Origin of the sequence: Nonomuraea sp. MTCD27, assembly GCF_041950495.1 — a bacterium.
Lineage (GTDB): Bacteria > Actinomycetota > Actinomycetes > Streptosporangiales > Streptosporangiaceae > Nonomuraea.
In genome coordinates, this window is the sequence record NZ_JBGNUW010000045.1 from 1 (window position 1) to 49,822 (window position 49,822).

At 66.5% G+C, this 49,822-nt stretch carries 36 protein-coding genes; 19 read left to right on the forward strand and 17 right to left on the reverse strand.

The window, feature by feature from the left end; translation table 11 throughout:
- Nucleotides 1-66: 66 nt before the first annotated feature.
- The 3 genes from ACBJ59_RS60545 to qatC form a co-directional block, all read right to left on the reverse strand.
- Nucleotides 67-2,847, reverse strand: coding sequence for a TrlF family AAA-like ATPase (locus ACBJ59_RS60545; protein ID WP_375118988.1), 2,781 nt, complete (start codon nucleotides 2,845-2,847; stop codon nucleotides 67-69).
- 536 nt (nucleotides 2,848-3,383) lie between these two features.
- Nucleotides 3,384-4,142: a TatD family hydrolase gene (locus ACBJ59_RS60550; RefSeq protein WP_228011238.1), complete on the reverse strand. Its 759-nt coding sequence runs from the start codon at nucleotides 4,140-4,142 to the stop codon at nucleotides 3,384-3,386.
- Nucleotides 4,139-5,131, reverse strand: a complete 993-nt coding sequence (gene qatC / locus ACBJ59_RS60555; protein ID WP_375118989.1) for a Qat anti-phage system QueC-like protein QatC — start codon at nucleotides 5,129-5,131, stop codon at nucleotides 4,139-4,141. The genes ACBJ59_RS60550 and qatC overlap by 4 nt, the downstream gene beginning before the upstream one ends.
- Before the next feature lie 127 nt (nucleotides 5,132-5,258).
- On the opposite strand from qatC, the gene ACBJ59_RS60560 reads away from it, so the two are divergent.
- The 3 genes from ACBJ59_RS60560 (at nucleotide 5,259) to ACBJ59_RS60570 (ending at nucleotide 7,987) form a co-directional block, all read left to right on the forward strand.
- Nucleotides 5,259-5,861, forward strand: a complete 603-nt coding sequence (locus tag ACBJ59_RS60560; RefSeq protein WP_375118990.1) for a hypothetical protein — start codon at nucleotides 5,259-5,261, stop codon at nucleotides 5,859-5,861.
- A 70-nt stretch (nucleotides 5,862-5,931) separates the two neighbouring features.
- Nucleotides 5,932-7,482: an ISKra4 family transposase gene (locus ACBJ59_RS60565; protein WP_375118991.1), complete on the forward strand. Its 1,551-nt coding sequence runs from the start codon at nucleotides 5,932-5,934 to the stop codon at nucleotides 7,480-7,482.
- Between the two features lie 235 nt (nucleotides 7,483-7,717).
- Nucleotides 7,718-7,987 carry a hypothetical protein gene (locus ACBJ59_RS60570; protein ID WP_375118992.1) on the forward strand — a complete coding sequence of 90 codons (270 nt, stop codon included), beginning with the start codon at nucleotides 7,718-7,720 and terminating at the stop codon, nucleotides 7,985-7,987.
- A 445-nt stretch (nucleotides 7,988-8,432) separates the two neighbouring features.
- On the opposite strand, the gene ACBJ59_RS60575 is transcribed toward ACBJ59_RS60570, so the two are convergent.
- Nucleotides 8,433-8,864, reverse strand: coding sequence for a hypothetical protein (locus tag ACBJ59_RS60575; RefSeq protein WP_228011239.1), 432 nt, complete (start codon nucleotides 8,862-8,864; stop codon nucleotides 8,433-8,435).
- A 305-nt stretch (nucleotides 8,865-9,169) separates the two neighbouring features.
- Nucleotides 9,170-11,182, reverse strand: coding sequence for a P-loop NTPase fold protein (locus tag ACBJ59_RS60580; protein WP_194244258.1), 2,013 nt, complete (start codon nucleotides 11,180-11,182; stop codon nucleotides 9,170-9,172).
- Between the two features lie 744 nt (nucleotides 11,183-11,926).
- Between ACBJ59_RS60580 and ACBJ59_RS60585 the strand changes: the two genes are divergently transcribed.
- The 4 genes from ACBJ59_RS60585 (at nucleotide 11,927) to ACBJ59_RS60600 (ending at nucleotide 23,302) form a co-directional block, all read left to right on the forward strand.
- Nucleotides 11,927-13,948: a TerB N-terminal domain-containing protein gene (locus tag ACBJ59_RS60585; RefSeq protein ID WP_375118993.1), complete on the forward strand. Its 2,022-nt coding sequence runs from the start codon at nucleotides 11,927-11,929 to the stop codon at nucleotides 13,946-13,948.
- A complete protein-coding gene (locus ACBJ59_RS60590; protein WP_375118994.1) occupies nucleotides 13,945-15,252 on the forward strand; it encodes an ATP-binding protein in 1,308 nt (435 codons plus the stop codon). Before ACBJ59_RS60585 ends, ACBJ59_RS60590 begins: the two co-directional genes overlap by 4 nt.
- Nucleotides 15,224-18,166: a DEAD/DEAH box helicase gene (locus ACBJ59_RS60595; protein ID WP_375118995.1), complete on the forward strand. Its 2,943-nt coding sequence runs from the start codon at nucleotides 15,224-15,226 to the stop codon at nucleotides 18,164-18,166. The genes ACBJ59_RS60590 and ACBJ59_RS60595 overlap by 29 nt, the downstream gene beginning before the upstream one ends.
- 270 nt (nucleotides 18,167-18,436) lie before the next feature.
- A complete protein-coding gene (locus ACBJ59_RS60600) occupies nucleotides 18,437-23,302 on the forward strand; it encodes a hypothetical protein (protein WP_375118996.1) in 4,866 nt (1,621 codons plus the stop codon).
- Nucleotides 23,303-23,455: 153 nt separating this feature from the next.
- Here ACBJ59_RS60600 and ACBJ59_RS60605 read toward each other — a convergent pair whose 3' ends face one another.
- Nucleotides 23,456-24,583: a hypothetical protein gene (locus ACBJ59_RS60605; protein WP_375118997.1), complete on the reverse strand. Its 1,128-nt coding sequence runs from the start codon at nucleotides 24,581-24,583 to the stop codon at nucleotides 23,456-23,458.
- Nucleotides 24,584-24,872: 289 nt separating this feature from the next.
- Between ACBJ59_RS60605 and ACBJ59_RS60610 the strand changes: the two genes are divergently transcribed.
- The 3 genes from ACBJ59_RS60610 to ACBJ59_RS60620 all read left to right on the forward strand — a co-directional run bounded on the left by ACBJ59_RS60610 (nucleotide 24,873) and on the right by ACBJ59_RS60620 (nucleotide 26,984).
- On the forward strand, nucleotides 24,873-25,427 hold the full coding sequence (locus ACBJ59_RS60610) for a transglutaminase domain-containing protein (RefSeq protein WP_375118998.1): 555 nt from the start codon (nucleotides 24,873-24,875) through the stop codon (nucleotides 25,425-25,427).
- Entirely contained in the window at nucleotides 25,420-26,091 is a 672-nt protein-coding gene (locus ACBJ59_RS60615) for a PolC-type DNA polymerase III (protein ID WP_375118999.1), read from the forward strand. Before ACBJ59_RS60610 ends, ACBJ59_RS60615 begins: the two co-directional genes overlap by 8 nt.
- 371 nt (nucleotides 26,092-26,462) lie before the next feature.
- Entirely contained in the window at nucleotides 26,463-26,984 is a 522-nt protein-coding gene (locus ACBJ59_RS60620) for an NUDIX domain-containing protein (RefSeq protein WP_375119000.1), read from the forward strand.
- 68 nt (nucleotides 26,985-27,052) lie between these two features.
- Here the strand turns inward: ACBJ59_RS60620 and ACBJ59_RS60625 are convergent, their stop codons facing one another.
- Genes ACBJ59_RS60625 through folE form a run of 8 tightly spaced genes read right to left on the reverse strand, consistent with a single transcriptional unit; the run spans nucleotide 27,053 to nucleotide 33,313 of the window.
- Nucleotides 27,053-27,892 carry a class I SAM-dependent methyltransferase gene (locus tag ACBJ59_RS60625; RefSeq protein ID WP_375119001.1) on the reverse strand — a complete coding sequence of 280 codons (840 nt, stop codon included), beginning with the start codon at nucleotides 27,890-27,892 and terminating at the stop codon, nucleotides 27,053-27,055.
- A gap of 29 nt (nucleotides 27,893-27,921) precedes the next feature.
- On the reverse strand, nucleotides 27,922-28,845 hold the full coding sequence (locus ACBJ59_RS60630) for a hypothetical protein (RefSeq protein WP_375119002.1): 924 nt from the start codon (nucleotides 28,843-28,845) through the stop codon (nucleotides 27,922-27,924).
- A 15-nt stretch (nucleotides 28,846-28,860) separates the two neighbouring features.
- Nucleotides 28,861-29,550 (reverse strand): dTMP kinase, encoded by a 690-nt coding sequence (locus ACBJ59_RS60635; protein ID WP_375119003.1) that lies wholly within the window; start codon nucleotides 29,548-29,550, stop codon nucleotides 28,861-28,863.
- Nucleotides 29,538-30,638 (reverse strand): hypothetical protein, encoded by a 1,101-nt coding sequence (locus tag ACBJ59_RS60640; protein WP_375119004.1) that lies wholly within the window; start codon nucleotides 30,636-30,638, stop codon nucleotides 29,538-29,540. Before ACBJ59_RS60640 ends, ACBJ59_RS60635 begins: the two co-directional genes overlap by 13 nt.
- Nucleotides 30,635-31,468: a hypothetical protein gene (locus ACBJ59_RS60645; protein ID WP_375119005.1), complete on the reverse strand. Its 834-nt coding sequence runs from the start codon at nucleotides 31,466-31,468 to the stop codon at nucleotides 30,635-30,637. Before ACBJ59_RS60645 ends, ACBJ59_RS60640 begins: the two co-directional genes overlap by 4 nt.
- Entirely contained in the window at nucleotides 31,458-32,261 is an 804-nt protein-coding gene (locus tag ACBJ59_RS60650) for a 7-carboxy-7-deazaguanine synthase QueE (RefSeq protein WP_375119006.1), read from the reverse strand. The genes ACBJ59_RS60645 and ACBJ59_RS60650 overlap by 11 nt, the downstream gene beginning before the upstream one ends.
- A gap of 57 nt (nucleotides 32,262-32,318) precedes the next feature.
- Entirely contained in the window at nucleotides 32,319-32,690 is a 372-nt protein-coding gene (locus ACBJ59_RS60655) for a 6-pyruvoyl tetrahydropterin synthase family protein (RefSeq protein ID WP_375119007.1), read from the reverse strand.
- Nucleotides 32,687-33,313: a GTP cyclohydrolase I gene (gene folE / locus ACBJ59_RS60660; RefSeq protein WP_375119008.1), complete on the reverse strand. Its 627-nt coding sequence runs from the start codon at nucleotides 33,311-33,313 to the stop codon at nucleotides 32,687-32,689. The genes ACBJ59_RS60655 and folE overlap by 4 nt, the downstream gene beginning before the upstream one ends.
- Before the next feature lie 172 nt (nucleotides 33,314-33,485).
- Between folE and ACBJ59_RS60665 the strand changes: the two genes are divergently transcribed.
- From ACBJ59_RS60665 to ACBJ59_RS60695, 7 genes are all read left to right on the forward strand, one after another.
- A complete protein-coding gene (locus ACBJ59_RS60665; RefSeq protein WP_375119009.1) occupies nucleotides 33,486-34,793 on the forward strand; it encodes a helix-turn-helix transcriptional regulator in 1,308 nt (435 codons plus the stop codon).
- A gap of 10 nt (nucleotides 34,794-34,803) precedes the next feature.
- Nucleotides 34,804-35,172 (forward strand): hypothetical protein, encoded by a 369-nt coding sequence (locus ACBJ59_RS60670; protein WP_375119010.1) that lies wholly within the window; start codon nucleotides 34,804-34,806, stop codon nucleotides 35,170-35,172.
- Between the two features lie 136 nt (nucleotides 35,173-35,308).
- Entirely contained in the window at nucleotides 35,309-36,076 is a 768-nt protein-coding gene (locus ACBJ59_RS60675) for a hypothetical protein (RefSeq protein ID WP_375119019.1), read from the forward strand.
- A 1,059-nt stretch (nucleotides 36,077-37,135) separates the two neighbouring features.
- A complete protein-coding gene (locus ACBJ59_RS60680; RefSeq protein ID WP_375119011.1) occupies nucleotides 37,136-37,624 on the forward strand; it encodes a hypothetical protein in 489 nt (162 codons plus the stop codon).
- A gap of 425 nt (nucleotides 37,625-38,049) precedes the next feature.
- Entirely contained in the window at nucleotides 38,050-38,424 is a 375-nt protein-coding gene (locus ACBJ59_RS60685) for a hypothetical protein (RefSeq protein ID WP_375119012.1), read from the forward strand.
- Complete coding sequence (locus ACBJ59_RS60690; protein WP_375119013.1) at nucleotides 38,417-41,413, forward strand: DUF3180 family protein; 2,997 nt, start codon at nucleotides 38,417-38,419, stop codon at nucleotides 41,411-41,413. The genes ACBJ59_RS60685 and ACBJ59_RS60690 overlap by 8 nt, the downstream gene beginning before the upstream one ends.
- A gap of 356 nt (nucleotides 41,414-41,769) precedes the next feature.
- On the forward strand, nucleotides 41,770-42,102 hold the full coding sequence (locus tag ACBJ59_RS60695; RefSeq protein ID WP_375119020.1) for a transposase family protein: 333 nt from the start codon (nucleotides 41,770-41,772) through the stop codon (nucleotides 42,100-42,102).
- Here ACBJ59_RS60695 and ACBJ59_RS60700 read toward each other — a convergent pair.
- Both ACBJ59_RS60700 and ACBJ59_RS60705 read right to left on the reverse strand, forming a co-directional pair.
- A complete protein-coding gene (locus ACBJ59_RS60700; RefSeq protein ID WP_375119014.1) occupies nucleotides 42,032-43,864 on the reverse strand; it encodes a S9 family peptidase in 1,833 nt (610 codons plus the stop codon). The genes ACBJ59_RS60695 and ACBJ59_RS60700 overlap by 71 nt on opposite strands.
- Before the next feature lie 17 nt (nucleotides 43,865-43,881).
- A complete protein-coding gene (locus tag ACBJ59_RS60705; protein WP_375119015.1) occupies nucleotides 43,882-44,889 on the reverse strand; it encodes a LuxR C-terminal-related transcriptional regulator in 1,008 nt (335 codons plus the stop codon).
- Between the two features lie 1,128 nt (nucleotides 44,890-46,017).
- On the opposite strand from ACBJ59_RS60705, the gene ACBJ59_RS60710 reads away from it, so the two are divergent.
- A complete protein-coding gene (locus ACBJ59_RS60710; RefSeq protein ID WP_375119016.1) occupies nucleotides 46,018-46,923 on the forward strand; it encodes a BTAD domain-containing putative transcriptional regulator in 906 nt (301 codons plus the stop codon).
- A 56-nt stretch (nucleotides 46,924-46,979) separates the two neighbouring features.
- On the opposite strand, the gene ACBJ59_RS60715 is transcribed toward ACBJ59_RS60710, so the two are convergent.
- Nucleotides 46,980-47,372: a hypothetical protein gene (locus ACBJ59_RS60715; RefSeq protein WP_375119017.1), complete on the reverse strand. Its 393-nt coding sequence runs from the start codon at nucleotides 47,370-47,372 to the stop codon at nucleotides 46,980-46,982.
- A 275-nt stretch (nucleotides 47,373-47,647) separates the two neighbouring features.
- Here ACBJ59_RS60715 and ACBJ59_RS60720 point away from each other — a divergent pair, with 275 nt between their 5' ends.
- Nucleotides 47,648-49,033 carry an ATP-binding protein gene (locus ACBJ59_RS60720; protein WP_375119018.1) on the forward strand — a complete coding sequence of 462 codons (1,386 nt, stop codon included), beginning with the start codon at nucleotides 47,648-47,650 and terminating at the stop codon, nucleotides 49,031-49,033.
- Nucleotides 49,034-49,822: the final 789 nt, after the last annotated feature.

The following is a 49,822-nucleotide window of genomic DNA, read 5'->3' on the forward strand; positions in this document are numbered from 1 at the left end:
TGATCGACTGGCTAGACACCGACGATCATCAGGGGTCGCGTTTGTCATCTCCGCACCGGGGCGCTCCTACTCGGCCACTCGACCCAGGGGTGCAGCAGTCTCATCAGCCGAGAACGCAACGGCCTTGACGTCCACCCGGACCTCAGGAAGATCAATCGGACCGACGTGCGGGCGACCTGTCGCCTTGACGCGGATGCAGTCCTCCGCGCTCTCCAAGACGATGATCCGGTCGGCATTGCCCAGTACGGGGATGTTGGGGTTGTGGGTGATGACGATGAGCTGACGCTTCCACCGGCTTTCCCGCAACTGGGTGACAATGAGTTCGGAGATCAGGGTGGTGTCCAGATCGTCTTCTGGCTGATCCAAGATCAATGGCTCGGTGCCTTGGTGGAGGACGAAGCTCAGCATGGCCGCGCTGCGCTGGCCCGGTGAGCCGTGCAGGACGTCATGCCAGTCGCCGTCTCGTTCTGGATCTCCATTGTTCTTCAGGAAGCGCATGGTGAGGACGTCGTCAGCCACGGTAGTGGCCACGCGGATGCGTACGATCCGGTCGAGCTTGCCCAGCTTGCTCCACCAGGCCGGCCGGATCCGCTCCGCCGTGTCCTCGTTGATGCGACCGAGAAGGGCGGTGTAGTGATTCGAGATCAACGCGGTTCGCCAGAGCTCCAGCCTCTCTTCGCGGGATGCGGCGGGACCGGTCCACAGCCAGCGGGCGAGTGCCCGGACCTCCTCGATGTAGCCGTCGCTTCGCAGGTTGAGGATCTCGCGTATCGTTCGCGCCCATCCGAGCCAGTCGGACAGCGGGATGAGGTGAAAGCGCAGCGTTTTGCTGCGCGTGCCGACGTCATCGATGAACCGTAGGCGCCGCTGTGTACGGCGGCCATGGACGAGTGCCAAGGCTTGCCAACTGTTCGCGATCAAGGTCGTGTGCCCACGCGATTGTTCAGCCAGCGCCTCCAATGCGTCCAGCCGCTGGCGAACGGTAGTGAGTTCCTCCCGCAGGGCAAAGTACTGCTCCGGATCCACACCGAGTTCGCTCAGCTCGGCCTGGTATTCCGTGTCGTCATCGCGTGCCTGCTGGACGCGGGCCGCCCAGTCCCCTTCCCGCCTGGACAGGCGGGCGTCCGCGGTGCGGCTCGCCGACTCGGAAAGGGCGGTGAGAAGGGCGTTCCGCAGGTTGGACCGGATCGTGACGAGGAGTTCCCGGTGGGGGTTGTCCTGCCCGGCGGACTCCGCAGCAGGCAAAGCCCGCTCAACAGCGTTGCGTATCTCGTCGATGGAGCGCTCCAACTCGCCAGCAGTCGCTTCCAATCGCTCATGTTCATTGAGAACGGCCTCGTTGGCGCGGCGCCGTTCCTGGGTGGCCGGATTGTCGAGGTGGGCCACCTGCCTGGCGAGTTCGTTGACGCGGGCATGAAGTTCAGTGCGCTGCTGTAGTTCCTGCTCCGTTTGCAGGTGCTGAGTGACGAGAAGGTGGCAGGCGTTCTCGGCCTTGGTGAGCTCCGTCATGAAGTCGGTTCGCCTGCCGTCGCCGGAGGCGTCCAGGGCCTCGTCTATTAGGGAGAGCAGGTGGCGCGAAGCGGTGTAGGGATCGTCCGAGTCGGGGGTTACGCGTTCGTACAATTCCTTCTGGCTGAAGACCCGAACTGGGAAACTGGTCAGCGTGGTCGTCGAGCCCCTATGTGTTGTCCGCCCTAGTGACGCACTCCATTGCGCGGTCTGCGTCTCGCCGGAAACGGGAAGATGGTGGATAGCGGCGAGCTCGGCTTCGGCGAAGATTCTTCGGTTGAATTCGTCGAGATCGGCCTTCACCTTGTCGGGCAGGCTGGTGGTGTCGCCGTAGATACGCCGAATCGCCGAGACCACGGTGGATTTACCGGCGCCGCGCCCGCCGATCAGCACGTTGAGCCCGGGGGAGAACTCGAGGTTCAGCCCTCGCCGGGAATTGCCGAGCGTACCGCCCAGTGCGACGGATTCGAGCCAGGGATGGGTCACCAGGTTAGGGTTACGTTCAGGATATCTGCCGAGGCGTTCGTCCCAGTCACAGATGATACGCGCGTCGTAGTCGAGGAACGCCTGGCGCAGGCCCTCCATGGAGGGCTCGGCCATGCGGATCCAGGTGAACCGCATGCCCAGCCTATCGACCGAGTAGGCGTCTGAGGTGCTGACGAACGCGAGACGTTCGAGACAGGGGAAATCGTCGAGGTCACGCGTACGGAAACGCTGATTCCACGCCCGGTCGGCCCGGTTCGAGGAAATGTCCCCGACGTCGATCGCGGAAAGGTTGTCATGATGAAGTGCCTGCCACCGGGCGGTGCCCTGGACAGTCTTCTTCGAGGCGATGCCGTTGTCGTTGAAGGCGTGCGGGGCCACGGCCAGCCAACCAGGGGGAAGGTCGTCGAGGATCTCCTTGATAGTGCGCGGGGACGGGGCAGGTCGGCCGGTGGACGGATTCAGCGGAGGGGAGTCCTCGTCGAAGCCGCAGGTGCGCGCCAGCAGGATCTCGATGTCGCGCTCGGTCTTGTTGAGGTCTCCGATGAGCAGCAGGTGGACACCATCAGAGCCAGTGCCCGTGGTCACCTCGACGCCAGGGAAGACGAAGACTCCGGCACGCCGGCCAGCGGCGGCCATCACCTCGATCCACGCGCCGGTGTGGTGGTCGGCCAGTGCGATGACCTCTATGCCGCGTTGCTTGAGCGCCGCCATGTATAGATCGGCAAAAGCCTCCCGGTTCTGCGCTCTCATCGCCGAATCGGGATGATCGAGGTCCCCCGCCCAGTCGGTGGGTCGTTTGAAGTCCCACGCAGGCGTCGCCACCTGGAGATCACACTTGAACCATCGCGACATCCAACCCCCTGGGGTATTTGCAGAGAGGTCACGTAAGTGCCACTTGAGAAATGGCGCGGCAGGCATTACGCGAAGCTGAGCAACAACAGAGGTTACAGCGTCTACAGGGGCGTCTGCGGTGACATCAGGGCAATACCCAGTCTCTTAGCGCGATGACACAACTCCTCGTATAAGCGCATATCCATACAAAAGGGATGCTGTGGCCAACCGGATCTTGATGCGGGGTTTAGCCCGGCTGCTGGCGCCTTTCGACCGAAGCTTGCTGTGGTGGTATGCCTTGCGCCGGGTGCGACAGTCCTTACAACAACCACCGCGCCTACCAATTCCTCGATCAAGCGACGCGCTGAGCACCGCCTCGGACCGATGCGGCTCCAGAGCGCATCATCGACCTGCGCATGCGCCCCGAAATCGCGGAAGCGTTCCAGATCCAGTCCCCGGCGCGGCCCCTGCTCACGATTCCTCGGCCGGGGACGCTGGTGATGCGGCTGGCGATGGTGTGCGTTCTGGACGTCGGTGTCGGCAGTGCAAGCTGCCCGTCAGGTCGGTGGTGGTCCGCTGTCTGCACCGCGAAGTCGCTGTTGGTTCTGCGTGACCGCCGTGTGCGCTTCATAGGCCGATGTCCCCCAGAACTGGGCGAGATGATCGAGTGTTCCGAGGAGATCAGATGGAACGGCTGAGCGGGTTCCACAGCGCGCGAAGGGGCCGTCGGTTTCCAGCAGTACACGGTCTGGCGGAAGCCGTTGCAGCAGCGGCAGAGCTTTCTTCGACCGAGTCATGGCCGGATTGATCGAGAACCACAGCCCTGCGGCAAGTGCGTCGTCCACAGCGGCCAGAGGCCCGGTGTACCAATGCAGAATCGCCGGCACCTGCGCTTGCACCAGTCGAGTGATGGTCTCACGCTCGGCACCGCGGCTGTGGACGGTGACGGGCTGGGTCCGTGTCTGGAGGTCAGCCAGGATCGCCTCGAACACGCGAAGCTGCTGCTTGCGGGTTGCCGCCCCGGCACGAGAGAAGTCGAGTCCGATCTCGCCGATCCACGTAGCCTGCGGCAAGAGCCGGAGAAATCGGGCGAGATCGTGAGGGGATGCGCCTCCTGCGCGAAGTGGGTGGAAGCCCAACGCGACGTCGACACCGTCGCGTCGACCAAGGCGGGTCCGCAGGAGGCGGTACTTGCCAGGGTCTTCAGTTACGGCGATGACGTGCACCCCGGCGGCGTGCGCGTTATCCAGGACCGCGACCGGGTTGTCGTAGGCATCGAGATGGCAGTGGGTATCGGTCAACACCGGAGTCGTCACGATCGAGATTCCAACAGCTCGGCCAAAGCCCCGCAGGCTCCGCTGGCTAGCCAGGCGCGAAGCTCCGCAAGCCCTCGTCGCCAGACTCCGGTGAAGGCTGCGCGTTCGCCTTGTGGGAGCGGGCCGTTGCGGAGAACGTCTCGATCCGGTCGATCCGCGAAGGCACCGGCCATCACAGCCCGCAGGTCCGCTCCGCGGCGACTGCGGCGGTTAAGAAGGATCGTGCAGTCCTCCTCGGCGAACACGTCGTAGGCGTACTCGTCATTGTCCCATCTGACGTGCGCCAGCGACGCGCGGCGAATCAGGCAGGGGAAGCAGTATCCGCAGTTGCCTTGCTTGCGGCCTACGTACCGGGCGGTCTCAGGATGCGAGCAGGAGATGCTCAGCGGTGCCAGGCGGCGCAGCAGCTCGATGTTACGAGATTCGGCAAGCATTTCGCCCTTGGTTCGCAACCGGTACGGGTTGTACACCGGGTTCGACACGCCGACCGCGGTGGCGGCGGTACCGAGTTGGTGCATGAAGTGTGGGTGGGTGGTGCGGGTGCTCGCGCTGCCAACGCGGGAACGAGTGAGGGGCACGTTGATGCCGATGAAGCCGTTCTCCGGTACGTACACCGGCGTCTTTGATCCCTCAGCGGCGGCGAGGGCCAGCGCGGCGGAGAGGAAGAGCAGTGACCGAGATCGAGTGGTGTTCTCGCGTGGTCTAGGCAGCGAGCGTGCTTGGTGGCTGTTCGCGGGGGCGGGTCGCAGATAGAGGCGGCGGGAGGCGATGCGCTCGCCGCCGTAGTGTGCGTTGAGCTCGTCGAGGAGGAGCTGTTGTGCGGAGGACGCCTGTCCGCCTTCGTGGTGGGACAGCAGGCACAGTCGCCGCTCGGAATCTTCTTCTAGAAGGTCAATGACGCCACACAGCGAGTCGAGGCCGCCGGAGAACAGGCATATACCGTCCACGTCGAGCCCAATCGGCCTGCCGGCAGTGGGAACGCCGGCCACACCAGCGAGTGGGTGGCGATCGGAATTGGGTGTAGCTCTTTCTCAGTGAGTGCCTGAGCTGGGCTTTTGTCGTCGTGACTGTTTAGTCCGGGAACCGCCTTCTACTGTGAGTGCAGACGGTGAGGCGGTGGTGACGGTGGGCTCGTTGCTGGAGGAGCTAGCACGGCGTGAGGCTGTGGCCCGGCAGCGGATCGCGGAGATCCGCGAGCAGATCGCCGCCTTGGAGTCACGGCTGGAGGATGAGCACGACCGGTTGTCGCGGCTGGTGATCACGCGGGAGACGGTGGAGGAGATCCTGGGCGAGGCGGCCGAACTGGTCAGTGAGTCCATGGAAACGGCCGAAAGTGCAGGCGGGGGCATCGACGCGGCCGGAGCGGTTCCGGTACGGCCGCCGGTGCTCGGTGTGGTGACGGTGCCGCCGTGGCAGCCGGGAATGAAGGCGGCGATGCTGCCGCGCGCGTACCGGGACGCGGTGGAGATCATGACCGATGCGGGGCGTGCGATGCGGGCCGGGCAGATCGCGGTGGCGATGGGCTTGCCGGATGAGGCCGCCAAGCGGGAAGGGCTGCGCTCGAAGCTGAAGCGGCTGGTGGAACGCGGCTGGGCGCAGGAGGAAGGGCCGGGGTTGTTCATGGTGACCGAGCCGGTGGCGCGTGAGGTGTCCGGGCAGGGCGACGGAGGGTCACGGGACGGCATCGCGGCGTCATCTGCTTCGTCACCGGACGGGTGATTGCGGCAGGGCTCTTCCACCGTCAGGTTCAAAGGTGCCAACCAATCGTCCCCGGCGAGAGAAGAGCCCTATGCAGGCACCGTACGACACCGGCCTGGCCGCTGACGTCTTTGCGGAGGCGAGGAACACCTTCAACTGGCTCATCGGACAGCTCACCGACACGGCGTCCGGCATGCTGACCCATGACCGGCTGGAAGAGACGATCGTCGAGCAGGGCCGTGAGCTGCAACGCCAACTGCTGCAAGCACACCTTGATCTGCGGGCGCTGCGCGAGCGGCAGCAGGCGCAGCACGCCCGCCAGGACGCGGCCGCAGAAGCATCCGCACAGGTGATGGGGTCCGACGGCGTGCTGCGGCCACGGCTGGAGACAGGGCATCACCGCCTGCTCGCCACTCTCGTCGGGACGGTGACGGTCACCCGGTGCGCCTGGCGCGCCCCAGGGGTGCGCAATCTCTATCCGGCCGACGCCGCCTTGTCGCTGCCGGCGGTGCGGCACTCGGCCGGGCTGGCCAAGCTCGCGGTCATCGAGACGGTGCGCGGCTCGTTCGACGCCGCGCACGCGGCGCTGGCCGCGCGCTGCGGCAACGTGATCGGCAAACGGCAGATCGAGCAGGCGATCGTGGCGGCGGCGGTCGATGTCGACGCCTTCTACGCCGCGCGGACCGTGCTGCCGTGCACGGCCTGCACGGTGCTGGCGATCAGCGTGGACGGCAAGGGCATCGCGATGCGCCCCGAGGCGCTGCGGCCCGCGACCGCCAAGGCCGCCGCCCGCGCCCGCGCCACCTTCCGGACCCGGCTGGCAGCGGGCGAGAAACCGGCCCGCAAACGGATGGCCACCCTCGGGGTGGTCTACGACGCCGAGCCCGCGCCCCGCCGGCCGCACGATGTGATCGCCGTCCCCGGCGGCCGGGCCGGGCAACGCCTGCCGCGCGCCAGACCGTCCGCGATGCGCAAGTGGCTGTGCGGCTCGATCATCACCGGCCCCGCCGCAGTGATCGCCAAGGTCTTCGACCACGCCCAAGCCCGTGATCCCGGCCATGCCCGTCCCTGGGTCGTGCTCGTCGACGGAGCCCGCCACCAGCTCGATCTGATCACGGCGGAGGCTGCCCGCCGCGGTATCGGAGTCGGCATCGTCATCGACTTCGTCCACGTGCTGGAGAAATTATGGGCTGCCGCCTGGAGCGTGCATCCTCCCGCGGCGCCGGCCGCCGAGGACTGGGTCGCCGGTCACGCTCTGGCCCTGCTGGCCGGGCACACCGGCCACGTCGTCACCGCACTGTCCGGCCAGGCCGCCATCACGGCCACCCACCGCCGCGACGGCATCGACGCGTGCATCCGCTACCTCACCAACAACCTCGAGTATCTACGCTACGACCAGGCGCTGGAGGCGGGATGGCCGATCGCGACAGGCGTGATCGAAGGCGCCTGCCGCCATCTGATCGCCGACAGATTCGACCTCGCCGGAGCACGCTGGGGCCTGGCCGGAGCCGAAGCCATCCTGAAACTCCGCTCCCTGATCGCCAACGGTGACCTCGACGAATACTGGCGTTTTCACCGCGCCCGGCAGCACGAACGGGTCCACCAGAATGACTACCAGGACGGATACTGCCTCACGGCTTGATCACTCCGGTCGCTGAGGAAGAGCTACACCCAAATCCTTTGAGGTTGTAGTCGAGCACCGACTACGTTGATCCGACATGGGTCGAAGCCGTCCTCCCCGCCGTCTTGTCGTCGGATCGCTCACCTACCGCTGGGGAGCAGGTCATCGTCACGAGCGCTACCAGGACGAGGCAGGTCTCCCACGGTATGACTGCCGGGAGGTTCTGCGTCTCCGGCAGGTGGGAGCCCCGGGCCAGTTGGTCATCGTCTTCCATGGAGGGCCCGGCCGTCTGGTCAAGGACGGTATGTTCCACGACGGCGGAGTGCTACGAACCAGCGACAGCGCTTACCTCAACCTGCACCGCCCAGGGGTGGTCCGTGCCTTACTGGACGAAGCCCTGGAGCGTGGCCACGACTTCGCGACTGCCAAACCAATCGAAATCGACGGGTGGGAACTCGTCGATGGTGTGCTGGGACGCCTGCGCCCACCCGATCAGCCTGCACCGCAGGGTGATCAAAACTTGTGACCATCCAGACCCGCGACAGAGGTAGTCGCCACTCCTCTGATAGACCTCAACAACCCAGATCAGACAGTCCCTGAGAGGGAGCTACACCCATCGGAATTGTAGGGACTGATTTCCCAGTGGTCGCCGGTCAGAAACCGCAAGGCCGCCTCGAAGCCAGCGCTTTGCCAAGCGGCAATGTCTTCGACGGGAAGCCGGAGGGTAACTTCCCTCGTCCAGGAGTCCGGTGTGCCGCGCCGTCGGGTGGTCTTGTCTGCGCAGTACGCAGCCGCGCCCAGCAAGAGGAGGTCAGCAGCCGGCCGGGGTGGTCGCCAGCCAGCGAAAAACTCGGCTCCGGCGCTGCTGGTTTGGATCGTGGCTGAGGTCCGCCCCGGGGCCCAGTCGAGTAGGCGGAGGCCGTCGGGTTCGGTCACCGAGGTGGTGAGATCGGTTCGCACCAGGTAGGTGGTCACTGTATGTCTCCGTCCAGTCCCTGCAGGGCCTCGTAAGTCATGCGGACGGTATCCTCAGCAATCCGGTGTCCCTCGGGGCCAGCCCAGTCAACCGTGAAGGGGTCGTTGGGGATGCGCAGCGAGACGAGGACCTGAATGATCTGGCGCATTTCCTCGTCGGCTTGGCGCACGGCGTGCGGATCGGTGATGCGGCTGAGGCGTTCGGCTATGACAGGAACCCGGTTGTAGACGTACTGGGCGAGGAACGTTTCCAGCAGGGTAAGCAGGTTCTCCCGCGAGACGGTCATCTCGGCGGTGTCGGTCAGCTCGGTCCACGTATCGGCGTCACCGAAGACCTCGTCCAGCACGTCGCACGCGGCGTCGCGGGCGGCTTGGGAGTCCAGGTCGTCGCCGTCTCCCGCGATGAAGGTGATCAGTTCATCAAGCACGTCGAATCTGGTTCGGCCAACGAGAGCGGCCAGTCCCAGTGAGGTCAGCGTGTTTTCAAGCCCAGTTCCGCCGACTCCAGCGAGCAAGGCGCCGAGGCGCTGGACGCCACTGCGTCCGGCATGGGCACCGGCTGCAGCACCAGCAGCTCCACCCAACACGGGAATGTGGCGAGAGAGCACCCGCTGGGCATACATGCGGGTGCTCGGAGATCCGGAAGTGAGCCCACGTACGTAGGACGCGGCCGCGTGTTTGAGTGGGGTCCACGCTCCGCCGCTGCCTGCGGCCCGATCGGTAGAGGTGCCCATCAGCGCCGGCCGCTGCGTCGTTGTGCTTCACGCGCGGCGCTGATCACGCCCTTCAGTCCGGAGGTGTCGCTGCTCTCCCAGCGGTCCAGCAGGGCGGACACCGTCGGGTTATCGGCAGGCAAGCGAAGGACGGCGTTCCCAGCTTGTCCGCGCGGGACGGCCTGGGGTGGGATCCGCATCAAGGCGTCGCAGATGGCCGACAGGGTGTCGGGCGCCCGCTCGGCGAGTTCGAGCGCGGCGATGAACGCCGGACCGCCGGGTCGCCGCGTCAATATCTCCACTAACGCCTCCACGAGCTGGACACGTTCGTCGTCAGGGAGCTTTGCGATCTCGTCACACGCGTGGCGCCGCAGACCGGCGACCTCGGTCTGCACCCTGGTAAGCAGCTCCTGCAGGTGCGGAGGCAGTCGCGTGACGGCGACGCCGAAGGCGAGCTTGTCGCGGGAGTAGGTGAAGTACGCCCTCAGGTCTACTTCGCCGAGCGGAGGCTCTAACCGCAGCCACGCACGTACATGCGGTTTGTCCGCCCACGCCCGCACCTCTTCGGCGACCTGCGGCTGTTTGGCAGCTCTCCGTCTCCGATTAGAGGTGGGTGATCGGCGGGCACTCGAAGACTCGTCGGCGGTCTTGCCTTCCTTCGGAGGTGACGTGTCCTCATCGGTCTCCGATTCGGTGGTGGTCGATACGGCTCGCGTGATGGATTCCGCCGCCCCAAGCTCCGGGATGGAGCCGGGCGAGGTGAGTTGCCAGTCGAACAGGCGCTGGAAGTCGCTGAAGTGTTGTTCCTCCAGGACCATTAGCTTGGCCAGCACGGGCAGGTCGAGGGTGATCTTCCGGCGCTGCGCGCTGCGGTGCTTGAGCAGCAGGTTGTTGAGAAACCGTTTGAGCTGCCTCGGGTTCCCGCGTAGTCCGCCTCCGAGCACCTCAATGATGCTGGCCGCCCAGTTCAGGTCGCGCACCAGGTCGGGCGGCACGTCGCCGAGGACCGCTCCGGCCACGCCGATGTTGAACGCTACCTGTAGGTTGCCGACTTCGCGGCGACGACGGGTTTCGTCCACAACCTTGCCGAACTGCTCGTTGTCGAGATGCAGTTCGGCCAGTAGCAGGTTGACGTAGGTGTCGGCCTCCGGAGCGGACAGCGGCGGGATGGCCACCTTGAGCTGCAGCATCTTCTCCAGATAGTCGGCTCCAATTCCGGTGCCGTCGGGCCGCCGCAGTTGTGGGTAGCGCGAGTCGATTGCGGACTCAACAACCGCCTGGTTGGCCGCCAGGACGTAGGCAGTCTTGGGTGTGTTGAGGAACAGCCGGATCGCCTCGAAGGTGTCCACCACGGTTTCGGACAGGCATCGGTCGAGGTCGTCGATGAACACCACCACCGCGTCGACATCTTCCAGCGTCGTGATGACCTTTGCGAACTCCGTCCGGAACCGCCCTGCGTCCGTAATCGCCTCAGCTGTGCCGTTGCCCAGGGCGACCTCCTTGACCTTGGGGTCTTCCAGCAGCTTGTTGACTTCGCTCGCCGTAGCGTTCACCGCAGCCTTCGTCACGTCCAGGACCTGCGGGTCCATGCTTGGGTCCATCGCTTGGATCGCGAAGGGAGCTGCGGTCTGGGCGGCGGACACCGCGACCCGGCCGCCCCTGCGTCCCCACCGGCCGAGCCCTTGGGCGAACCTGCGGAGCCTAGACACCTGTTCCTGCTGATCGCCGTCGGCTCGCGCGCCGACCGCGTCGAGCACGGCGGTCATCAGCGCGACCTTGACGTCGTCGTAGTCCTCGTACTGCCAGGGGCTGAACTGGACGCACACGTACCGTGACGGCGACTCTTCGTCGTCACGGATCTTCAGTAGTTCCTGCCGCGTGATTCGCATCAGGCTGCTCTTTCCCGAGCCCCAGTCCCCAAGGAGGCCCACCGTCAGCGGGAGCAGCCGTGGCTCGGTGAGCGCCACGAACAGCGTGTCCACCAGAAAGTCGAAGCCGAGAAGATCTACCTCGGTTTCGTTGTCCGCCCACATAGCCTCGCTCCGTCCAACGCGCCAGCTTGACGTATCCGCTTCTCGGTGGCCGCCAACTGAAGGCGGACATCGAGGATAGATCGCTATTAGCGTCGATGGTAATTTGACAGACATATCGACGTGGACTGCGCTCTGTCGCTGGTCGATTACTCTAGCGTGATGGGCGTGTTGCGACCCATGGCGGCAAGTGGCCCGTTGTCCTACCAGCAATGCTCTACTCGAGTTGTTGCGGTGCGTAGAACGGAGCCGGTGGGATCAGCGAGATGTACCTAGTGGCAGTGGGCGTCGGCATGCGCGATCTCGTAAGTGACGGCGCTGTACCACTCACCCGGAACGCGCGCGGTTACCCCATTCAGCAATCGACGGACGGGCTTGGCGGCCTCTCATTGCGATATCGGGCGGACCGAAACCATCAATAAGTGCTGCTGCAGTGCGTCGGATCGGTAACAGGCCCTCCTGCTGGTGCTATGAGGAAGAAGGGACTGATGTTTTCGATGTGGGGGACGGCCCGGGTGCTGCGGGTCTATGAAACTTTGAGCCGGGTGGGCTGAGCAGGAGTGATCAGTGAGCTTCTTGGACCGGTTCCGGCGTGAACCCACTCCAGCGACGAGGACCACTCCGCAACCTGCATCCACCCAACATCCGTCCTCTGCCCGCCCTGGTCGCCACGCGATGCACGCTTCTGTCCCGCCGACGCCGCAGGCTCGTTCGTACACTCCCGTAGATCCATGGCTGCGTCCGGGAATGGGAGTAACCATCGCGGGCTACAACATCGTCGGCGGGCTCCTCTACGTCGGCACCCAGCTGGCCGCGCCTTCGGGCTACACGGTGGACCCGGCGCTGATCAATCCGGCATTGCCCGTCGACCTGCGTCAACCGGACTGGGGCGGGCGGGGTTTGGACTATTGGCCGTCGTACAGTGACATTCCGCCGCAGTCGAGGGCGGCTTATTTGGCCTGGCTTGCGGATGGGCGGCGTTTTCCGCAGGCGCCGATTGGCTATGTGTTTCTCTACTTCTACGGGCTGGAACGGCGGGTGCTGTGCGACCTGCAGCGGGACCGTTCCACTGCGGCGTTCGAGTTGCCGATCATCCATCAGGAAGTTCGGCGCCTGCTGGCTATCTACGGTGGTCACAAGGCATTCAAGCGCTACGTGGGACAGTTCGAGCAGGTGCTGGACATGTTCACGGCTGAGCCCTCCGCGAAGGCGCCAGCGCCGACACGTGACTACCCGCCCCCGTTACGGCTGCGCGCCGGTCTGGGAGCGTTCGCTGCTCAAGGCGTACCTGTGCCTGCTGATTGGGCGTTGACCTGGATTCGCTCGCATCCGGAGTACTATCCGCGTACTCCTGCCACCCGCTGCGCGGCCGACTTCGACGCGCTCTTCGTGCGGCGCTACGCCGCTCGCTACGGTCAGGGGCTGATCGTGCGACCGGGCCGCAAGGAGGTCACGCTGGACTACCGGCCCGCCAGTGCCGGCTTTCGCGGGGTCGCCGAGCTGACCCTGCCTGGCATCCCCGATGTGCTCGGATATGCCGCGCCGACGCGGAAGCTGGTCGCGCTGGCTGACGAGTGCACCGCGGACCTGGAGGCGTACAGCCGTTACCTCGGCCGAGTGCCCGATGGGCAGCGTTCGGTCCAGGCGCAGGCGCTGCTCCCGGTCGAGCTGGCGAACCTGTCCGGCGGCGGTGCCGGGCAGGCGATCGCGTGGGCGCGCCACCGGCTCGGCGCGCTGGAGCTCGCCGTCGTACCGGTGGGAGAGTTCTCGGCCTTCATCTCCTCACCTCAGGTGGCGAAGCCGGCCAAGAAGGACGTCGTTGCTCTGGCGCAGGTGCTGGGGCGGGCGGGGGTCGGCGTCGAACCTGACCCGCGTCTGGGCGGCGCGGTGCTCACCTCGGGATCCATGGTGTTGTTCGCGGCGCCAGACGGCCCGACGGTGGCGGCCTCCGACGCGTACCAGGCGGCGACGCTGCTGCTACACCTGGCGGCGGCGGTCAGTGCCGCCGACGGCGACTTCGACGGGACCGAGCAACGCCACCTGAGCGACCATCTGGAACGGGCGCTGCACCTGACCGCCGACGAACGGCGGCGCCTGCACGCGCACCTGCGCTGGCTGACCGTCACCTCGGTCAAGCTCACCGGCCTGACCCGGCGCATCGCGGGCATCGATGCGGGCCAGCGCCAGTACGTGGCGGAGTTCCTCACCGCGGTGGCCGGGGCCGACGGCCGGATCTCGCCGGACGAGATCAAGACCCTCACCAAGATCTACCGCCTGCTGGAGCTCGATCCCGCTCTCCTGCCGACCACCACCAAGCCCGCCCCGGCGACGGAACCGGTCATCGTCCGCCCAGCGCAGCCAGAACGCGGCTACGCCATCCCGCAGCAAGCCGAGCAGACCGTCGCCCCGCTCGTCCGGCTGGACGAGGCGGCGATCGCGGCCAAGCTGGCTGAGACGGCACGCGTCGGCGCGCTGCTGGGCTCGATCTTCACCGAGGACGAGCCCCCGCCGGCCGCCGCACCGCTGCCCGCCGCCGCGCCCGTGGCAGGGCTCGACGGGCAGCATTCCGGGCTGGTACGCCAACTGACCTCGGCGGAGCAGATTTCGCGGGCGGAGTTCGAGCAGCTGGCGGCCCGCTGGAAACTGCTGCCGGACGGCGCGCTGGATCGCATCAACGAGGCCGCCTACGAGCTGGCGGGCGAGCCGCTACTGGATGGTGACGACCCGATCTGGGTCGACCGGAACCTGCTGGGAGAGATGCTGACGTGACTTCGACCGCGATCCGTCCCCGAGAGCGTGACGCCCTGCTGCAGTCCCTGCGGGCCGGAGTCGTGCCGCGCATCGGGCAGCGCCACATCCAGGTGGGACGCGAGCCCGAGGTGAAGGCGCTGGTGACCGACATCGACCGGATCTCCGACGGCGGTTCGGCGGTGCGGTTCGTGATCGGCGAGTTCGGCGCAGGCAAGACGTTCTTCCTGCATCTGGTGCGCTCGGTCGCGATGGAGAAGAAGCTGGTCACGGCACATGCCGACCTCAACCCGGACCGGCGCCTGCACTCCAGCGGCGGTCAGGCCCGCGGCCTGTACGCCGAGCTGATGCGCAACCTGGCCACCCGCGCCAAACCGGACGGGGGAGCGCTGAGCAGTGTGGTGGAACGTTTCGTCTCCACCGCGCTGGCCGAGGCCCAGCGGACCGGCACCGACCCCTCCCAGGTCATCCGGGCCAGACTGGCGCATCTGAGCGAGATGACCGGCGGCTACGACTTCGCCGAGGTCGTCGGCGCCTACTGGCGCGGCCACGACGGCGGGGACGAGCAGCTCAAATCGGCGGCTGTGCGCTGGCTGCGCGCCGAGTACGCCACCAAGACCGAGGCCCGCTCCGCGCTCGGCGTGCGCACGATCATCGACGACACCACCGTCCACGACCACCTGAAGCTGATGAGCCGCTTTGTTCGGCTGGCCGGCTATGACGGGCTGCTGGTGTGTCTGGACGAGATGGTCAACCTCTACAAGCTGGCCTCCACCCAGGCACGCAACTCCAACTACGAGCAGATCCTGCGCATCCTCAACGACACTCTGCAGGGCACCGCCGCCCACCTCGGCTTCGTCTTCGGCGGCACGCCGGAGTTCCTCGCCGACTCTCGCCGCGGCTTGTTCAGCTACCCGGCCCTGCAATCACGGTTGGCCGAGAACACCTTCGCCGCCGCAGGGCTGGTCGACTACTCCGGCCCGGTGCTGCGCCTTGCCGCGCTCACCCAGGAGGACCTGTACGTCCTGCTGACCAAGCTGCGCCACGTCCAAGCCGGCGGCGACACCGGCCGCTACCTGCTGGCCGACGACGCGCTGGCCGCGTTCATGTACCACTGCGCCAACCGCATCGGCGAGGCCTACTTCCGCACCCCGCGCACCACGATCAAGGCGTTCTGCGACCTGCTGGCCGTGCTGGAGCAGAACCCGGGCGTGGACTGGCGGCAGATCCTGCCCTCGGTGGAGCCGGTGCCGGAGGCCAACCCCGACCTGGCGCCGCTCGAGGAGGAGCCCGGCGATGACGACCTCGCCTCCTTCCGCCTCTGACGCCTTTGACCGCCTGCACCCCAAGGTCCAGCAGTGGATCTGGCAGCAGAACTGGCGCGAACTACGCGAGGCCCAGGAAGCCTCCGTCGCGCCGATCCTCGCGGGCGACCGTGACGTGCTCATCGCCGCCGCAACCGCCTCCGGCAAGACCGAAGCCGCGTTCCTGCCGATCTGCTCGGTTCTGACCGAGCAGCCGGACACCGGAGGGTTCGCCGCCGTATACATCAGCCCGCTCAAGGCCCTCATCAACGACCAGTACGGCCGCCTCGATCAGCTCTGCGACCATCTGGGCATCACCGTTTCCCGCTGGCACGGCGACGTCGCCGCCTCATCCAAGAGCAAGCTGCTCGACCGTCCCCGGGGCATCCTGCTGATCACACCGGAGTCGCTGGAGGCCATGTTCGTCCTGCGCGGCTGGAAGATCCGCGACCTGATGGCCGGCACCCGCTACCTCGTCATCGACGAGCTGCACTCCTTTATCGGCACCGAACGCGGCGCCCAGTTGCAGTCCCTCATGCACCGCCTCGACCTGGCGGCCCGCCGCCGCATCCCCCGCGTCGGTCTGTCGGCGACCCTCGGTGACATGGGCAAAGCCGCCGACTACCTGCGCCCGCGGGCCGGCGACGACGTCACCGTGATCGTCTCCAGTAGCGACGCGCAAGAGCTCCGCCTGCAGATCCGCGGTTACGTCCAGACCGCGCCCACCCTCGACGCGCGCGCCCGCGCCGCCCACGAAGCCCTCGGCGAGGAGGTGGCCGCCGACGACGTGGCCACCGGCGACCGGCTCGCCATCGCCGACCACCTGTTCACCACGCTGCGCGGCTCGCACAACCTCGTCTTCGCGGGCTCCCGCGCCGCCGTCGAGGACTACACCGACCTGCTCAACCGCCGCTGCGAGGACGCCCGCGTACCGGAGGAGTTCGTCCCGCACCACGGCAACCTGTCCAAGGACATCCGCGAACACGCCGAAGCCCGCCTCAAGGACCACACCCGCCCGGCCACCGCCGTCTGCACCTCCACCCTGGAGATGGGCATCGACATCGGCTCCGTCACCTCCATCGCGCAGCTCGGCGCCCCACCCAGCGTGGCCGCCCTGCGGCAACGCCTCGGCCGCTCCGGACGCAGAGGCGGACCCGCCATCCTGCGCCTGTACGTCAGCGAACCCGAAGCCACCCCGGCCATCCACCCGGCCGACGAACTACGCGCCCAACTCGTGCAGTCCATCGCCACCATCGAGCTGCTCCTGCAACGCTGGTACGAGCCCCCGGCCGCCGAAGCCCTGCACCTGTCCACCCTCACCCAGCAGCTCCTGTCCCTCATCGCCCAGCACGGCGGCATCACCCCCGCCGACGCCTACCGCACCCTCTGCGGGCAAGGCCCCTTCCGCGCCGTCGACAGCCCCACCTTCGCCACCCTGCTGCGCGACCTCGCCGCCGCCGACCTCATCCGCCAGGAGAACGACGGGCTCCTGCTGCCCGCAGAGACGGGGGAGCGGCTGATCAACCACCACACCTTCTACGCCGCCTTCGCCGCCCCCACCGAATACCGCATCGTCACCGAGGGCCGCACGCTCGGCAGCCTGCCCATCGAACAACCGCTCCCGGAAGGCAGCCTGATCATCTTCGCCGGCCGCCGCTGGCGCATCCAGGCCATCGACACCCACGCCAAGCTCATCGAGGTCACCCGCGCCTCAGGCGGCCGCCCGCCCCGCTTCACCAGCGCCGGCCCACTCGTCCACGACCGCATCCGCACCACCATGCGACGCCTGTACGAGGACACCACGGTCCCGGCCTACCTGGACGCCACCGCCCAGAGCCTGCTCGCCGAAGGCCGCGCCGCCTACCGCCGCCTCGGCCTGCACGACACCCCGCTCGTCGGCTACGGCAACGACACCCTGCTGTTCCCCTTCCGCGGCGACGCCATCATGACCACCCTCGGCCTGGCCCTGCACGCCTACGGCGTCGACGTCGTCCGCTACGGAGCCGCGCTGCTGATCAGCGACACCTCCCCGCAAGCCGCCGCAGGCCTCCTGGCCGACCTGGCCGTAGAAGGCGTGCCCGACGCCCTCGCCCTGGCCGCACTGATCCCCGACAAACGCGTCGACAAGTACGACGACGTCATCGGCGAGGAACTCCTCACCCGCTCCTACGCCCGCCGCCTCGACGTCACCGAGACCCAGCAGTCCATCACCGCTCTCGCCGCCACCACTGACCGCACCCGAGCGGTCAACCTTGACACGCCCAAGGTTGCCGCACCGCCGCGCCGGCACCGCATCGGCTCGCTACCGTACGCCGTCGTGGACGTCGAAGCCACCTGTCTCGACACCCGCAAGGCCCGCATCACCGAAATCGCGATCATCCGCCTGCACCCCGACGGCAGCGAAGACCGCACCTACTCCACCCTGATCAACCCCGGACGCCGACCAGGCCCCACCCACATCCACGGCCTCACCGAGGACGACCTGGCAACAGCGCCTCACTTCCCGCAAATCGCCGGAGACGTGGCGGCCATGCTCGACGGCGCGATCGTCGTCGCCCACAACGTCCGCTACGACACCGAAGTCCTCAGCACCGAATTCGCCCGCATTGGGTACGCCCCCGACAACCTCATGACCCTGTGCACCCTGAACCTGGCGCGCCGCTTCGGGCCGCCCCTGCCCTCCCACCGCCTCGCCGATTGCGCCGCCGCCGAAGGACTCGGCAACGGCACAGCACACCACGCCGAGAGCGACGCCCGAACATGCGCCACCCTGCTGCAGATCTACCTCCAACAGGCAACAGCACAAGGACTGCAGTGGCTCGATGAGCTTGGCGCCACCGGACAACTTCCGGCGAGGCCGTGGTGTCCGGCACCCGTTTCCGCCCTCGCCCGACGCCGTGTTATGTCAGGGCGAGAAGACCTTCATGAGCCGTAGTCGAATGGCACCTCCGCGGCAGACCACGCTCCTCTCGCTTCTCGGTATCGGCGCCGTCCTTTTGGTTGAGCTGCTAGGACCGCGGATCCCGACACCGCCGAACGTACTCAGCCTGAGCCGGGCTGCTGCAGCTCTATTAACTAACAGAATGCGTACCGTAGGTCTGTCCTAGAGCAGGAGATCTTGATGACACGAAGCTCGGCGGGTGGGGCTGGGACAGCTGGAGGCGTGGGGCATGAAGCCCGATGCCTCGCTTGGGCCGCGGCGCACATGCTGGCTGAGGAGCCCCTGCCGTCCTGGGCTGGTGGCCATAGGGTCGTCGCGATCGGCGGCCAGACGGAACGGCCGGTCGATGACGTCGGGATCATCACGGACGTCGATGGCTGGGTGACCGTCCAGGCGAAGAAGGCCATGGATCTGGCCAAGGCGGCGTCATCCGCACTGGCGGAGGCGCTTGAGCAAGTGGTCGATATCGCAACGATCGGCGTACCTGACAGCCCGTCACGTCTTGACCAACTACGTCCGCTCGATCCGGCGAGGGACCGTGTCCTCATTCTGACCGACGATGCGGCCCCGAAGACTGTCAACGAGATGTTGGCCCCGGTGGTTGATCGCTTGCGAGACCTGCCAGCCACAGTACCCATCACAGAGGTGTATCGGAACAAGAGCGAGGAGAAGGCATTCAAGCTGATCGAGGCTCACCTCGGACGAGTGTGGGCAGGCCGCCATGGCGTGCAAATGGGTGAGCAAGATCTGCGCGCTCTTGGCCGGGTGCTCGGTGTCTATGCAGTGCATCTCGTCGACGGAGGTAATCACGTCGCCGCAGCACAGCAGCTGATCAAGGGCATTGCTCCGACCGTAGACGACGTTTCGCGGATATGGGACCGGCTGGAACTAGAGGCTCGCCGCCTGGCCGAGGATCGCACCTACCTTGACCGACGTGGTCTTGTTCAGCGTTTGGAGGAGGAAGGTGTCTTCCTGCTTCCCGTAGCGCGGCTTCGGCCCGATATCGCTCGGCTGCGTAGCCGTTCAGCGAGAAACCTCGCCACGATCTCCGGCGCATTGACGATTCATGCACCGGAAGGTCCCATTTCGCTTCCGAGAACGGTACTTCCGACCGTTCTCGCTGCTGATGGCAACCTCGCAATCATAGGCGAGCCTGGTGCCGGTAAGACCGTCGTCCTTCATGCCCTGGCGACCCAATGTCAGGCAGAGGGAATGGACGTAGTCGTGCTGCGGGCCAACGACCTCGGTGCCACGCGGGGGCAGACTCGTAGCGAACTCGGCGTGACGCACGATCTCGATGACGTGCTGGTCGGCTGGCCAGGGTCGGGTAGCGGAGTCGTTCTGATAGATGGGCTGGACCAGGCACGTGGAGCTGATCCATCGATCTGGATGGCGGAGCTCGTCAAGAGTCTCAACGGAACACGCTGGAGAGTCGTGGCGACAATACGCAGCTACGATCTCCGACACGGGCACCGCTGGCGGCACATGTTCGCCGGCCCCCCGATCGAACAGCAGCAGAGCGATTCTGCCTTCTCAAACGTCCGACACGTCGTCGTACAGAACCTATCCCAGGCCGAGCTCGCCCCGCTCCAGTCCACCAGTCCTCGACTATGGCACCTGATCGAGGGCGCCGAACCACGATTGGCGGCCCTACTCGCCAACCCCTTCAATCTCGATGTCGCCGGAGGGCTGCTCTCTGATGGTCTAACAACCGACCTTCTGGCGGTACGCAGCCAGGTCGATCTGCTACATGCCTACTGGGAGCGACGTGTAAATGATGAACCATCAGGCCGAATGGACCGCACACGTGCACTCGGTGCGATCGTTGCCCGCATGGTTGCACAGGGCCGTCAGACCCTGAACCTCACCGATCTACCGGCCACGGCCTCAAGCTCTGCCGTGGAGGCCCTCTCCAGTAGCGGTGTGCTTCGTGACACTGCGGCAACCGCAGGCCACGCCGCAGCACCCATCGAGTTCGCTCATCCGGTGCTGTTCGACTACGCCGTCGCCATGCTGGCGCTGGGCGACACGAGTCGGCCCGACAGCTTGGCGGACGCCCTCGACGGATCGCCGAACCTTGCCATCACCGTCCGTCCCAGTCTCCACTATCGGCTCGCCACGGTATGGAAAGACGACGCGTCCCGCGACTCGTTCTGGACGCTCGCCCTACGGCTAGCATCGCGTTCAGGAGGCCATCCACTTGCCGTGCTCGCGGCAGGCCGGGTCGCGGTCCTGGAGATTGAACAGCCTAGCGATTTCGAGCCGCTCGGGGCCGCGTGCACCGCTGCCACCGGTGACTCGAATGGGCGATGGACCGTCGCTGACGCACACGAGATGGCCTTCCTCGTAGCGGCCACTGGTGCCTCCGCCCCCGAAGCCGCGTTCGCGGGCCTGACGGTGATGAGTGCCAAGCTCGCGCAGGAGGCGCGAAGCACCGGCAACGTCGGACTTGCGCTGCTGGCGGTACAGCTCCCACAACGCGCGTTCAATGACGATCTCGGCATGATCCAACAGCACCTCGGCGAGCTGGCTGGTGTTGCAGCGGCCAGCATGAGCGTGGCCAGCGCCGACCGTAGTGACCCTCCGCGGGCGCAACTGGCGAAATTGAGCGGTCGTCTCCTCGCCCTGGTAGCGGTGGCAGCCCCATCTCCCGTCGCCGCCACCATCTTGGAGGCTTGCCAACCGACGGCGATCTACACCTGGGGCGTGGCTCACCTGCGCCCGCTCATCGAGAAATTGCCTGAGATAGTGCGATTGGACCCCGAACTGGCGGTTGCGCTCGCTGCGTCCGTGTGGGAATTCCAAGAGACCCGTGACGAGCCGACGCCCGTACTGGACAGTCTCATCCTCGGTATGAGCAGCAACCGCCGGCAAGATCTCGACGGTGCGAGGTATCAGGTAGGAAGCAAGTTCCCCGCCATTCTGCAGGCAGACCTGGCCGCCGCGACCAGGATTCTGATACGCGCAGCTGAAACAGAGCAGCGCTACCCCCCAAATCCGCTCACGGACTACACCGCTACGCCCAGGCCTCTACTCGGCGATTCTCTGCAGTATTCGGCCGGACACCACGTGCTCCTGCCCATGGTGCAGGCATGGACCGAGCAGCTTGTGCAGACGGCCGACGCTGCTGAGGATGCGGCAAGCGATGCCGCGGGAGCCGTTCTAGGGGAGCGCCTGAGCCAGGTCGTGGCACATGTGATCCAGAACCTGCGTCACGCCGAGGTCTGGCAGCATCTGCTTCTTCGGGCGTCCCTCGCGCAACGGCCAAGTCTAGCCCGAGCGCTCTTTCCTGCTCTGCTTTCCCCGAACCTCTTTGATTATCCCACAACACGCCATCAGGCGGCTCAGGTGGCGCTGCGACTTTCACCTTTGCTTAACGGCCCTGAGCACGCCCAGCTCGAAGAGGCTATCCTGCAGATCGCCGTCCCCCATCCCTCGAATGATGGCTGGGAGGGCACGACGGACATACTCGACGCAGCGTGTACAAGAATCATCGGCAGTTTCTCTGAGCAGAATCTACAGACAGTCGAAGCCCAGGCGCGTTGGCAGACAGCCAGCCAGGACCCGGGTTTCGAGGGCGTTCCTGCACCCGATGAGAGCCAGTTCGACAGTATCGAGGCGGTGTGGGATAGCCCATCGCCTGAAGCTGGCACTGTCGCCTATTACCGCGACGCGGTCATGCAGGCAGCAGAACGAATTAGAAGTAAGGATCCCGCTGAACGCGCCGACGCGGAAACCCAGCTGATCAACCTCTGGGCATTGCTCAAGCCGGCGGTCTCACCGGAGGGACGCGAGCAGAGCGAAGGCGACGAGGACAGTCTCTACGATCTGGCGCTGAGAACAGCCGAGCAACTCGCAACCGTTCCTCAGTGCGCCCCCACCACAACGCTGGGCAGTAAGATTTTCGGAGCGCTGCTTGGCGCCCTGCCATCGGCATCGGCGCTGGCACTAGTCGATGATGTCAGCGGCACGTGGCATGTGCGGTCCGCTCCCGGTTGGAGCATGACCGCAACCATGAGTGCCCTGCAAGGTCTCGTATATCTCATCGGGCGCACTGACTGGCGTAATGCACACCGCGAAGACCTCACCGCGGCGCTTAGCCCGTTCCTTGACAGCTCAAATCCGGCCTATCGATTCGTCTCCCTGAAAGCGCTCGTGGTCATTTATGAGCAACCGGCTGAATTGCTGACTGAACTTGGACGGCGTCTAGTACAAGAGTCTGACCAGCATGTCAGCGCGTACTTGCTTCGTCATCTGAGTACGCTAACTCATAAGTTTCCTCAGGATGTTGACCGCCTGCTACGAGATCTTGCGAACCATCCGTCCTGGCTGGTGCTTACGCCAGATCCCGCAGGCGATAAGGTTGAGCTGCGTGATAGCCGATCGACCCAAGCTGTTCATCTGCTGTCCGCTCTCGCGACTATCCATGCCACTGCTCATGCGGAAACCGTGGTCTGCGCATGGTGGACTAATCCATGCGATCACCCAAACCGAGTCACGCAATCCATGAGATCCTGGCGTAGCCTCCTAAATCCGGACGACGAAGTGCTCAGAGGGGCTCAGAGGCAGGCTTTCCGCATTATCAACCTCGGCCTGAATCAACTCGGTGAAACTTGGGTCCAGCGGGGATCCGCTGGACAACCACCACACACCATGGCATGGGAGCGAGGGGCGCGTTCCGCCAAAATTGCGGAGGAGATCGCGCAGCAACTTTACTTCGCTAGCGAGGCAACTCAATCTTCACCCCTAGAACAGCCGGCATCGGATAAGGATTTCCGCAAGTTCTGCGGCTACGCCATTCCAATCCTGGACGCCCTTACCAACGTGCAGCACCCGGCCGTAACCCATCACATTGTACAACTGGCCGACGTCCTCTGTTCGTATGAGCCGCACGCAGCAGTCCTGACCGCCGAAAAGGCCGTCGTCGGCGATAGAGGCTACGCCCGTGAAGCGCTCGGGCTGGACGCTACCCTGAGCCTGGCCAGGCGCTATTTGACCGATCATCGCGATCTCCTCCGTACGGACGCCCTCTGCTTGACCGCTATCCGGGCGCTCTTGGAGGTGTTCGTACGAGTTGGCTGGGACCAAGCGCTGAGGCTCTCCGAAGACCTTGACGAACTGTTCCGATGAACGTCAACATACGGCCCTCGGCGCTACGCCGGAGTCAAGGAAGCCACCAGTACGCGTACACACGCAGCCTCGGTCGAAGCTGCGTTTTGGGCGCTGCTCTGCGGTTGTAGGGATCGAACATCACGGCCGCTGAAGGGAACACAACCCGTGGCGCTACAAGAGGCGCTCGCGATGAGCGGTGGCTTCCTCCCGAACTTCCGCGAAGAACGCCGCTGTCCGGCGCTTTTGCCACTCCTCATCGTCGAGGTCTTCAGCTTCGTCGAACTCGGTCGCGTCTTCGGCGTACAGCAGCCAGCAGCCACGGATGCCGCTGAGCAGGTCCTCCAGAAGGTCGAGGGCCGGGCGGGCGGGGTCCAGAGGCGTGATCCGCAGGTCGAGCGCGTCCAGGCTCGGCTCGGACTGGTCCTCGCGCCGCTTGTCGAGCAGTTGCTCGGCGGCGGTGATGCGCTGCTGGAGTGCCGTGATGTCAGGGATCTCGCCTTCCGCGACCCGGAGGGCGTTGCGGATCAAGGGCATCACCGCCTGGCGAGGCGTGGCGCCGTCGGCCATTAGCTCCAGGACGAGGGTGGGGGTTTCGTAGGGGAGTGCCTCGATGTTGTCGGCTTCGACCACGATCTGGGTGGCGGGCAGCCCGGTGGAATCGCCGGTGACGGTGGCGGCCGCGTCCAGCCAGTGGGCGGCGGCGATGGCGGCTGCGGCCGGGTCGATTTCGGTGAAGAGTGCTTCGGGGCCGAAGGGGTTGTCGTGCAGCAGGTTGCTGGCCTGGGCGACTTGAAGCGGGGAAGCGTCTTCGCGGGTGAGGGTGACGGCCTGGCGGGCGCGTTCGGACAGATTGCCCAGCTCGGCCTGTTCGATGGCGGCCAGTTCGGCGCCGACGTCGATAGTGACGCGGGTGGTCAGCTCGGCGGCGTTGAGGGCGTGCAGGGCGCGGCCGACCTGGTGGGCGGCTTCTTCGACCTGGATGTAGGACTGGATCATGTAGCCGTCGGCGGGCAGGTTGGGGTTCGTCAACGCGGTCAGGACACTGGCGAAGGCGTCGCGTTCTTCCTGGCGGCGTTCGCCTTCGGAGTTGGGCTCGTGGCTGTCGGCGGCGCTGGCCGGATGGGTGTAGCACCGCCAGCAGGTCTCGGAGAGCTGGGTCAGGGCCTTGGCGAGATTCAGGGCATCGTGGCTGGGGATCCCGGCAGGAAGATTGGCGACGTCCACCGCGGTGTCTCCTGCCCCGGTGCTCCAGGAGGCGATGAGGGCGTTGCGACGGTGATCGACGGCGTACCGGGTCAAGGGGGCTCCTCACAGATGCGCGAAAACGGTGCTGGGACACGCCCAGCATGGAGCATCGGGGGCTGCGAGTACCGAATTCAAGGGCGAGTCTCTTCTTTGCTCGTCTCTGTCAGCCGGTCAGCGAAGGGTGATGCGACGCGGGCGTGGATGGGCTCGAGGTGTTCGGACCCGGAGCTCGGCTACGGCCCGGCGTCACGTAGCCCTCGATTTAACCTTCGAACTAGCGTGAACTGCTGGAATCAGTGCGAAGTGAGATGCATACGGGGGAGGCCCGGGGTACCGTCAGCGCGTGGATGCGCATGCTGAGCGGATCGCTTTGTTCCTTGCTGTTCGGGACGTGCCGTATGCCACGGACGGCGCCCATGACGCCGACACGTTGATGACGCTGGGGCGCGGCGATTGCCTGGCCAAGTCTGCCTACTTGATCCAGGGCTTCCTGGCGCTCGGTTACCTGGCACGGCGGGTCCGGTGGCTGTATCACCTACCCGATCGACCGGCAGAAGTACGGCTGCTGCCCTCGAGGGAGGACGTGCATTCGGCTGTCGAAGTGCTGATCGAAGGCCGGTGGACGCTGGTGGACGCTACCCATGATCCGCCCCTGGCCGCCGCCGGGCTGGCCGTTGCCGGATGGGACGGTAGCACTGACACCATCCCGGCGTACGAGCCGCGCGGGCCGCTGTGGCGACCGGGGGACGGACCCGAACCGGTGCCGAACGCCCACGTCAGCGAACCCGCCGATGCCGACAGCGGTGACCGCTATCAGACGGCATTCAACCGGTGGCTGCTTGAGGTCCGTGCCGGAGCCGCAACGAACGCACGCGGTACGGGGGCGGCTGATGTCTGACGCCTCTCCGATCTACCGCGATGCCGCTTTTGCTCGTCACACCTTCCTGGTCATCGACTTTGAGGGGTTGACTCCCGCAGGTCAGCCCCCCGTTCCGGTGGAGGTGGCGGTCCTTGCCCTCACCGTTGCCGCCGACGGGCTGTCGCGGCAGTGGAGCTTCGGGGCGCTGATCGCACCGCCCGCCGAGGTGCCCGTCACCTCCTCCGATGTGCGCATGACGGGCATCACCGCGGCGATGCTGGCCACGGCAGCCGGCCCTGAGCACGTCATGGCCGATCTCGACCGTCGGCTTACGATGCCACCGTACCGGCTGGTCGCCCACCACGCGCCCACCGAGGCGGGGCTCATCGCTCATCAGCGGCGGCACTGCCCGATCTTGGCGGCTGTCCCGCTGTTGGACACCGTGCGGTTGGCCCGCGCGCTGTACCCGGAGTTGCCGTCGCACCGGCTGGACGATCTGATGAGGTATCTGCGTATCGAGTCACCTGGGCGTCGTCATCGGGCGATGCCGGACGTGCAGGTCACGGCGCGAGTGTTCGAGCGCCTGGTAGCTGAGGGTGGGCGAACGGGGCGCTGGCGCACGCTCTTCGATCTTGACCGGGTGGGTGGGCTGGCGCCCAAGCGTCTGACGTCACCGGGCGGCGTTCAGGCCGGACTGTTCTGATTGAAGATCTCAACGCGGTGGGGTGCCTTGGCGTCATGTGAAGGGTCGCGGTGGCGTAGGCGCCTCGCGCGGTGGACCGGTTGCGTAGCTGGAGCGCCACGAGCACGAACAGGCTGAGCACGCGGGTGCACAGTTCGTGCGGGCTTCAGCCGCAGGGCGCATCGCGAGCGATCTTGCAGTGCGTACGCGTACACCCCCTTGGGATGAGCAGGCCGTCCGTCGATGGAGCATCAGCGGTCGGTTGAGCACCCAATTCGGGGCGCGCCTGATCTCTCGCTTTCCTGCTGTCAAGAACGACCCTGACCCACGGCCGTTCGGAGACAGGCCGACGTGCTCGATGGCGGTCGGGTCTGACGAGTACCCTGGGGCGGGTGGATCAGCGTGGGCCTGACGAGTACACCTTGCGGGCAGCCGTGATGGACGCCCGCAGGGCGGAAGCCGAGTTCGACGATGCATGCGCCTGGCTGGAGACGGCGATGCAGGGATCGATGGATCCGCTCGCGGCCGAGGTGTGGGTCTTCGACGAAGCGTTCCAGCATGTGTTGCTGGTCAAGCATCGCTGGCGCGGGTGGGTGCCGCCGGGCGGACGCGTCGAGCCTGGCGAGAGCCCGCGGGAGGCTGCCCGCCGTGAGTTGCTCGAAGAGACGGGGATTTCCGCTGCTCTGTTGGAAGCTCCGGCAGCGGTGACGGTGCGCTCCTACCACCGAGATTGGAGCGCCACGCTTGGTCTGTCGTACGGAGCCATCGTGGCCCGGTCGCTGCAGGTCACCGAGGAGAGTAATCAACCTGTCGCATGGGTTCCCCTTGCCGAGGACTGGGAGGGCGCCTTCCCTGAGGATCGGCTACGCATCCGCCGGTACGCGAGACAACTGTCCGAGCGGGCGGGTGCGTAGCAAAGGAATCGCATGTTCGGCCCAAGCAGGACGACCTTTGATAGGACCTGCCGGAACAGTCGTCATTGTCAGGCTTGGGCGGTGACGAGGAGCCAGCGTGTGGTGACCTGCCGGGTCTTATCGACCTGCTCGTAGGCCTTGTGCAGGATGTTCATGCGCTGGGTGTGGGTGAGCTGGCCGGGTGGTCGGGCGAAGAGCGGGATGGAGAGCCACGCGCGCTTTTCCTCCAGGGTGCCGGTGCGTGTGACGACGTCCGTGGTGACGGTGGCGAATCCGGCCGCTCTCAGCTGCGTCCGCAGGATGGCCGCTGTGAAGGACGGTCGGCGCTTCTGCTGGGGTGGTATGTAGTCGTAGTCCGCTACTGCGATGGCGGTGATCAGGTCGTTGAGGGATGCCGTGGTGGGAGGTTCTCGGTCGGTGAGGCCGGCGAATCGGCCGCCGATGTTGAACACGAACTGCCCACCCGGTCGTAGCACGTGATGTACGGCGGCGAAGACTGCGGTGGTGTTGGTCTTCCAGATCGCTGAGTTGCAGATCACGGCGTCGGCCGGCGTGGAGATGTGGTCGGCGAGGTCTTCGGCCTTCGCGGTGATCCAGGTGATACGCGGGTGGTCGCGATGGCGACGACCAACCGCTTGCATGGCGGTGGCGCTGTCGAGAGAGATCACGCGACCGTGGGTCGGGAGGCTGTCCAGGAGGACGGCTGCGGTCACGCCCGTTCCACCGCACAGGTCGATGACGAGTTGCATGCCGGTGAGACCAGCGCGGGCGGCCAAGTCTCGGCTGGCGTCGGTGTAGAAGGTGTGCTCGCGGGTGAAGCGGTCGTAGAGTTCCGCGTTGTGTTCATCGTCCCAGCCGGTGAGGGCATCTGGGCGTTGCATCGGATCTTCGTCCTCGTCGGTCGTCATGGGCTGTTGTGAGCGCGTTGCGGTCGTGGTCAGAAGAGTGATCCTTGGACGGTGGTCCGAGGGGAGGTGTAGTTGCCGATCAATACGCGGTGACCTTTGAGTGCGTTGAGGTCGAGGACGTAGAGCATGTCGTCGTCGCGGGCTGACAGCTGTGCCAGGGTGTACGGGCCGGAGCAGGCTTCGACGCTGAACCCGTGCTCGCCGGTACGCAGGTCATGAGGGTAGAGCGCTCGGTCTGATGACCGTCGAGGGTCATGGAGGGCATGGCTGTCGGCCGTCGGGATCCATGCCTCGCGTTCGGAAGCTACCCCGCGGGCGGCCAGCGCGGTGATCGCCTGGTCGACAGCCTTCTGATGTGCGTCATCGACGTGGCCGGGATCGAACGCGACCAGGGCAGCGAGTTTTGCCGTGGCACGGATCGCCTGAGGAAGGCCGAGTTCACGAGCGAGGGCGTCTTCGAGGTGGCGGACGGCGCGCCCGTCGGGCGCTTGGGTGATGTAAGTGGCGCGGATCGGGCCTTGCTCGTCCAACCGGGATTGGCGGCGAGACGCCGCCGCCGTCCCGACCTTGCTGACCGCGTTGGCGAAAGTGGCGATGTAGAGCCAGTGAGGTTGAGCCATGTACGCGGCGAGAGCCGGCGGGGCGTAGCCGCCCTGGTGGAGGTGGTGTGCGAAGCGGAAGTCGTCCCGCTCCAGGCATACGGCGCATTGGCCGCCGCGCTCGGCGGCGGCCTGCAGCGGGCAAGAGAGGGGCTCGACATGGAAGGTGCCGGTGAAGCCGTAGCGGCCGGTGCAATATCGGGCTGAGTCGACCACCATCAGTCCCAGGTGCCGCCCGACGATCTGGACCTGTCCGAGGGCGCCGGTCGTGGTGTCGGCCAGGAGAAGCGTGGGCGTGCCTGTGGCCCAGGTGATGCCGTGCCACAAGTACTGTCGGCCGAGTTTGAGCTGCATGCGGCCTTCCTGGTTTCAAGAGATCTGGATGTCGAGGCGTTCGGACAGTAGCGTGATCGTCTCGGCCAGGACGGCGTCCGCGTCCTTGCGCGTGACGTCCATGGACGCCCAGGTCGCATCGGTCGCCTGCTGGCGTAGTTCCTCGGTGACGTGCGTTTGGTAGGAGATGAACGCCTCGCTGGTGGAGCCGGTGCGGCCTGCCTCCAGGGCGGTGAAGTTGCCGTTGCGTCGGCGGAGGGCCTCATCGGCACTGATGCGGAGGAACAGGATGAGGTCGGGCGGGGTGAGGTGGGCGAAGAGCTGGCGGGCCAGGTCGGTGGGGACGTCGGGACAGACGGCGTAGCGGGCGAGGATCTTGTGGTGGGCGTTGTCGAGGATGACGTGGACCCCGGCTCGCAGGGCCGGCTGGATGATCAGCCGGTCTTGGAGGGCGTACCAGGCGGCCAGGGCGAAGAGCCAGTAGTGGTTGCCGCAGGCTGCGCCCACGGCCGGGTCGCGGCGGTAGACGACCGCGTTGACGCTGTCCACGTAGGCGGACAGCTCGGCGCTCATCGGGACCTCGGTAGTGTGCTTGCCCACGAGGATCGCATTCTCGCTGGCGTCCTTGAGCGCCGCGTGGAGGGTGGCGGCCAGCGTTGATTTGCCGGCGCCGTCGATGCCGGTCACCGTGATGAGCTTGCCGGGTGCGCCGGTCAGAATGTGCACGCGCTGGTTCCTTCGCTGGTCTGTGTGGTGGGGATGCTCCGTAGTCGGAGCCGGATGATCTCGTGGATGCGGTCGAGGAGGACGGTCCGCTGTTCGATGACGGTGGGGAGTCGTTCGTTGGACAGGTCGGCGGGATAGGGGCGGGCCAGGTTGTTGGAGATGACGTGGAGGAAGCCGAACTCGATGTCGGCGGTGTGGGCGGCGCGTCCCATGTGGCCGATCTCCGGGTCGACGAAGTGGTGGCCGTGCTGGCGGGCCAGCCAGTTGGTGTCCTCGAACAGGATGGAGGGTGAGGTCACGTGGGTGCCGGAGCGGACGTCCGGCTGGCCCGCGGCGAGGTCGCCGAAGAAGTCCCGCCAGCTCACGCGGCCGTCGGGCAGGACGCTGGTGTGGCCGGTGGCCAGGCAGGTGTTCGGGGCGATGTGCGGGTCGAGAGAGCCGACCTTGCCCACGTAGACCACGCGGCGGGCGCCCAGTGCGGCCAGGCGGGCTACGACGCGGCCGGCCACGTCGCCCCAGATGCTGTGCAGGTAGCCGAGGTAGAGCACGCGTCGCCCGTCGACGTCGGTGCGCTGCCAGGCGTGGCCGGGGCCGTGGGTCCAGGCGGTGGCGTTGGCGAACCGTTCGAGGCCCCAGCCCACGACGATGAGGTCGTCTGCCGAGGCGTCGATGTCCAGCCGGTCGACGGCAGCTCGGCAGGTGTGTTCGGAGGGGAGCGTGTAGTCGACTTGGCCGCGGTAGCGGCCGACCATGTTCAGGTAGGTCGCGATGATGAGGGCGTAGTGGTGGACGTAGTCCACGCCGGGGAAGCACTTGATGATCAGGTGGGTGCCCTGGACGTGTGCGGTGGGGCGTTGCCAGTTGAACAGCTTGTCGTTCTTCTCATGGGCCGAGATCAGGCAGTGGCGGTCGTAGCCTGCGACGACCGAGATGCGGGCCCAGTCGTAGTCCTGGATCAGGTGATGGACCTTGATCTTCAGGTAGCGCAGCAGGCTCGCCGTGTTCATGGTGTGCCGGTAGAAGTCGATGGGGGATGCTGCGAGAGCCTTTTGCGCGGGCGCGTGTTCGGTGAGTGTCGGGCTCGTCATGCGGGCGTCCGGATCTCGATGGGGCAGCCGGCGGCGTACCGGACGGCCTTGATGTTGTCTTTGATCAGTGAGAACCGGTCCGGTTCGATGTGTTGCACGGTCTCGACGCGCGGAGTCCGGATCTTCTCGTAGGGTCCGTCGGGCAGCATGCGGATGCCCATGGCGCCGAGCAGGACCGGCGCGGCGGCGTCGACCGAGCTGATCCATTCGTGCCGGCGTTGTTCGAAGAGCTCCAGATGACCGGTCCGGCCCAGGCCCAGCAGCCGGTAGATCCGTCCGGTGTCGACCAGGCCGTGGGCTTCGAGGTGCTCTGTTGCGGTGAGGCGGTTCTTGGACAACGCGTTGCTTGGCTCCTTGCCACGGGAGGCGGGGAAGGCGATCGCGCCGACGTAGTCGCGCGTGATGAAGTGGTCGTAGCAGCGGTGCCAGTCCTCGTCGTTGGCGGCCTGGACGACCGCGCACAGCCGGAACTCGTCGCTCAGGGCGAGGATCTGTGCCGCCGCCAGGTCGCTGGCGCGCATGGTGGCGGAAGCGTCACCGATGACGTCGGGGAGGATGATCTCTGCGGCGTTGACCGCTTGGGCGGCTCGGACGAGCTCGCACGGCTTGAGCGACTGGCCCAGGTCGAAGACGCCGTTGTCGAGGATGATCGTGGCGCCGCGGCGTTCCTCTTCGAGGAAGAACGCCCGGTAGGCCGGATCGAGCAGGACGCGCTGGGCCGCCACGTGGTGGACCGTGGCGGGCGTCTGAGCGACGAACTCCCGCAGATAGGCGGCGGGAGCGATGACGGAGAAGCTGATGCCGTGCGACGGGGTGCGGCTACCTGGCACGCTGACCGCCCCAGATCAGCACGTGCTCACGGGTGGTCAAGTTCCAGCCGTGCTGAAGCGCGGGGGCGGCGGCCATGCGCATCTGCTCCACCACGCGCTCGGGGGTGGTGCCCTCGGGGCTCAGCCAGATCTCGGTGAGCCCGAACTCCGCCTGAAGCGCGGCGACTTCCGCCAGGTCGTCGAGGGTGCTGACGACGAACTTCCATCTGGCTCGGCCGCTCGCTTCGAGTTCGCTGATGGCGTCCGGTTTGATGCGCTTCTTGCGCGGCACCGCGGAGCTGGCGAGTTTGAGGCCGGCGTTGAAGGCCACGCCCGCGGCGACCAGGTCGCGGCCGGGTTTGATCGTCGCGTTCGTCTCGATCTCGACGCCTCGGCCGGTCAGCCGCGCCTGGTGAGCGAGGTGCAGGACGGCGTCTTGGTGGAGGAGCGGTTCCCCGCCGGTGACGACGATCAGGTCGACCGGGGGGAGGGATGGGTCGGCCGTGGTGGGGTCGAGCTGGATCAGCTCGTCCCAAAGTTCCTGCGGTGTCAGATGCTGTACACCTGCGGAGAGGTCGTGTTTGGCGCTGTTCCAGGTGTATTGGGTGTCGCACAGCATCGAGCCTTGCGCCGGGCTGTCATGGCTGGTCGGCGCCTCGGCGTAGCCGCAGGTCAGGTTGCAGCCCAGGAAGCGGATGAAGAGGGCGCGACGGCCGAGGTTCACTCCTTCGCCCTGGAAGGAGTAGAACAGTTCGGCGATCGGGGCGGGCCGCTGTCCGGTCGGGATGGCGATCGGCAGCAGGTCGGCGGACATGGGTTTCCTCTCGGTGGGATCGAGACGCGGGTCACGCGTCCGGGGGAAGGCCCTGGATCAGGGCCGGTACTCGGCCCAGGTGGCGGGCGTTTCGCTCACCCGGACCGCTTCGAGAGCTGCGGTCGTGGGCAGCGCGAGATTCGTGGCGCACCACTCGAACAGGCATCGAGCGAGGTTCTCGCTGGTCGGCTCCACGTCGAGACTGGCGTTGAGCGCTTGGTGGTCGAAGTGCTCAGCCAGGTGCTGCTTGACCGGAGCGAGGTCGGCGAAGTCGGCGACGAAGCCGGGACCGGTCAGCTCGATGGCCGTCACCACCACCTCGACGGTGTAGGAGTGGCCATGCAGGCGGCCGCACTTGTGTCCCTCGGGAAGACCGGCCAGGTGGTGGGCGGCTTCGAAGGTGAACCGCTTGCCGATACGGAAGGTCATGCGGCTCTCCGCGTCTGTGGTGCGGCGAGTTGCAGGAACTCCGCGCGAGCGCCGGGATCGTCCCGCAGATCACCTCGGCAGGCGATCGTGACCGTCTCAGCACCCTGAGCACGAACTCCGCGCCGGGTCATGCACAGATGCTCGGCCGCCAGGACGACACCCACCCCGCGGCATTCCAGCCGCTCCTCCAGGAAAGCCGCGATCTGCTGCCCGAGCTCCTCCTGTACCTGCATGCGCGCCGCGAAGGCCTCCACGGCCCGGGCCAGCTTCGACAGGCCGGCGATCCGAGCAGCGGGCAGCACGCCGACGTGCGCGACCCCTGAGAACGGAAGCAGATGGTGCGCACACAGCGAGGTGAACGGCACGTCGCGCGCCAGCACCAGCTCGTGCTGCCCTTCCCGGTTGGGGAAGGTGGTGAACTCCCACGCCGGGCAGCTGAGCAGTTCCGCCAGCCCGGCCACCATCCGAGCCGGTGTCCGGTCGGCGGCCTCACTGCCGGCGCTCACGCCGATGGCCGCAAGCAGGGCTGCGGCGGCCTGTTCGGCTGCTGCGACGTCGATGCCTGGCGATCCTGGGATGAAGGTCGCGGGCAGGCGATGATTTTCGGGGTGTGCGATGAGCACCTGATGTCCTCCGATCGAAGTTTCCGGCGGGCACCCCAAGCCAACCGTCCGGTAAAGCGCCAGGCCACGGCATCGGTGCCGCATCGATGCGGCACCTTTGCGGCATCGCAGCCGGTGATCGTGCATGTGCCGTACGCTGCACTTGACGGAACGACGCGGGCGGAGGTGCGCCTTGGCGGCCAAACGCAGGCGCCTTGCCGAACGGAGGAAGGCGCTCGGCTACAGCCAGGAATTCTTCGCCGATCAGCTCGGCATTGACCGCACCACGGCGGGACGGTGGGAGCTGGGCAAGACCGAGCCCTGCCCGTACATCCGGCCCAAGATGTGCGACCTGCTGAAGGTCACCCCGGGCGAGCTGGATGACCTCCTGGTCCTTCGTGAGGAACACGAGCAGACGTCACGCACTACCTCAGCCCCGGTCGTCATCGGTCAGGTCGTGACTGAAGCCCAGCTGACGGGTGAAGGTGACGACATGTACCGTCGTGAACTTCTCCGCCTGCTGAGCATCGCCGGCACGCTCATGGTGCTTCCCCAGCCGGCCAACGCTGACGTCCAGGATGGGGCTGGTCCATCCGACGAGGCCGACGACATCGAACAGCACGCGCTGCTCAGCGGCCACCTCTGGCAGGTCTTCGCCTTGTCCAAGTCGAAACGGCTGGTCTATCCGCTGGTCCATGACCAGCTCAAGCTCCTGGTGAAGCAACTGGACCAGGCTCATTCAGCGCGAGCTCGCCATCAACTGTGCGTGGTGGCCTGTGACCTCTTCCAGCTGGCGGGGGAGATCTGCTTCGACAGCAACCGCTACACCGATGCCGCGTACTGCTACACCATGGCCGTCAGCGCGGGTCGCGAAGCTCGCTGCTACGACCGCTGGGCCTGCGCTCTCACCCGTCAGGCGTTCGTCAACCTGTACGAGCATGAGTATCCCGAGGCTACCGCGGTGCTGTCTGCAGCCGCGCGCATTGCCCAGCGGGGTGACGGCCGGCTGTCCACGCGGCACTGGGTGGCCGCCGTGCAGGCCGAGGCGCATGCCGGACATGGGAACCGAGCAGCATGCGAACGCGCCCTCGCCGTCGCGGATGAAGTCCTCGATCTCGCCGATCCCGCCAGCCCTGGAGGATGGCTCCGCTTCGACGGTTCTCGCCTGGCTGATCAACGTGGTACCTGCTACCTGACCCTCGGCCGGGCTGATGCGGCCGAGGCTTCACTCCTTGCCGCACTCAACCAGGCCACCTCGCTCCGGCGCCGGGGCAGCCTCCTCACCGACCTGGCAGCCCTCGGCCTCCAGCGCCGTGACCTGGACCAGTTTCTGCACTACGCCGGCGACGCTGTGGAGTTGGCCGAGCAGACCCAATCCGCAGGCTACGTCGGCCGGAAGCTCCACGGCATCCAACAGCAACTCCAGCCCCTTCTATCCGACAGCCGGGTGGTACAGCTGAACGAACGCATCGCCCACCTGTCGGCCCCCGCCCTACCCTGAGAGGATCACGATGCAGAGCACGACGGACGAGCAGGGCCGCATCTTCCGCGAGGCATGGATTGCGGGAGTGCACAAGCATTTTCCGGGGGAGCCCAAGCCCTCCTACATCACCCCGTGGGAGGAGACACCCGGGTGGGAACGCCAGGCCGCCGCCGCTGTCTGCAGTCAAGTGCGTGCCTTCGTCGAGATCAGCGCCGGCCATACGGCCAAGCTGACTCGCGAGCAGAAGGGCAGATTCGTCGCTCTGTGCTGGATCACCCAGATCCATAAGCACATCGACAACCCGAAGCCGTCTTACGTGGCCGATTGGGACGAGCTTCCCGAGTGGCAACGTGAGACTGATGCCGACATCTTCGAGCACATCGAGAACAGTGCATAGCGGCCGAGCTGGACTGGCTGCGATGACCCAGCGTGTTCATCAGCTCGGTAGACGACGACACGACAAGGCCACACAGCCGAACTTGCTGACATAAAGCAAGTGTCTTCTGACAGTCCGTCACCATCAGGATTCCCTGATCGTCTTCGCGACGCGATGGCCGCCGAGCTGCGAGAGTGCGGCGCGATCCGCTCGTACGAGATCGCCGCCGCCTTCGCCAAGGCGCCAGAAGTTCGCCCCCGAAGCGCCCGTCTCCGCCGCCTACTCCTTCCGCGACACCGTCGTCACCAGAAGCGACGCCGATGGCAGGGCCACCAGCTCGATTAGTGCTCCCTGGCTGCAGGCCGAGATGCTCGAAGCAGCCCGCCTGCGGCCAGGGATGTGGGTGCTGGAGATCGGCAGCGGCGGCTACAACGCGGCGCTCATCGCCGAGCTCGTCGGCCCGGACGGGCTGGTGATCAGCGTGGACATCGACCCGTTCGTCACCGACCGCGCCGCCGACAAGCTGGGGCCGTTCGACGTCGTCCTCGTCACGATCGGAGCCTGGGACTGCCCCTGGGGTCGCCTGCTGGCTCCCGGCGGCCGGATGATCGTCCCGCTGCGGTTCTGCGGGCTCACCTGCTCCTTCGCCTTCGTCTGCGACGGCGATCACTTTGCCGGCCTTCCCGTGATGTGCGGATTCATCCCCATCCAGGGCACGGGCGCGCACCACGAACATGTGGCGTCCCTGGCCGGGGGGACGGTGAACCTGCTTATCGACGCCGGCCCCGCCCTCGACGTTGCGGCCCTCGACCGGGCTGGAGCCTCATACCGAGTACGACCGGCACATGCGCCAGTACGAGCAGGGCTGGGGTCAACGTCCTGCGGCGCAGTATCGGACCCGTACGGAGCGCATTGCTGCTGGTGAAGTATCGCGCAGAGGTGTTGGCGGGCTTTCAGCCCAAGAGGCGATGGCATGCGACGTTGCGTACCCGGAACTCCCATTTGCGCGGTGGGAACATCTCATCGCACTTCATGCCGAGTAGTGATGAGCCTTGATCGCGTACGAGTGGCGCCGAGGAGTATGAGGAGGGGCTGTTCTGCCCGCGCTTTGCTCGAGGGCCCGGGCGAGATGAGTGGCGATCGCTTGCGGTGCTGGCCGGCCGTCGTGGTCGTACGAATTCGCGGCGATCGTGCGGCTCGTCGACGCGTACATGGTCGCTGACCACACCCACGTGCTTCGTGGCGCCAGCTTCATCGCTTCGATGTGCGGCCTTTTTCCCCCGGGAGAGAGCGGCTGGTGCCGAAGCGGGAGAGGCGGCTGGGGTGTCCGGCTTGCGCCACAGCTGAGAAGCTGCCGGAGCGCCATCGCGGGTGACGTCTCGCTGGGCGTCCGTGCCCTGCGGCGAGGAGTTCTGCTGGCTGGCGGACGTTATCGACCTACCGCCTATGGTCACTGCGACGGCTACGACGGTGACGGCTCCACCTACCAGCATTAGAGCCCTCACAGGCACCCGTCCACGAGCCTGCTCAATCTTCTTGCGCATGTCCTGCCCCCGGCTTGCGCTTGATCATTACGCATGCGGAGCATATCGGCGCCTCTTGGTGGCCGCTGTGGACTTTGATCTCCCGTAGGCCATTCCTAGACGACTCGTTCCCAGGGCTGTCAACCCTGGAGATGTAGTTGGGCGACCAACAGACGAGTAACCTAGCGATGGCTTGATCACCGGGACGGGTCCGCTTCGTTCCGGTCACCGCGCTAACTTACGGCGTTTTTGATTCGATCTTTATGCGCGATTCGGCCGACAAGGAAATAGCCCACGCAGAAGAAATATTCGGACGGCTAGGCCGGGGTTAACTCCGTTCTGATCGCCCCTACCGTCGTGAGCGCAAGAAGTGCTCAAGGATTGGCAGCGAACGACTGTATCGCACCCAAGTGCATGGCCCCATTTCCAGCGGAATTCGGGATCAGTTCTGCGGGTGATCCTTGAAAGACACTCCTGTATCACATTGGGGTGCTGGCCGAGGTACCCCCTGGCATGCCGAGGTCGATCGGGGCAAGTCTGCGGGTCTGGTCTCGCTTCTGGCGAAGGAAGGTGAGAGTGAGGTCGATGCCTTCGATCTCACCGAGCCAGCCCTCGGCTTCGGCTCGGGCTCGGCGAGCCATAAGGTCGACTTCAATTTCATCGAGTCGGGGCAGCATCGTCGCGTTAATATTGATCATTGGGCATCTCGGGCAGGCATGCTCATGCTGGCAAGGGGTTGCATAGGGACGGGCGCATCCTCCGAGTTCGACTTTGCGCCGGTCGAAGTGCCCTTCCAAATCGAGCCACTCCTCTTTGCTGATCGCGCAATATTCGTCTGGTGGCCGGGTTTGGCGGCGGCGGTTGAGGAACCCTTGATAGTGGCGAACGATGTCTTCGATAAATACAACCACGTAGCCGCGAGTTGTTTGAAGGTTCAGATGTCCAAGTAGGGCGGCGCCGATGTGGATGGGCAGTCCACTGTTGACCAGTCGCGTAGGGTGACGGCCGACAGGCGGTCGTGGCCGAGGCCGTCGGTGAGCCAGGCGATGAAGCGCCGCACATGGCGGGTGATCTTTGCGTGACTTCGTCGGAGCGCACCCCGCGAACGGCCAGAGTGAGGTAGCGGTCGGCCCAAGCGGTGAGGCTGTCGTCGGTGTCGGCGAGGTCCTCGAGCCCGACCACCTTTCGTGAAGTGAATTTGGCGCGATCCTGGTCCTCGTGCGGAGAGGTCGAGCTGGAGGTTCGGGAAGGCACACCGCCAGGTTACTTCACGGAAGAACTCTTTCCTGAAAAGGTCTGATTGGGGCCCGTTGAGGTCCCGACACTCGGTTCTCGCGTCCTTGGGGGTGGGCGCGCCCGCCGAAGGGAGACCGGTGTGCAGGCCGACCTGCGGATCAGTAGCGGCGATATAGTGGGGGAGTTGGTCTCACTGACCGATTGGCTGCTTAGTCAACGCGAGCTGCAAGGCCGGGTACGCCCGGTGATGCAGCCGCCCGCGTCGGAGGAATTGGGCGGAGCTGTCGATCTGCTCACCATCGCACTGGGCTCGGGCGGTACAGCGGTGGGGATGACGCTGGCACGTGCGCTCACTGTGTGGCTGACCAATCGAAAATCCGACGTAAGTCTCACCGTCACCACCCAGACGGGCACCGTGACGCTAGAGGCCAAACGGGTTAACGATCCGAGCGATCCACTACCGCTGTTACAAGAGGTCCTCCGAGACCAAGCGGTCCGCAGCGACGATGCCTGAGCCGGTAGATTGGCCGGAGTCCCGGGCGATCCTGATTGGCGTTTCCACGTACCAAGATCAGCGACTCCCCGCCATCCCGGCCGCGGCCAACAGTCTCATGCAACTCCAGGCGGTGCTGACCGATCCGCAGCTGTGTGGCTGGCCGATCGACCGTGTCACCGTGGTGACCGATCCGTCCGACAGCCGGGCGGTGGCCACGCGGATTCGGCGGCTGGCCCAGGAGACCAGCGGCGTGCTGTTGCTGTACTACGTCGGGCACGGCACGCTCACTCCCTACGGCGAGTTGTGCCTGACCCTGGCCGACACCGACGCCGAGGCCCCCGATCTGACCGGCGTGGAGTACGCCCGCATCCGGTCCGCGTTCCGCGACAGCCCCGCCCGGGTCAAAGCCGCCATCTTGGACTGCTGTTACTCTGGCCGCGCCATCGAAGCCCTCGCCGACCAGGCCGCCGTGGTGGCCGACCACACCGATATCCGCGGCGTCTACACCCTGACCTCCAGCGATCTGGCCGCGCATGTCCCGCCTCCCGAAGAACAGACCATCGCCTGCACGTCGTTCACCGGCGAACTGATGGAGTTGATCCGCACCGGGATCCCCGGCCAAGGCGACTCGCTTACCCTGGGCACCCTGTATCTGGAACTTCGCCGCCGCCTGCGCGCCCGCGGGCTTCCCGATCCCAATCAACGCGGCACCGATACCGCCCACAGCTTCGCTTTCACCCGCAATGCAGCCGCCCTACCCCCCGCTCCCCCCGAACCGATGGCCCCCGGCGACACCAAGGAGACGAAGGCGACGGCGCCCACCGACACCAGGTACGTCCCCATCGAACGCCCCCCGCGTCCCAGCCTGTGGCATCGCGTCATCATCGCGGCAGCCGCGGGCATGACCGCAGGCATCCTACTGGCGGACTGGCGGCTCGGTGTGATGGCTGCGATCCTCACGGCGATCGGCGACATGGTCTACCGGACTAAGAAGCGGTCGTCGGTGCCGGCGTGGCGGCGCATCTCGTCTGTTGAGCGGTGCACCGAGGGCCAGCTCAAGAAGCTCGAGCGCAGCGGCTATCGCGCTCTGTACGCCCGGGTGATCCCCAGCAGCAACGAGCAGATCGACCACCTAGTCGTCGGGCCCACCGGGGTGTATGTCGTGGACTCCGAGAGGTGGGACGCACGGCTGGCGGTTCACGTGCGGTCGCACCACAACGAGTTGTTCCACGGGCCGTTCAACCAGAGACCCCTGCTCGACAAGGCCCGCCGGAAGGCATCGGAAGCCAGCCGGCTGATCAGCAAGGCGGTCGGTCGCCAGATCACGGTCGTGCCAGCTCTGGCGATCTACGGCCCGTGGATCCCGTGGAACGTCCTCAACGTTCGCGACGTCGACGTCTTCGACGGCCGCCGAGTGCGCAGGTGGATCACCAAGCGCGAAACCACACTGACTGATGGCAACGTCGAGAAGATCTACGAAGCTGCCCGTGCGGCACTTCCCAGTCCATCCGGACAAAACGACCGGGAACGGCCCCTGACCCGCCTCTTTCCGATCGCCTCGCGGACAGCCGCTGCTACGGCGGCGACACCTTCGGTCCTGGTCGTGGCCGCCGCCCTAGTCACCTGGTTCGACCTGAATCACAGCTACATTGCCTTTGGCCTGCTCACTCTGCCGTGGGCCGCGATCCCCATCGTGCTGGCCTTGGGCGAGGCGTACATGGGATGGAGGACCCGCGCTCGGCTTAACCCCAAGCCCGGCGCCAAACCGGTCGGACCGCGGGCGGTGGCCTCGCTGACCGTCCTCGCCAACGGCTCCGCCGTGGCGGGCGCGATATTCGCCGGGATCTTCGCCGGTGCCGTACTCGCTGCGCTGGACGGGCCCAGCTTCGGTGGATGGGACGCCCTGATCGGCGTAGGGGCATTCGTCTCCTGCGTACTGCTGGTCTGCGCCGCGCTCTATTTGGAGTTCTGCTGCCGCATCCCGCTTGAGGGAACCACCGCGCAACCGGTCGATGGCATGGATCAACCGACGCGGGAGCAACTTCTGACCCGCCGCTTTCCGGTCGCCTCGCGGACAGCTGCTGCGGCGGCGGCACCCTCGGTCCTGGTTGTGGCCGCCCTAGTCACCTGGTTCGACCTGAATTACAGCTACTTCGACTCTGGCCTGCTCACTCTGCCGTGGGCCGCGATCCCCATCGTGCTGGCCTTGGGCGAGGCGTACATGGGATGGAGGACCCGCGCTCGGCTTAACCCCAAGCCCGGCGCCAAACCGGTCGGACCGCGGGCGGTGGCCTCGCTGACCGTCCTCGCCAACGGCTCCGCCGTGGCGGGCGCGATATTCGCCGGGATCTTCGCCAGTGCTGTACTCGCTGCGCTGGACCTGCTCAGCTTCGATAGAGGACGCACGGACGCCCTGGTCGGCGTAGGGGCATTTGTCTCCTGCGTACTGCTGGTCTGCGCAGCGCTCTATTTGGAGTTCTGCTGCCGCGTCCCGATGGGGGGAACCGCCGCGCAACCGGTCGATGACATAGATCAACCGGCCGCGGAGCCAGATCCGCACCACGCTCCTTCCGCAGCCTCTCATCCAGCCCTTGCCCGTCCTCCACGCACACCTGTACTTCTTGTACTGCGCAACGCGCCCCGCGAGGTGCTCGGGATGGCGCTGCTCGTCATCGCCGCGGTGCTGGTCCCTTTCAGCCTGCCGGCTGTCGCAATCTTCCAGATCCCGGTGCTGTTCTGGGCGGCTGGTGCCGTCACGATACTGGCCTGCGACAGCTGGGCCTTCAAGGATCGCTTGAGCGGGCTCGGTGCCCCGATTGTGGCCTATTCGGTCGGGGGAATTGTGCTCGGCGCCATCGGGTCGACAAGCAATGGGTTCGCCAGCTCGTTCATGCAGGTCAGCGGGACGATGTTCATGATCGGAACCGGCGGTGGGGTGCTCTGGCTGGGGTATCGGCTGTTCAACCCGCTGAGTCGGCCACCTCACCGACCAGAGCACATCCATTGATTCCAGAGCGGGTGAGAGAGCATCGTCGGCTGCGTATGACCGAAGGTCGCTGACATTCAATCCACGCTGATCACTGTCAATAATTGGCTCTGGCTCACTCCCGATGATCAGCTACTCAGGGTGGGCTTGGCGCGAGGGACCCTGGTGCTGCTTCCGTATCGCGATCTTGCAACGGACCTCACATGGAGACGGCCGCTCGTCAAAGATCTGGTGTGTCGAGTACCTGATCATCAACAAGCGGCCGTGGGGTTCATTGTGCTGCATGCGCCGGCAGGTGAGAACGCCTGCTGCCTTCGTTTGTTTTGCTCGCTTTGCGGGAGATGAACGTCCTCAAGGTGGAGACCCTCGATGACATCATGCTGATCGCGGCGCGCACCGTGGTGAGTGAGGTCCCGTGCCCGGAGTGTGGGCTGCTTTCGACCCGGGTGCACAGCCGGTATCGCCGTACCGTGTGGGATCTGGCGACGGGCGGGCGGCCGGTCAAGGTCGAGTTGGAGGTGCGCCGCTTCTTCTGTGGCGAGCCCTCTTGTGACCCGCTCGGCCTCGCTGCATCGTGTGGGGCGGGCTCTCGGTGGCGCCCCTCCGATTTGCGGGTGGGCACTGTTCTGGGTAGAACTTTCAGCCCACCTGGAGCGGTTCGGAGCGGTCGGCGGTGGTGGCGATCAGATGGGTGTGGAGGAAGGCGCTGATGGCTTCGTAAGCAGTCAGCTCGTTGGCGCGGGTGGTGAAGCCGTGGCCCTCGTCGGGATAGATGTCGTAGCGGACCTGGACGCCGCGTTCGCGTAGCCGGGCGACGATCTGGTCGGATTCGGCCTGGGGAACGCGCGGGTCATGGGCTCCCTGAAGAACGAACAGGGGAGCGGTGATGTTGTCGGCGTAGGTGACGGGGCTGCGCTGCAGGAGCTGTTCGGCACGGGTGTCGGGGTCACCGAGGACGGTGGCGACGAAGGTCTTCCAGGTGGGAGGAGATGCCTTGGCCAGGGTGAGCAGGTTGCTCGGGCCACATATGGAGACGCCCGCGGCCCAGGGATAGGGGAGGCGGGCCAGGCAGGACAGAGCGGCGAAGCCGCCGTAGGAGGATCCCATGACGGCTAGGCGGCTGGGGTCGGCCCAGTCGAGGGTGTGGAGGTATTGGACGGCGTGGTCCAGGTCGTCGAGGTCGATGCCGCCCCAGTCGCAGTAGATGAGCTTTTGGTGGGCGGTGCCGTAACCGGTAGAGCCCGCGAAGTTGGGGGCCAGAATGGCAATCCCCTGGTGGAGAAGGTGCTGGTAGAGGCCGGAGCGGGCGTAGATGGGGCGTTCCTGGGATTCCGGGCCGCCGTGGATGAACAGCAGGACCGGGTGCGGGCCGGGGCCGTCCGGTCGGTAGAGCAGGGCATGGACGTCGCGTCCGTCGCAGGCCGGGTAGGTGATCAGCTCGGGGGCGACGGGGTCGATGACGTGCAAGGCCGGGGGGCGGGTGTCGGTGAGGTAGCGGAACTCGTGGCGTGCCAGGTCCACCACCGCTATTTCCGCCGGCCTGGCCGCGGAGTTGATCAGGATGACCGCGAAGGAGGCGTCAGGCGCCAGCGACAGCGCGGAGATGACCCCGGGCGGGATGGCGGGCAGCGGGATGGGGCTGTCGTCGCGGTCGGCGTGCAGCCGGGAGCTGCCGCCTTCATTGACGGACCAGATACGGACTCCCGCGGCGGCGTCGAGGACCTCGACGTCCCAGCTCGGGTGTGCGATCACCTGCAAAGAACGGGCTGCGAGGTCGTAGAAGGCGGCGGCGGTGAACTCGCTCCAATGATCGGTGAGCAGGTGGAAGCCGCTGGCGTCTGCCGCCCAGACTCCGGGCTCGAAGACACCCTCGCCCAGGGCGGAGGTCAGGCAGACCGGCTTGGCGTCCGGGTCGCTCAGGTCGGTGAGGTAGACGGCGATGTCGGTGTTGGACCGGAACCCGGTCGCCAGCAGCCAGCGGCCGTCGGGGGAGAGGCTGACGGCCTCGAACGCGACCCCTTCAGGGGGCGTGAAGCGGCGAAGCTCGCCGGTCTCCAGGTCGTGGACGATGAGGTCCTGAGCGGCGGGGTCGCGGTCGTTGGCGGTGTAGGCCAGCAAGCGGCCGGTCGGGTCGAACGGCGAGGTGGCCAGGACACGCTGACAATCCGGACCGGAGCCGACCTCGGTCAGGCCGCTGCCATCCGATGCGACGAGGTAGAGGCGGAACTGCTCGTCTCCGTTCTCATCGGCGGTGAAGACCAGCCGCTCGCCGCAGGGTGTCCAGGCGATCTGGCGGACGGTCCGGTCGTCGAAGCCGGCCACGCGGCGCGGCTCGCCGCCTGCGACGGGAACCACCCACAGGTCGTAGTGACCGGAGACGTGGCTGGAATAGGCGACCAGGTGGCCGTCCGGGGACAACGCGAGGGTGGGCTGGAAGCGTTGCTGGGGAACAAAGTCCAGGTATCCGGGCATGACAAGACCTTTCGGGTTCAGTCGATCCAGCTACGGCGTACGGCTGCGGCTCCGGCGGCGAAGCGGGTCTCCACGCCCAGCTCGTCGCGGATGGCGGTCCAGTGCCGGCGCATGGTGTTGACGCTGATGTCCATCCGCCGGGCGATCGCCTCGTCGGACAGTCCCTGGTTGAGCAGCTGAAGCACCTGCACCTGCGCGGGCGTGAGTGGCGCGGCGGCCTTCGCGCTACCGAACGGGATCGCCTTCTCCCATAGCAGCTCGAAGTACTCCCGGAGCGCTCCGACGATGACGGGTGAGCGCACGAGCAGCGCCCCTCCCATGCCTGTCGGGGTCAACGGGACAAGCGCGACCGTCTCGTCGGCGAGCTTCATCTTCATCCCGATGCGGGGCAGCAGCCGCGCCTGTTCGCCGGCTTCGACCGCAGCCTCGATCGTCTTGGCACCGATCGGGTGCTCGGCGCAGCGGGTCTCGTAGATCGCCCGGCATTGCACCTGGCCCTCGAAGACCGGTAGCGGTGCGTAGCCGGTGGAGTCCTCGACGGGCGCCTCCAGGACGTAGTTGTCCAGCGTGAGCCAGTCGTGTCGCGCGGCGTTGATGAGCGCGTAGGACAGAGAACTGATTTCGTCTCGGTCGGTGACGACTTGCACGAGCCGGTCCATCGCCGAGTTCGAGGATGCCGCGGCCGGCGTCTGATGGAACTCGCTCAGTCGCTTGTGCCCTGCCAGCAGCCGCTCCTGATCGCTGACGAGACGGCGTGAGAGATCCGTCAGGACGCCCTGCAACGCGAGTTCCGGGGGAGCGGGCACGAGACGCGGTGGCATCGCGGGGCCGTCCGGCCGGCGATGCGCCATCCCGCGGGCCGTCAATTCCGCGACCTGCTCCTTGCTCCCCAGCAAGGACGCGGCGTCGTCCTCCGAGCAGCCGCCCTCCGTGAGCAGTATGGAGTACGACACGAAGATCTCATTCGGGACGACGCCCTCCAATAGACGCTGCGCTTTGACCTGATCCTGTCCGTCCACCGCCACCTCCGATCAGAGAGTAGTGGTGCCGACGCGCACCGTGACGGTCCTTCTCGCCGTGTCGAGCGATGAGTGGTTCCGCGCGATGGTGACTTCTCACCATCGCGCGCCTTACGCCACAGGCCCGCTGCTACAAGGGTTCTCGCCACCCTGGACACCGCGCCCTCGGCCAGTAGCTGCCGTGGAGAGTTTCACCACCCCTGTCGCAGGGCCGAGCACGGTCTGATCAGTGCGAAGGCTCAAGAGCGGCAGGGAGGCACCATGCGACGGCAGCTCGTCGAAGACATGATCAGGAAGCTGGGCGCTGTGGTCGCGGCGTCAATCGTGTGGGCCGGGAGTTCGCCAGCCAGTGCGATGGTCAACGCAGAGCCCTACTGTCCGCCCGTGGGCCGGGTACCGTATCAGGTGTACGACATCGAGAAGTTCTGTGGGTTGGTGTATGGCGACCTGGTGAAAGGCCGGATGCCGGCACTCTCGAATCTCCTGGAGTTGCTGGCGCAGTCGCAGCGCAAGCCGGCGCAGACCCCGCTTCTCTCTAAGCCGCGAAAGGTGCCAAAGCCACGTGATGTGAATTCGACGGTAAAACAGCCTGAAGCTGACCCAGCCGAATTTCGCAGGAGGGGTTCCGAACGGCGCCCGCCTGGTGCAAACGGAGGGAAAGCCGGCCGGGCGCAGGGTCGAGTTCTGCACCGAGAACGTCAGGTAAGGGTCCACCGTCAGCAGCGCCCACGCAAGGGCGGTAGGGAGCCATCGTCCAGGACCGTTGCCCCATCACCGGCTCCACCGGAAACGCCCTTGGCGTCGGCCTCGATATCCCATCCTGCGCCCGCAGCGGGTTCCTCTGCGCCTGCACTGAGCGATGCGGTGATGCCGCGGTCAGATTATCTGTCTCAGGCGATGAGTCCGCTGAGTGGCGCGCTGGCATTCGGGCTCATGCTCATGGTCCTGAGCACTGCACTTATCGGTCGTCTACGATCCTGGCCGGGGCACGCGGGCGCGCGCTCGTTGGCTGTGGGCCTGTCCGGCGGTGCTGCTCGTCCACGCGGTATCGATGGCCGCAACGGTGAGCCAGCCGAAGTAAACCCGGCGGTTGTCCTGCCACCCGCTGGGGCGCAGGCGCCAGCGGGTGACCGCGTGACGGCGGAGTCGGATGCCAAGCCTGACCGTAGTGAGCACGTGGCGGCGATTACTTCACAGCTTGGCCAGCCCAGCCTGCGCTCGGCGGTTGCAGAGACGGGCGCGGAAACGGACGCTGAGGCGCCCTCCGTGCCAAGCGCTTCAGCCGGGCTGAGGTCGGGGTTCGTAGCGGCGGCGGGTAAGGCGAAGGTCGAGGTGCTGGGGGTGCCGCGGCTGTCGTATGGCGGGGCGGAGATCTGTTTCGCTCGTGCTGAGGCCCGGGAGTTGCTGGCACTGCTTGCAGTGTCGCGGGACGGCGTTTCGGCCGAGGGGATCGCCGAGACGCTGTGGCCGGGGGAGGCTGGCGGGCGCCGGTTGGAATCAGCAGTGCGGGAGATCAACCGGGCGATGCGGCCGGCAGTGGGGTGTGCGGCCGGCGTACGGTTCGTGCTGAAGTCCGGGGAGCGGAGACTGCTGCCGGCGGCATCGTTCGATGCGGACTTCTGGCGGTTCGAGGACGCGTGCAAGCTGGCCTCGATCGCGGCCGAGAACGCGGTGCGGGTGGCGGCGTTGCAAGAGGTGCTGTCCTTGTATCGGGGGCCGCTGCTGGCCGGCTGCGATGATCTGTGGGTGCTCCCGTTGCGGCAGGCCGCCCAGCGGCAGGCGGCGGATGCCGCTGAGCGGATGGCCGAGCTGATGCGGGCCGATGATCCAGGGCGGGCGGTGGACGTGCTGAGGCTGGCGGTCGAGTGCATCGATCCGTACAGCGAGACGTTGTGGTGTCTGTTGATGTCGGTTCAAGGCGAACTTGGGCGCCTGCCCGCGGTACGGCGTTCGTTCGAGTTGTTGAGGGAGCGGCTGGCGGAGATCGACGCGGTGCCGAGTCCGCAGGCGCGGCAGGTGTATGAGCGTTTGGTGCGTTAGCCAGTCGGTCCTGTCGGCGAAGCCGGGTGACGGAGGAGTCCTGGCGCTGCGGGGGCTCATGCGTCTGTTCGGCGTAGCGCGTACTGGTCGCGCGGGGCATAGGTGGCCAGCATGGCGGGGGTGAGCAGGCAGGCGGGCTGGGTGCCGTAGATGCGGGCCAGGAGGTGCAGGGTGTAGGGGGAGGGGCGTCGGCCTGCCTTCGGCCAGTTCTCGTAGTCGTAGAGGCGGGATTCGCGCAGTTCCGCTCCCGCGGTGTCGGCGAGCCGGTGGAAGGCGTTGACCGTTTGGGTTGCGGTGAGGCCGGCGGCGTGGCGGTAGAGGCGTAGTGGGGTGGCGGGGTGGTCGAGGGCGAGGATGGTGGCGATCTGGTCGATGGTGAAGCCGTGCTGGCGCAGGTAGCGGCTGCGACGGCGGCAGTCGATCAGCGTCTGGTATCCGGTTCCGGACATGTGTCGACGTCCCCTTTCCTGTGGCACGCGGGCGGCCACGGGTGGCGCGTGGTCCGGGGACGGTAGTTGGACTCTGGGGAGGGGCTCCAGCCTCCGTGTGGGGTGATCGATCGGGCGTTCATGGGGCCGTCGGTGGGTGGTTCGGGGTATGGCCGCAGGTCGGGGCGGGGTGGGTGTGGGGTTGCGGGTTGGGGGTGTGATTCGGGCGGGGAGGTGAGTGATCGTGCTGGTCGCTCCCGGACGTGCCGGGGTGTGACCGGAAGGGACCAGCCAGCATGGACAACCGCACGCAGCACCTCTTGGGCGAGTCGAGCCAGATCCTCATGCCGCGGACGCATGGGCAGCCGCGTGGGGAGGAGTTCCCGGATCTGGCGCCGGGATTGGTGATGTCGACCTTCCGCTCTCGGCCGGTGTGGGGCGGGATGGCCTGGCGGCAGGCCTTCCCGGGGCGGGACGATCAGTCGGCTCCTGCGCGTCGCATGGTGGGTCAAGTGCTGGCGGACACTGGCCGTAGACAGGACGCTGAGTGGGTGACGGCCGAGCTAGTCGCAAACGCGCTGCGGCACTCGTGTTCGGGGCAGGCGCGGGGGTTCTTCATGGTGGAGGTGCTGCGCGGCGCGGGTGTGGCCCGGATTGTGGTGTATGACCTGGGCGGGGGTTCGGTTCCGGACTTTTCCCAGACGCCGGGTTCTGTGCCGGAGCTGGCCGAGCATGGGCGGGGGTTGGCCGGGGTGACCGAGCTGGCGTTTCGATTTGGGGTGGCGGGTGGTCCGAGTATCGGGCATGCGGTGTGGGTCGAGCTGGCCCTCCCCGAGGAGGCGAGTGCGGCGGCCGCAGCGGCAGCAGCGGGTGCTGCGGCGGAAGAGTTGGAGCCGGGCGGTGGGCACGAGGCAATGCCGGTGGCCTCCGGGACGGTCGCCGAGGAGGCGGGACGCGTCGGAGCCCGTAGCGGCTTGTCGCCGGTGGGCTGTGAAGGAGCCTCCGGTGAGGAACTGGGTGGCTGGGTGGGCGATCTGCCGGTGGCGGCGGATAGACCGGGCAACGGACCGGGCTCGGATCGAGGGGAAGGCGTTTGTTGGCCTGGAGACTTCCGGGCCAATTCAGGAGGCGTGATGGGGCAGGCGGCAAGCCAGGTGTCCGCGTTCGGTCAGGAGCCGTGGGCGCGGCAGGCGCTGGCCGGGCTGCGCGAGGATTGGCCGGGCTGGGCTTTCCTGGTGGTGCGGTGCCGGTGGATCGCGATGCGCGGCAAGCAGGTGGTGATCAGTGCGGCTGCGCCGCAGGAACTCCGTCAGGCCCTGCCATCCATCCCAGCGGAGCCGAACGTGACCAGGCCGTTGCCAGGGTCCCGATCGGCTGTGCCGGGCCTGGTCGAGGATGAAGTGTCAGAGCCGCGTCCCGTGCTGCCGATGATGGCCGAGCTGTGGGTGGCCGGTCCTGGTGTGAGCTGCGCGGAGGTGAGCGGGTCGCCGCAATCGGGCTCGGCGTGGACGGCGGGCACCGGTAGCGGCGGGGTGCATGGGGGCGCCGGTACGGGGCTGAGCGGCACCGTGGTAGCGGTTGCGCCGCTGCCGGTAGCGTTGGCCGCTGAACGGTCGGGGACGGGCACGTGGGCGGTTGCCGCCGCTGACGGGGCGCGGATGGGTTGGTCGTTGTGGCCGTGAGGCAAGCGTCGGGACCATTCCTGTTCAGCGGCGCATGTCGGGAAACAGGCTCGTCCGGCTGGCCGGGACGAGCGAGTGCGTGGGCGTCGACACCGCCGGATCCGGTCGAAGCCTGCCGCAGCGGTGCTGGCCGCTGCTGTTGTCGCCTGAGCGGTGATGTGCCGGCGTGTCATGAGCCGGGGGTGCGGGCTTGACACCTGGGGTGCAGATAGGCGTTGATCCCGGTCCCCCGTCCGGCGGGGGCGGCGCTGGACGGCAGGACTCGGAGGGGTTCGCCTCGCGTCGGGGCCGAGGCGAACCCGCCCCTGGGGCTGCGGAGACGGCCGTGTCAACCTCTGTTCCCCGGGTCTATCCTTCCGGCGCAGAGGGCGCCGGAAGGGGGGCGAGCCCTGAGGCTGAGGTACCTCTGCCGGTGAGGGACGAGCCGATGATCGCGTCGACATGGAGTGTCGCGTTCGCTGTTGCGGGTTCATGGACGGGGCGTTGTCCGGTGTTGTCTTCGGTGTCGCGTTTTGTTGTCGCGTTCGGTGTCGCCGCTGAGAGCGCCTCACCCGTCGATGTGCCGTTTGCTCAGGTCAGGTGGGTTTCGGCTGTTGCGATGGCCGCCCCGAGTCGCCCTAAGGCGACTCCTGGAAGATGTGTGCGGGTACGTTGGCGTGCTGCGTGGTCCTACGCCGGTGTGGTTCCCGTCGTCGTCTGCCTTCGCGTCTCGTCTCGCTGCATTTCGACTGGTGTGTTGCCGGGTGCCGGCTGGCCGGCCCTGGTGATGCTTGCCGAGAAGGTCCTGGG

Coding starts and splice junctions, on each gene's coding strand:
- ACBJ59_RS60670 (WP_375119010.1), top strand. CDS start 34,804: ATGCAGAGCACGACGGACGAGCAGGGCCGCATCTTCCGCGAGGCATGG.
- ACBJ59_RS60650 (WP_375119006.1), bottom strand. CDS start 32,261: ATGTCCGCCGACCTGCTGCCGATCGCCATCCCGACCGGACAGCGGCCC.
- ACBJ59_RS60545 (WP_375118988.1), bottom strand. CDS start 2,847: ATGTCGCGATGGTTCAAGTGTGATCTCCAGGTGGCGACGCCTGCGTGG.
- ACBJ59_RS60600 (WP_375118996.1), top strand. CDS start 18,437: ATGCTGGCTGAGGAGCCCCTGCCGTCCTGGGCTGGTGGCCATAGGGTC.
- ACBJ59_RS60700 (WP_375119014.1), bottom strand. CDS start 43,864: ATGCCCGGATACCTGGACTTTGTTCCCCAGCAACGCTTCCAGCCCACC.
- ACBJ59_RS60715 (WP_375119017.1), bottom strand. CDS start 47,372: ATGTCCGGAACCGGATACCAGACGCTGATCGACTGCCGCCGTCGCAGC.
- ACBJ59_RS60580 (WP_194244258.1), bottom strand. CDS start 11,182: ATGTGGGCGGACAACGAAACCGAGGTAGATCTTCTCGGCTTCGACTTT.
- ACBJ59_RS60585 (WP_375118993.1), top strand. CDS start 11,927: ATGGGAGTAACCATCGCGGGCTACAACATCGTCGGCGGGCTCCTCTAC.
- ACBJ59_RS60690 (WP_375119013.1), top strand. CDS start 38,417: ATGCCTGAGCCGGTAGATTGGCCGGAGTCCCGGGCGATCCTGATTGGC.
- ACBJ59_RS60720 (WP_375119018.1), top strand. CDS start 47,648: ATGGACAACCGCACGCAGCACCTCTTGGGCGAGTCGAGCCAGATCCTC.
- ACBJ59_RS60695 (WP_375119020.1), top strand. CDS start 41,770: ATGCTGATCGCGGCGCGCACCGTGGTGAGTGAGGTCCCGTGCCCGGAG.
- ACBJ59_RS60655 (WP_375119007.1), bottom strand. CDS start 32,690: ATGACCTTCCGTATCGGCAAGCGGTTCACCTTCGAAGCCGCCCACCAC.
- ACBJ59_RS60625 (WP_375119001.1), bottom strand. CDS start 27,892: ATGACGACCGACGAGGACGAAGATCCGATGCAACGCCCAGATGCCCTC.
- ACBJ59_RS60630 (WP_375119002.1), bottom strand. CDS start 28,845: ATGCAGCTCAAACTCGGCCGACAGTACTTGTGGCACGGCATCACCTGG.
- ACBJ59_RS60615 (WP_375118999.1), top strand. CDS start 25,420: ATGTCTGACGCCTCTCCGATCTACCGCGATGCCGCTTTTGCTCGTCAC.
- ACBJ59_RS60595 (WP_375118995.1), top strand. CDS start 15,224: ATGACGACCTCGCCTCCTTCCGCCTCTGACGCCTTTGACCGCCTGCAC.
- ACBJ59_RS60565 (WP_375118991.1), top strand. CDS start 5,932: ATGCAGGCACCGTACGACACCGGCCTGGCCGCTGACGTCTTTGCGGAG.
- ACBJ59_RS60640 (WP_375119004.1), bottom strand. CDS start 30,638: ATGACGAGCCCGACACTCACCGAACACGCGCCCGCGCAAAAGGCTCTC.